Raw genomic sequence first — 55,297 nt, 5'->3', positions numbered from 1 at the left:
CCTGACCGGGGGGCATCACCGCGCCGGCCAGCGCTCCCGCCTCCGGGGCGCCACCGCTGCGATCACCACCCACGCCCCGGGGTTCCACCGCGACGATCGGCGCCCACACCCCCAGCGCATCACCGCTCCGGCCAACGCCCCGATCGCCGCCCCCGTCGCCGGCGGCGCCACCGTTCGCGCCACTGCGGGCCCATGCGGGCCCCTGACGGGCCCTCAGCGGGCGCCCAGGGGCCTTCCAGGGGTCTTCCAGCAAATCTTGTACCCGCGGGTCGGAAACGGCCCGCGGACGGCCTTGTGGGCCACGCGCGGGCTCCGGCCACCCGCAGTCCGCCGCCGTCAGTCGCCGCGCGGCGCGCTGCGGCCGCGCTTCAGCTCGGCGCGGTGCTTCTTGTTCGTCAGCCGCCGCTCGATCATGCCGCGGCTCGGCTTGGTGGCCCGCCGCGCCTTCGGCGGCGGTGCGGTCGCCTCACCCAGCAGCGAGGCCAGCCGGGCCGCCGCCACCTCGCGGTTGCGCCACTGCGAGCGGTGTTCGGAGGCGCGCACCACCAGCACCCTGCCGTCCACCAGCCGGCCGGCCAGCCGCTCCAGCGCGCGCTGCTTCCACACATCGGGCAGCGCGTCGGAGGCGGCCAGGTCGTAGCGCAGCTCGACCTGGGTGTCGGAGGTGTTGACGTGTTGGCCACCGGGGCCACTGGACCGGGAGAAGCGCCAGACGAGCTCGGCGTCCGGAACGGTCACCGAGCCCCGCACGCGAATGGGCTCGGGCATGGGCCCATCATCCCCGCCGGGGACCGGTCGCGTCACGCGGTTATCCCGGCCATCGACGCCCCGGTGGGGCGGGGGCGCGCGGTGGCGGAGAATGAGGCGCGTGATCGAGCTCGGCTACTCCCTGTCCAACCGTTTCCCCGACCCGCCTCAGTACGACTACCGCACCGCCTCGGTGCACGCGCTGCGCTACGACCTGTTCTGCGGGGACGTCTACCTGGCTGAGGACGAGCTGGAGTTGTCCACAGCCTGGGGATGGGTTCCGGTGCTGGACTTCGCCTGGGCCCTGTGCGACATCATCGAGCGGCTGGACGAGGACCCGCGCGGCAGCCGCGCCGCCGCGATCCGCACCGCCGACCTGGACTTCACCCAGAACACCGAGCTGCTCCGGTTCGCCCGCCGGTTCGGCCTGGTCGAGGTCTCGGCGACCTGGCTGGAGGACGAGGAGCCACTGGTGCTCCGCCACCAGGAACTGCGCCGCGAGGCCCGCGACTTCCTCCAGGACGTGCTGGCCGACCTGACCGACCTGCACCCGGAACTCGCGGACAACCCGAACATCTGGGTGGTCCAGGGCAAGTTCCCGCGCATCTGACGACCGGCCCTGGCCCCGCAACGCACCAAGCAACGCACCGAGCCCTGCCCGGGGATACCCGAGCAGGGCTCAGCTTTTCGGTCGTTCTACTGCGGCAGCGTCAGCGGGTGGCGCGCAGCTCCTGGAGGTCGAGCAGTTCGGTGTCGTCCTCCGGCGTCAGGTCGACCACCTCGTGGCGCTCCCCCGTCGCCGCCACCTCGTCGCCGAGCACGTCGGCCAGGTCCTGCTCCGCGGTCAGCTGCTCCTGCACCGGCCGGGCCGCCGCCGGCGGGGCCTGCTGCTCCGCCAGCTCGGTGACGCTGCCGACCGACGGCGCCGGAGCCGCCGCCCGGACGGCCGCACCGGCCGCACCGCTGCGGCCGAAGAAGCTGAAGTTCGAGCCGCGCGCGCCGGCCGGCTGTGGGCGCGGACGCTGCCGCTCGACCGGCACCACCGAGGTGGCCGGCGCACCGGCCACCGGCTCACCGGGCGCGGCCAGCACCGGACGGACCGGCGAGGCGGCCACCGCCGGGCGCTCGGCCGTCTCCAGCCGGCCGATCCGCGCGGCCGGCACGGTGGGCGCCACCGGCCGTGCCGGTACGGACGGGCCCGGGACAGCCTGACCCGGAACAGCGGGCGCCGGCCTGACCGACGCCGCGGACGCCGACGCTGCCGCTGCCGCTGCCGACGCACTGCGCTCACGCGCCGCGGCGCTGCGGGCGGCCGCCATCCGGGCCGCGTGCTCCGCCTCGGCCCGCGCCTGGGCCTGCGCGGCCTGCCGCTCCAGCGAGCGCAGCGCGTTCGCCGCACGCAGGAACGCGACCGGCGTGACCGGGTGCTTGGGGCGGGCCTCCTCGATCGCCCGCTGCGCCGCCTCGGCCTCCTTCAGCGCCTGCTCGGCGGCCTGCACCGCGCGCTCGCGCAGCAGCCGGGCGATCTCGGTCTCGGCCTTCGCCAGCCGCGACTTCTCCGCGGTGAGGCGGCGGCCGATCCGGGTGGCCCGCTCCTCGGCGACCTCGGCGGCGTACTCGGCCTCGGCCAGCTGCTCCTCGAACCGCTCCTCGTCCCGGATCCGGCGCACCGTCGCGGTGTCGGCCGCGGCCTGCGCGGCCCGGTCGCGCTGGCGCAGCACCAGGGCGAGCCCGAGCACGGCGAGCACGGCGGCGATCCCCACCGACCTGACCACCACCCCGTCGCCACCGGCGATCAGGGCGGCCAGTGCGGCGACCGTGAGCACGGCGGCCGCGGCGGGCTGCAGCGCCCGGCTGAGAACAGAGGAGTGTCGGTGGCGTCCGCGAGGCATGGCAAGAAACTAGCGTGCGAATAGACGCCCTGTCAGCTTTGGGCCGGATCCGGACCTTGACAGCCCGGAGTCGCTACGGTGCGCATTCGCCACAGGCACCGTGGGTACACGTCCGAACGCACTGGGGAGCCCGTCCGGCCGGCGCGACAGGTCAGCGGGCAGAGGGCGCCGCGCCCTTCCGGTTGCCGTTCCCGTCGTCCTCGGGGAGCTTGCAGATGTGCTGCAGCCAGAGCGCCGCCGCGACCACACCGGCGCCGGCCAGCACCGCGAGCCCGGCGGTGATCGCCGGTCCCTGGTGCGTGCCGATGTCGGGCAGCGTGACCAGGAAGATCCCCAAGCCCGCGTAGATGCCGCTGACCACCGAGGAGACCAGCGCGCTGGCCTGCCCGAGCACCACCGCGCGGGCCGCGCCCAGCGGGTCCACCCGCTTGGCACCCGGCGCCCGGTCCCGCATCGCCTTCAGCCGCGAGCGCAGCGAGACGGCCGTGGCCAGCAGGATCACCGCGATCGCGGCGAGCACCACCGGCGCCGCGGTCGGCACCGAGGGCGGCGAGTCCAGCGAGGTCCAGAGTTTGGCAGCGGCCCAGGACAGTGCCGTGGCGACCACGAAAATGCCCAGCAGCAGGCGGAGGCGGAGCGGCTTCACTCGCAGGGGATCCTTCGGTCGCTTCGGTGATCAGGGCCGGCCCCGCGCGGCGCGACAAGATCGGGCGCGCCGCCGGCGGGGCGGTCCGAGCCTACTCCGGCAGTCGCAGCTGGATGTCCGTACGGCGCTGCACGCCCTGCGCACCCTCGCCGCCGAGCGCGGCCAGCAGGTCGGCGACCTTGCCGCGGCCGGGGAGCTCGCCGGCCGGGTCGGCGTCCGCCCAGGGCGCCAGCACGAAGGCCCGCTCGTGCGCGCGCGGGTGCGGCAGCAGCAGCACCGGGTCCTCGCTGAGCACGCCCTGGTAGGCCAGGATGTCCACGTCGAGCGTGCGGGCGCCCCAGCGGACGGTGCGGACCCGGCCGAAGGCGTCCTCGATCGCGTTCGCGCGCTCCAGCAGCGAGTACGGCGGCAGCGTGGTGCGCAGGACGACGACCGCGTTGTAGTAGTTGGGCTGCTCGTCGGGGCCACCGAGGGCCGGTGTCTCGTAGACGGCGGAGACCGAGGTGATCTTCAGGCCCGGGGTGTCGCCCAGCAGGTCCACCGCACCCTGCAGGGTGTCCAGGCGGTTGCCCAGGTTGCTGCCCAGCGCGATCACCGCGGTGCGCGGGTTCTGCAGCGTGCTGTCCACGCTGTCCAGCCGGTGCTCCAGGTCGAAGGCGGTCGGCGAGGCGGTCGGATCGCTGGTGCTCATGGTTCATCCCTCATGGCGTCAAGCACAAGAGCCCTCACACGCGGCCCCGGTGGATGGTGATGGTCACGTCGTCGAACGGCACGGTGATCGGCGCGTCCGGCTTGTGCACGGTCACCTCGACCTCCTCGACCGCCTGGTGCTTCAGGCACTGGTCGGCGATCCGCTGGGCCAAGGTCTCGATCAGGTCCACCGGCTCACCCGCGATGATCGCGGTGACCTCCTCCGCGACGATCCCGTAGTGGGCCGTGCGGGTGAGGTCGTCACCGGAGGCGGCCGGCCGGGTGTCCAGGTAGAGCACGAGGTCGACCACGAAGGTCTGCCCCTCGATCCGCTCGCGCTCGAACACACCGTGGTGGCCACGGGCGCGCAGGCCCCGCAGAGTGACGCGGTCCAGCAACTGAATCACTGCTCCTGATCTTGGAACGGCAGGCTCCGTCGCCCGCCGTCCGTCGAATCTACCCGCGCAGGCCGACATGGCGGTCCCGCGGACGGAGCGCTCCTACCCGGCTCACCCCGGTGCCACGCACAGTCGTGCGAGGAACCGGGCGGACGGCGTGTGACTGTGCGCACATCACCCGGCCGGCTCGCGAAGCCGCCTGGACTCAGTCCTCGTCCTCGTCATCGCCGCTGGTCAACACCGGTGATCCGTGGTGCGACCAGAGCCGCCAGCCGGCCGCGGTGCGCCGGAACAGATTCGTCGAGACGACCTTGCCGCCGACCAGCGGACCCAGCTCGCCCTCCTCCTCGGCCTCGCCGCCGGACAGGATGTTCTCGGTGCAGGTGACAAGGGCCACATCGCCCTGCACCTCGACCTCGACATCGGTCAGGAAGAACTGGATGTACTCCGTGTTCATCATGATCAGCATGTACGACCGGGTGACCTGGGCCCGCCCGCGCAGCACCGGCCAGCCCGGGTGTACGCAGATCACGCCGGTCTTGTCGTCGGCGTCCGCCGCCGACAGCCAGACGTCCTCGACGGCCTCCAGATCGCCGGTCTCCAGCGCCTCGTAGAGCCGCTGGTTCGCCGCCAGCACAGCCTCCCGGTCGGCCTCCGGAGAGCCGGCCGCCGCTCCGTTGCCCAGCCCCTCGTTGCTCAACGCGCCGTCACCAGCCACGCCACCACCCACTCCCTCAGCTCGCTCGCCCCGGTCCTCGCCACGCTGCGACCACCCGGACCGCGTCCGCCGTGCCCCCCACGTCGTGCACCCGGACCGCCCAGGCACCGGCCCGGGCCGAGAGCACCGAGACCGCCGCCGTCGCGTCGTCGCGCTGCCGGGCCGGCCGCAGCTCCCCGGTTTCCGGGTTGGCGAGCAGCGTACCCAGGAAGCGCTTGCGCGAAGCCGCGACCAGGACCGGGCGTCCCAAGGCGATCAGCCGGTCCAAACCTCCCAGCATCGCCCAGTTGTGCTCGCTGGTCTTGGCGAAACCCAGCCCCGGGTCGAGGATCAGCTGCTCCTCCTTCACCCCGGCGGCCAGCAGCTGCTCGACCCGGTCGGTCAGCTCGCCGAGCACGTCACCGACCACGTCCGGGCCGTAGACCGCCAGGTCGTCCATGTTCGCCGACTGGCCGCGCCAGTGCATCACCACGAACGGCGCACCGCTGTCGGCCACCACCGCCGCCATCGCCGGATCGGCGAGCCCGCCGGAGACGTCGTTGACCAGTCGCGCGCCGGCCGCCAGCGCCTGCTCGGCCACGCTCGCCCGCATGGTGTCCACCGAGACCACCACACCGGCCGCCGCGAGCTCGCGGACCACCGGCAGCACCCGGCGCAGCTCCTCCTGCTCGGTCACCCGCTGCGAGCCCGGACGGGTCGACTCGCCGCCGACGTCCACCAGGTCCGCACCGCGCGCCACCAGCGCCAGGCCGTGCGCGACCGCCTTCGCCGGGTCAAGCCAGAGTCCGCCGTCGGAGAACGAGTCGGGCGTGACGTTCACGACGCCCATCACGGCGCAGCGGTGATACGGCGGAAGGCCGGGCAGCGGGTTGTTCATGCGGCCATTATCGGCCGCCCGCCGCCCGGCCTCCCGCCGGACACTGCTCTGCTACGTCGCCGCTCAGGCCGCCGGGGCGATCGAGTCCTTGCTGTTCGCCGGCACCGGCATCAGGCCCTGACGCTGGCGCTTGCGGCCGAACCGCGGCATGCCCAGCGTGATGAAGGCCTCGGCCTGCATCACCGCGAAGCCGATCCGCGGCAGGTCGCGGGTGTTCGGGTAGACCAGGAACCGCGGCTCCCACTCCGGCTGGAACTTCGCGTTGAACTTGTACAGCGACTCGATCTGGAACCAGCGCGACAGGAACACCAGCAGCCCGCGCCAGGCCCGCAGCACCGGGCCGGCACCGATCCGCTCACCGCGGGCCAGCGCCGAGCGGAACATCGCGAAGTTCAGCGACACCCGGCGCACGCCCATCGCGGGCACCTCCTGCAGCGCCGCCACGATCAGCAGCTCGTTCAGGCCCGGGTCGGCCGCCCGGTCACGGCGCATCAGCTCCAGCGAGATGCCGTCCCGGCCCCACGGCACGAAGTGCAGCACCGCCTTGAGGTCGTCACCGGAGGTGTCGCCCTCCTCGGGGGCCTTGTGCGCGGTGACCACGACGCCCTGGTCGTCGCTCGGGTCGCCGAAACGGCCCAGCGCCATCGAGAAGCCGCGCTCGGTGTCGGTGCCGCGCCAGCGCGCCGCCGCGTCCGCCACCCGGAGCTTCTCCTCCAGGCTCAGCTCGCTCACCCGGCGGACCTTGCAGGAGTAGCCGTTGCGCTCGATCCGCTTGACCATCTGGCGCACGTTGCGCATCGCCCGGCCGGCCAGCGAGAAGGTGGTCGTGTCCACGATCGCCTCGTCGCCCAGCTCCAGCGCGTCCAGCCCCGCCTCGCGGGTCCAGACCTCGCCGCCGACCTCGCTGCAGCCGACCACGGCCGGCACCCAGGCGTGCTCGCGGGCCTGCGCCATGAAGACCTTGATCGCGCCCGGCCAGGCCTCGACGTCGCCCACCGGGTCGCCGGAGGCCAGCATCACGCCGGAGATCACCCGGTAGGAGATCGCCGCCTTGCCGGTCGGCGAGAAGAGCACGCTCTTGTCGCGGCGCAGCGCGAAGTAGCCGAGCGAGTCGCGCTCGCCGTGCCGCTCCAGCAGCGCCCGGACCTTGACCTCGTCCTCCGCGGTCAGCACCGGCTCGGGCTTGCCCGGGCGCAGCAGCAGGTACGCGGTGGTGATCGCGGTCAGCAGGCCGAGCCCGGCCAGCGAGTAGCCGACCACGTCGCCGATCCGGTCCGGGTGGTAGGTGATCGGCCCGTCCAGGCCGAACAGGCCCCAGACGGTCTCGTGCAGCCGGCGCAGCAGGCTCGGGTGGCCCATCTCGCGCGCCGGGTGGGAGCTGACGATCAGGAAGCCCAGGCCCAGGCTGACCGTGCCCATCACGACCAGGTTCAGCAGCGCCCGCCAGCGGGTGCGCGGGTCGGCCTTGGCGTAGAACTCGCGGCGGTGGATCAGCAGCACCACCATCAGCGCCAGCGAGACGACCGCAGGGCCGACCTGGTGCCAGCGCACCAGGTGCAGCACGGCGCTGGCCGGCAGCAGCAGGCAGACCATCCGCCAGGCCCGCTGCTTGCGGCGGCGCAGCGCGTGCGCCAGCACCACCAGCAGGATGCCGACCAGCAGCGTGCCGGCGGTGGCCAGCGTCGTGGTGGTCCCGGGAAGCTGTCCGGCCCAGCTGTGCATCCGGGTCCGGCGCAGCTTCGGGAAGACGCCGCTGGCGATGTCCAGCAGACCGATCAGCAGGCAGGCGTAGCCCACCGCACCCGGCAGCCAGGCGCGGGGGACGGCGGCGGCTTGGCTGCGCAGCGTCTGGAGGCCCCGACGGCGGGGCTGCTCCGGGGACGACTCAGCGGACACGGGAACGCTCATGAAAACTCAGCGTAGATGCTTCACGGGGGGAACCGGTCACCCCGGAGGATGAGCCGTGATGGTCCTTCATGCTTATGTCCTTACCTTGACCATGAGACCGTCAAGAGTGGGTAATTCCTTGGCCTGCTCGCACCGGATGCCTACCGGCCGTCGCGACCGGGCCCCCGCACGGAGTGCGACGCCGCAGTCTAGAGCTTTGGTTCCTGTGGGTGAAGCCGGGTGGGTAGCCACTCGTACGGCCGTGCCGCACGCCGTTCACGCCGCGTTGCCCCGGTAGACGCGGGCGGCTCCGGTGGCCGCTCGTCGGCCGGTCTCCGATGATGGCTCAGAAGGCTCTCGGCGACGTGGCCTTCGGACGGACCGTCAGATCCGCAGCCACCCCCAGGAGGTGGCAGTCCTGGGAGTTGACCGGCATGGAACTGACCAGCAGCGGGCTGGTGTACACCCTGGTCGCGCTCGCCGTGCTGGCCCTGCTGGCCACCCTCTGGCTCTGGCCCCGGCTGGCCGAGCAGCGGCCGCTGCCGGTCCTGGGACGACTCGGCCTGCTGACCGTGATTCAACTCTCGGCGCTGTCCGTCTGCGGACTGGCCGTCAACGACTCCTACGGCTTCTACACGTCCTGGCACGACCTGCTGCACCCCGGCAGCAGCCGGCTCGCCCTCGCCTCGGCCGGCCCGAGCGCGCGCAGCGGCCCGCCGAAGAACGACGTGCTGGTGCAGCCGAGCAACGACGGCGACCAGCCCAGCCCGAGCGACCTGCCGCAGGGCCGGCCGGAAGAAGTCGGCCGGGTCGACTCCATTCGGGTGAGCGGCAAGGGGAGCGGCCTCTCCGACCAGATGTTCATCTACCTGCCACCCGAGTACTTCAATCCGAAGTACTCCCGGGAGCGCTTTCCGGTGCTGCTCACGCTGGCCGGCTACCCGGGGCCCTCGCTGCACCTGATCGCCGAACTGCACACCCCGGAGGCCGTCTGGGACCTCCAGCGCACCGGCAAGATGGCACCCACCATCGTGGTGATGGCCCGGCCGAGCGTCGTGGCACCGCGCAACACCGAGTGCCTGGACGTCCCCGGCGGACCGCAGACCGAGACCTGGTTCGCCAAGGACCTGCCCGCCGCGCTGCGCTCCGCCTACCGGGTCAGCCACTCGGCCGGCTCCTGGGGCGTGCTGGGCTACTCCACCGGCGGCAGCTGCGCGCTGCGGCTCGCGCTGCGCTTCCCCGAGGCGTACGGCTCGGCGGCCGCGCTGCACGCGGACTACCAGGTCGCCAACGACTGGAGCACCGGCGACCTGTTCTCCGGGCACCCGGAGCTGGCCCAGCAGTACGACCTCGCCTGGCGGCTGCACAACCTGCCGGTGCCGAAGGTCTCGCTGCTGGTCGTCAGCACCCGAACGGAGGACAACTACAACGCGACCCAGGCGTTCCTGGGCGCCGCGAACCCGGTCGCCGCCGCGCACCCGGAGCTGAAGCTCGACTCGCTCTTCCTGCCCGACGGCGGCCACAGCTTCGACACCTGGCGGCGCGAACTGCCCGCCTCGCTGGAGTGGATCAGCGACCACCTGGCCCCCGTCCCGGACCGCGAGCCGCGCAGCTGACAGCCCGCCCCCGCGCGTGGGCGTGGGGGCGGGCTGTGGGGCCGTGGGGAGCCCGCGGCGGCCGTCAGCCGCCCGGGACGGCGCTCAGCGGCCTCAGCGGCCGATGATCAGGCTCATCGCCTCGGCCCGGGTCGCGGCGTCGCGCAGCTGGCCGCGGACGGCCGAGGTGATGGTCTTGGCGCCCGGCTTGCGGATGCCGCGCATCGACATGCACATGTGCTCGCACTCGATCACCACGATCGCGCCGCGTGGCTCCAGGATCCGCATCAGCGCGTCGGCGACCTGGCTGGTCAGCCGCTCCTGCACCTGCGGACGGCGGGCGTAGACGTCGACCAGCCGGGCCAGCTTGGACAGGCCGGTGATCTTGCCGCTGGTGGACGGGATGTAGCCGACGTGCGCCACCCCGCGGAACGGCACCAGGTGGTGCTCGCAGGTCGAGAAGACCTCGATGTCCTTCACCAGCACCATCTCGTCGTGACCGAGGTCGAAGGTGGTGGTCAGCACGTCCTCCGGCTGCTGCCAGAGGCCGGCGAAGATCTCCTGGTAGGCGCGCGCCACCCGGGCCGGGGTCTCCAGCAGCCCCTCGCGGTCCGGGTCCTCGCCCACCGCGATCAACAGCTCGCGGATGGCGTTCTCGGCACGCTTCTGGTCGAAGGTGCCTACGGTCGACTCGCCGTCGAGCGTCACCGGGTCGATCATGCGTGCCTCGCTAGGAATGGGGGCTGAAACGGGCTGAGCAGCACGAATGCCGCGCCTCCAGGGTACAAACCCCGGTGGCGCGGCATCCATTCCGTACGGCTCCCGCCCTACGGGTACCGCCTCAGTTGTCGGTCGGTGACTCTCCGGTCACCGGCGGCAGCGGGCGCAGGTCCATCTGGGTGGCATCGACCGCGGCGACGCCGTTGGTCAGTGCCAGCTCCTTCGGGGACTGCACCGGCGGCCGGGTGGACGGCGTGCGGCGCGAGGAGCCGGTCCAGGCGGGCCGGGCCGGGCGCTTCACCACGGGGGCGAAGATCTCGGCGATCTGCTCCTTGTTCAGGGTCTCCTTCTCGAGGAGCTCCAGCACCAGGTTGTCGAGCACGTCGCGGTTCTCGACCAGGATCTCCCAGGCCTCGTTGTGCGCGTTCTCGATCAGCTTCTTGACCTCTTCGTCCACCAGCCCGGCGACCTCTTCCGAGTAGTCGCGCTGGTGGCCCATCTCACGGCCCAGGAACGGCTCGGCGTTGTCGCTGCCGAACTTGATCGCGCCGAGGCGCTCGGTCATGCCGTACTGGGTCACCATCGCGCGGGCGGTGGCGGTGGCCTTCTCGATGTCGTTCGAGGCGCCGGTGGTCGGGTCGTGGAAGACCAGCTCCTCCGCCGCGCGGCCGCCCAGCATGTAGGCCAGCTGGTCGAGCATCTCGTTGCGGGTGGTGGAGTACTTGTCCTCCTCCGGCAGCACCATGGTGTAGCCGAGGGCCCGGCCGCGGGACAGGATGGTGATCTTGTGCACCGGGTCGGCGTTCGGGGAAGCCGCCGCGACCAGGGCGTGGCCGCCCTCGTGGTACGCGGTGATCTTCTTCTCCTTGTCCGACATGATCCGGGTGCGCTTCTGCGGACCCGCGACCACGCGGTCGATCGCCTCGTCCAGGATGCCGTTGTCGACCAGCTTCTTGTCGGAGCGGGCGGTCAGCAGCGCGGCCTCGTTGAGGACGTTCGCCAGGTCGGCACCGGTGAAGCCGGGGGTGCGCTTGGCGACGGCCTTGAGGTCCACGTCCGGGGCGACCGGCTTGCCCTTCTGGTGCACCTTGAGGATCTCGAGGCGGCCCATCAGGTCGGGGCGGTCGACCGCGATCTGCCGGTCGAAGCGGCCCGGGCGCAGCAGCGCCGGGTCCAGGATGTCCGGGCGGTTGGTGGCGGCGATCAGGATCACGCCGCCCTTGACGTCGAAGCCGTCCATCTCGACCAGCAGCTGGTTGAGGGTCTGCTCGCGCTCGTCGTGGCCACCACCGAGACCGGCACCGCGGTGCCGGCCGACGGCGTCGATCTCATCGACGAAGACGATCGCCGGGGCGTTCGCCTTGGCCTGCTCGAACAGGTCGCGCACCCGGGAGGCACCGACACCGACGAACATCTCGACGAAGTCCGAACCGGAGATCGAGTAGAACGGCACACCGGCCTCGCCGGCGACGGCGCGGGCCAGCAGCGTCTTGCCGGTACCGGGCGGGCCGTACAGCAGCACGCCCTTGGGGATCTTGGCGCCGACCGCCTGGAACTTGGCCGGCTCCTGCAGGAACTCCTTGATCTCGTGGAGCTCCTCGACCGCCTCGTCGGCGCCTGCGACGTCGGCGAAGGTGGTCTTCGGGGTGTCCTTGGTGAGCAGCTTGGCCTTGGACTTGCCGAACTGCATGACGCGCGAGCCGCCACCCTGCATCTGGTTCATCAGGAAGAGGAAGACCAGCACGATGACGACGATCGGCAGCATCGAGAGCAGCAGGCTCACGAAGGTCGACTGCTTCTCCGGGCTGACCGTGTAGCCCTGCGGCAGGTTGCCCGCGTCCTGCTGCTTCTGCAGCTCGGTGGCGATCGCGTTGCCCTGCGCGGTCTCACCGATGTAGGAGGACTGGAACTTGGTGCCGGAGGGCACCTTGCCGTTGGTGCCGACCGGCAGTGCGGCGCCGTCCTTCAGCTGGATCTTGATGGTCTGTGAGTCACCGGTGGTGAGCTGGGCCTGCTTGACCTGGCCAGCGTCGATCGCCGCCACCACCTGGCCGGTGTCAACCGTCTTGTAGCCGTTCGAGTCCGAAACGACGTTCATCAGCACAATGACGGCGACGACTGCCAGGAGGATCCATGCGATCGGCGCGCGGAAGTATCGCTTGACGTCCATCCATGCGGGGCGTTGCCGCCCCGTCCCTCCTGCCACTCAACGGCACCCCGCGGTCGGTTGACCGCTGGTGCATCCGGTATGTGCGTATGCACCCCGCTCCGGTTGGCTCCAGCCGACTGGCACTGGTACGAAGAGCGGGTAATTTGACCGTACAGCAGAGGTGCCCCGCTCTGCGGAAGCGCGACGGTACGGCCTATTGAGTTGTGGGTCCGCCGACTCCAACGGGTGGAATCGGCGCACTGTTCCCCTGACGCACGTGACATACGCCTTCGGGTCGGCTCAGCCGCCGTAGACGTGTGGGGCGAGCGTACCGATGAACGGCAGGTTGCGGAGCTTCTCCGCGTAGTCCAGACCGTAGCCGACGACGAACTCGTTCGGGATGTCGAAGCCGACGTACTTCACGTCGATCTCCACCTTGGCCGCGTCCGGCTTGCGCAGCAGCGTGCAGACCTCCAGCGAGGCCGGGCCGCGCGAGCCGAGGTTGCCGAGCAGCCAGGAGAGGGTGAGGCCGGAGTCGATGATGTCCTCGACGATCAGCACGTCGCGGCCCGCGATGTCGGTGTCCAGGTCCTTGAGGATCCGCACCACACCGGAGGACTTGGTGCCCATCCCGTAGGAGGAGACCGCCATCCAGTCCATCGTCACCTGGGAGTGCAGCGCCCGGGCGAGGTCGGCCATCACCATGACGGCGCCCTTGAGGACGCCGACGATCAGCAGGTCCTTCCCGGCGTAGTCCCGGTCGATCCGCTCCGCCAGCTCCAGCAGCTTGGCGTCGATCTGGTCCTTGCTGATGAGCACCTTCGCCAGGTCGGCGCCCATGTCCTTGTCGTCCACCGGGAGTACGTCCTCAAAGGTTCGTGGTCCTGTGCCGGCGGTCAGTCGTTCTGCCGCCGAAACACCAGGTTGCCACACCTACGGGTGACCTCGACGCCCCCGGGTAGGTGGAGCGGCCCCTGACCGCGCCAGCCGGTGACCAGCGAGTCCACCGTTTCCAGGTGCCGGGCGAAGAGATCACCGGCCGGGGAGCCGGCCCGCAGCGCGGTTCGGCGCAGCACCCGGCGGCGTACCGCGGAGGGCAGTTCGGCCAGGCCGGCGACGTCCAGCGAGCCCGCGCCGTCCTGCGGATCGCGGCGGTGCAGCTCCTGCTCGGCCCGGGCCGCCCACTGGTCGAGCGCGTCCGCGTCGTCCCGGAACAGCCGGGCGGTGCGGGCCAGCGCCTCGACCACGCCGTGCCCCAGGTGCTTCTCCAGCACCGGCAGCACCTCGTGGCGCACCCGGGCCCGGGTGTAGGCGGGATCGATGTTGTGCGGGTCGTCCCAGACCGGGATCGACTGGGCGGCGCAGGCCTGCCGGGTGGCGGCCCGGTCCAGGTCGAGCAGCGGGCGCCGGTAGCGGCCCTTCTGCGCGGGCATGCCGGCCAGCGAGCGGGCGCCGGAGCCGCGGGCCAGGCCCAGCAGCACGGTCTCGGCCTGGTCGTCGCGGGTGTGGCCGAGGAAGACGGCGAGCGCCTGGTGGCGTTCGGCGGCCTCGTCCAGCGCGGCGTACCGGGCGTCCCGGGCGGCGTTCTCCGGGCCGCCGTGCCGGCCGACCCGCACCGGGACGGCCTCCGCCGGGTCCAGGCCGAGGGCGCGCAGGCGTTCGGCGACCTGGCGGGCGCGGTCGGCGGAGCCGTCCTGCAGGCCGTGGTCGATGGTGACCGCGCCGACCCGCAGGCCGAGCTTGGGGGCCTCGAAGGCGGTGGCGGTGGCGAGCGCCATCGAGTCGGCGCCGCCGCTGACGGCGACCAGCACGAGCGGCGAGCCGGGTGCGGCGGGCGTGCGCGGGAGGCCGGACGGGTGCCGGCGCGCGTTGCCGATCAGCACGGTGGCGGGCGGGGCGACGGCGGTGACGGCGCCGACCGGGACGGGGACCGGCGCGGCGCTGCGCGGAGCGCGGGTGGTGACGGCCGGCGCCGGGATGGCGGCCTCGGTGACGAGGTCCATCAGGGCGCGGCGGACGGCCAGGCGTATCGCCGCGACAGCAGGGTGTGGGCCCACGGTGGAGCTCCTCTGGTAGGCGGGGGCGACGGGCGCGCGGGCGGGCGGGTACCCGATGGCGCGCCGTGTCCGAATGCTCACAGATCGTCGCAGAAACGCGAGCGCACCCGGGCCACCCGCGCCACCGGTACGACCACCGTCCCACGGACGGGTGAATGGAGAAACGTTCCTGCGGTGCTCCCCCTCACCCGTCCGGGGGTTTCGGCTAGGACTGGCGTCCGACCCGGGCCACCCAGGTGGCCGGGTTGTGGATCTCGTCCTTCGTCGGCAGCGTGTTCGGCGAGGTCCAGACCCGGTTGAAGCCCTCCATGCCGATCCGGTCCAGCACGCCGCGCACGAAGACCGCGCCGTCCTGGTACTGGCGCAGCTTGGCGTCCATCCCGAGCAGCCGGCGCAGCACCTGGTCCATCCGGCTCGCGCCCTTGTCCCGGCGGCGCTGGAACTTCTCCCGGATCTCCCCGACGCTCGGCACGACGGCCGGGCCGACGCCGTCCATCACCACGTCCGCGTGGCCCTCCAGCAGCGACATCACCGCGGTCAGCCGGCTGAGGATCTCCCGCTGGTTGGGCGTCTGCACCAGGTCCAGCAGGCTGCCGCCGCCGCCCGCGGCGCCGGACCCGGCCGGGCGCTCGCCCGGGGTCAGCGCCTCGCGCAGCCGCTCCAGCAGCGCGACCGGCTCGACGTCGGTCTCGGCCAGGAAGGACTGCACCTCGGACTGCACGTGGTCGCGCAGCCACGGGACGGCGCTGAACTGCGTGCGGTGGGTCTCCTCGTGCAGGCAGACCCAGAGCCGGAAGTCGTGCGGATCGACGTCCAGCTCCCGCTCGACCTGCACGATGTTGGGCGCGACCAGCAGCAGCCGGCCCGGGCCGCTGGTCTGCTCCGGGCCGAGCCGGGGCTGGTCGAAGAGGCCGGCCGGACTGTCCGGCGCCTGTCCGCGGACCGGGGCGGGCGGCTCGGCGGCCGCGAAGGTCTCGTACTGGCCCAGCACCTTGCCGGAGAGCAGCGCCAGCACCGCGCCGACCTCGACCCCGGTGACCTTCTCGCCGACCGAGGAGAGCACCGCGCCGCCGGTCGTCTCGGCCCGGCGGGCGGCCAGCTTGCGGGTCAGCGGCTGGATGATCGTGCGGAAGCCCGCGACGTTCGCCCGCACCCAGCCGGGCCGGTCCACCACCAGCACCGGCGCGGCGCCGTCCGCCGTCAGGTTGGTCGCGCGCATGCCGGTGTACTCGCGCACCGCGCCCTCGGCGGCCAGCGCGTGCCGGCGCAGCTCGGCCACCACCGTGCGGGCCTCGTCCCGGGTGACCTGCGGGCCCGGTCTGGCCAGCCGGGTCGCCGTCGCGACCGCGAGATTCCAGTCGACCATGTCCGCACCGCCGCTCGCGCTCGTCATGCCCTCACGGTACGTGCTCCGGTCCGCCACCGGCAGCGGTCCGACAACTTGGACCGGCCGTCTTGACCCGGTCGGTCTTGGCCCGGTCGGTCACGCGCAGCCGCAGCCGGCCAGCTTCGCGACGATCCGGTCCATCGCGGCGCGCGCCAGGGTCGCGTCGGCGTCGGTCTTGGTCATCAGCGCGAAGACCAGCAGGCGCCCGTCCGCGTCCACCACCGTGCCGGCCAGCGTGTTGACGCCGCTGAGCGAACCGGTCTTGGCCCGCACGATGCCGGCGCCGTCGGCCGAGCCCTGGGCAGCGGTGTAGCGCAGGTCGAGCGTGCCGGTCAGCGCGGCGATCGGCAGGCCGGTCAGCACCGGGCGCAGCTGCGGGTGGTCGGGGGCCGCGGCCATCGCGAGCAGGTCGGCGAGGACCAGCGGCGGGATCGTGTTGTTCTTGTTCAGGCCGCTGCCGTCGTTCAGCGAGACGCCGGCCATCGGGATGCCCAGGCCGCTCAGCGTCTGGGTGACGGCGGCCGCGCCGCCCTCGTAGCTGACCGGCTGGTGCGCGGCGATCGCCACCTGGCGGGCGACCGCCTCGGCGAGCGTGTTGTCGGAGTTGGTCAGCAGCCGCTCGACCAGCCGGGGCAGCGTCGGCGAGACCACCCGGGCCAGCTCGGTCGCGCCCGCCGGGGCGGGGACGTTCGCCGGCTTGCCGGCCACCGGGACGCCCTGGGCGCCGAGCAGGTCGGCGAACTTCTGGGCCGCCTGGGCCGCCGGATCGGCCACCCGGACCGGGGCGTCGATGTCCTGGGTGGCGTCGACCCGGCCCTCGTCGATCATCAGCGAGGCCATCGGGCCGATGTTCGTGCCGTCGTTGAACTTGTGCGCGGCGGCGCCGGTGTAGAGCGAGGTGTCGTACGTCAGGTGGACGCCGGTAACGCCGGCCGCCTTGAGCTTCGCGGCGGTCTGCTGGGCCAGGTCGGGCAGCGAGGCGGGCGCCGAGTCGGCGTCCACCGGCTGGCGGGCAATCCTGATCTTGTCCACGGTCAGGCCGGTCAGCGTCGGGTCGCCGCCGCCGACCAGCGTGATGTCGCCCGGGGTCGCGCCCTGGACCACCCGGGTGGCGATCCGGGTCTCCGGCGGCAGCAGGCTGAGCGCGGCGACCGAGGTGGCCAGCTTGGTGGTGGAGGCGGGCGTGGCCGGCGCCGTCTCGCCCGAGCCGAGCAGCAGCTTGCCGGTGCCGCCGTCGGTGATCGCGTAGGTCAGCGTGCCGAGCGCCTTGTCCTGGGTCAGCTTGGCGAGCGCGGCCTGCAGCCCCGCGGCGCTCGGGACGCCGCCGGCCCCGCTGGTCACGGCGGGCTTCAGCACCTCGGCAGCGGGCGGCGGCGCACTCGCCGGCCCCGGTGACTCCGGATGCGCGGCGGTCACCCCCGCCAGCAGCGCCACCACCGTCAGCACGGCGGCCGTCCCCCTGCGCGTCACCGCGCCTGCCCCGCCTACCCCAGCCCCTGCCACTGCCCGGCCCCTTTCCACAGCACTCACTCCCGTAGGAGACACTTGGATTCTGTCAGTCCCTACCTTGGAGGAACCGTTGGAGTTCGACGTCACCATCGAGATCCCGAAGGGCTCGCGCAACAAGTACGAGGTCGACCACGAGACCGGTCGCCTTCGTCTTGACCGGATGCTCTTCACCTCGACCCGCTACCCGGCCGACTACGGCTTCGTCGAGGGCACTCTCGGCGAGGACGGCGACCCGCTGGACGCGCTGGTCATCCTCGACGAGCCGACCTTCCCCGGCTGCCTGATCAAGTGCCGCGCGATCGGCATGTTCCAGATGACCGACGAGGCCGGCGGCGACGACAAGCTGCTCTGCGTCCCGGCCACCGACCCGCGCTGGGAGCACCTGCGGGACATCCACCACGTGTCGGAGTTCGACCGTCTGGAGATCCAGCACTTCTTCGAGGTCTACAAGGACCTGGAGCCCGGCAAGTCGGTCGAGGGTGCCGCCTGGGTGGGCCGCATCGAGGCCGAGGCCGAGATCACCGCTTCGATCAAGCGCCTGGCCGAGCACGGCGACGCGCACTGACCGTGCCGCCTCACCTGTGCCCCGGTCGCACCGACCGAGGGCACAGGTGAGGGACACACGGCTGAAGTTCCGGCTTCAGACGGTGGCGCGGATGGCGCCGACCACGGCGGCCCCGCCGTGCAGCGGGGCGGCACCGATCCGGTCCAGCACCGCGTCCTCGACGCCGATCCGGCGCAGCACGGCCGCCAGCACCGGGCCGAGCGCCCGGCTCGCGCCGTCATCGATCTTGAACGCGAGCGCCCGGCCGTCCGGCAGCGCGACGGCCTGCACGGCCTCGGCGCCCATCTTGGAGAGCGCGCCCGGCACCGCCTGCATCAGCCAGGTGTCCGGTCTGCGAGTGCCGGCCACGTACTGCGGGTGCGCGCGCATCGCGTCCGCCACCCGGCGCTGGGCACTGCCCTCGGGGGCCTGCAGCAGCGCGCGGTAGCCGCGGGCCAGGCCGACCAGCGAGACGGCCAGCAGCGGCGCTCCGCAGCCGTCCGTACCGGCGGCGGCGGCCGGCTCCCCGGCGGCCTCCTCCAGCGCCTCCTGGGCCAGTCGCTGGATCGGGTGGGACGGGTCCAGGTAGTCGGCGGTCTGCCAGCCGTTCGCGACGCTGGCGGCCAGCCACGCGGCGTGCTTGCCCGAGCAGTTCATCAACAGCGGCGTGCGTTCGCCGCCCCCCGCCAGCACCCGCTCCGCCTCGACCGGGTCGAGCGGCAGGTCCGGCGGCGTCTGCAGCGCGTCGGCGGTCAGGCCGGCGCCGGCCAGGATGGTCCGCACGCCGTCGAGGTGAAACGTTTCCCCGGAGTGGCTGGCGGCGGCCAGCGCGAGCAGCTCGCCCTCGATCGGCAGGCCGGCGCGCAGCGTGGCTATCGCCTGGAACGGCTTGTTGCAGGACCGCGGGAAGACCGGACGCTCGGGCTCGCCGAGCGCGAAGTCGATCGAGCCGTCCGGGGCCAGCACCACCAGCGAGCCACGGTGGTGGCCCTCGGTGAAGCCGGAGCGCACCACCTCGGCGAGGACGGGCAGCACAGCGGGAGAGTCGGGCATCTTGGTGGCAGCCTTCCGGACACGCACGAGGGTTTCGGGCCGGCTGCCGCGCCGCTGGGTCTCAGTCGGGCAGCGGGCCGCCGGCGAGCAGGTCGTCGACCCGCGCTTCCCCCTCACGGTACCGCCGGGTGATTTCGGCGCTGCATCCGTCCGCCGTCCGCTGCAGTCCCTGCCGCCGCCCGGAGACCTCGCGCTCGTGCGCGATCAGCCGGTCGAGCGCCGCGAGCAGCTCGGCGGAGGCGTGCGCGGCGAGATCGGCCAGCTGGACGTCACCCATCAGTGCGTCGGCCTGCTCCTGGTACTGCTCGCCGCGCGGGGTGCCGAGCGTGACGTGCCGGGCGGACTGGCGGACGTTCGACGGGGCGTCGGCCAGGATCTGCGGGAGCTGGTGCAGCAGCGTCTGCGGGTGGACCGGGCGCAGCCGGCGGTCCAGCGTGCGGCGGTCGAGCTCGGCGCGCAGGATGTCCACCCGGCCCTGCAGCAGCCGGCGCAGGTAGGAGAGGTCGGCCTCCTGCTCCAGGGCGTCGCGGCGCAGCGCGCGCAGCTCGTCGAGGTCGAGCACCGTGAAGTCCGCGCGCGGGCCGGCGCCCTCGCGGGGCGCCCCGTTCCTGTCCATCGACCAACCACCTGCCGTCGTCCTGGTCCCGCCCTTACGGCCCCTCCCCCGATGGCACGTCCGACGCCCCCTCAGGAGTTCCCCGCCGGGCCGCTGCCACCCACTCGGACTAGCACCGCTGGCACGGCTGCCCGAGTGATCGAATAGCCGTCCGCCAGTCCGCCCGGTCCGCCGCGCACGGCCCGTTCGCCACGGGGCCGTCCCGAATCGTGCCACCCCGCCGGTGCCACAACGCCATGGATGCACCCGAACGGCCCCGTGGCGAACGGGTACGGCTGAACCGGCTACGGCCGCTCCGACGGCAGGCGGCAGAATGGCCGGCATGCGAGCAGTGGTGCAGCGGGTCAGCGAGGCCGCCGTGACGGTGGCCGGGGAGACGGTCGGGGCGATCAGCGGGCCGGGGCTCTGCGTCCTGGTGGGCGTCACCCACCAGGACACGCCGGAGCAGGCCGCCCAGCTGGCCCGCAAACTCTGGAGCCTGCGGCTCTTCGACGGCGGTGACACCGAGCTGTCCTGCTCGGACCTCGGGGCGCCGCTGCTGGTGATCAGTCAGTTCACGCTCTACGGGGACGCCCGCAAGGGCCGCCGGCCGACCTGGAACGCCGCCGCCCCCGGGCCGGTCGCCGAGCCGCTGGTGGACGCGGTGGTCGAGCAACTGCGCGCGCTGGGCGCCAAGGTGGAGACCGGCCGGTTCGGGGCGGACATGAAGGTCGCGCTGGTGAACGACGGGCCGTTCACCGTCCTGCTGGAGGTCTAGGACCCCCCATACCGCACTACGGCGCGACCACGACGTCCTGGGTCGCCGGCACGGTGCCGGCGGCCAGCACGGCGTCCACCGGGACGTTCCGCTTGACCAGCGCGAGCGCGATCGGGCCGAGCTCGTGGTGGCGGGCCGAGGAGGTGACGAAGCCGATCGGCCGGGCCTGCGGGCCGTCGGCGGCGACCCGGACCTCGGCGCCGTGCGGCGGCAGCACCTCCTCGGTGCCGTCCAGGTGCAGGAAGACCAGCCGGCGCGGCGGCTTGCCGAGGTTGTGCACCCGGGCCACCGTCTCCTGACCGCGGTAGCAGCCCTTGTTCAGGTGCACGGCCGACTCCAGCCAGGCCACCTCGTGCGGGATGGTGCGGTGGTCGGTCTCGAAGCCGAGCCGCGGGCGGTAGCCCTCGATCCGCAGCGCCTCGTACGCCCAGACGCCCGCCGGGGTGCCGAATCCGGCCGCCAGCTCGGCCAGTTCGGCACGCGGCAGGAACAGGTCGCGCCCGTAGGGGAGTTCGCGCACGGCGGCGGCGCGGTCGGTCGCCGCGGTCGCCCCGGCCGGCAGGTGCACCAGCGCGAACTCACCGGTGGCGTCGGCGACCTCGACCCGGTACATGAACTTCATCCGCTCCAGGTACTCGAGCAGCGCGGGCACCGTGCCGGGCTCGACGTGCGCCCAGGTGGTGGTGCCGTCGTCGACCAGGTACAGCGCGTGCTCGACGTGCCCGTTCGGGGAGAGGATCAGCGCCTCGACCGCCTGCTGCGGCGGGAGTTCGCTGACGTGCTGGGTGAGCAGCAGGTGCAGCCAGGTGAGCCGGTCCGGGCCGGTCACGGTGACCACACCGCGGTGCGAGAGGTCCACGAACGCCCGCCCGGCCGCCAGCTCGCGCTGTTCACGGAAGAGGTCGCCGTAGTGGGCCGCGACGCCCTCGTCGGGCCCCTCGGCGGGGACGGCTCCGGGCAGGGACAGCAGCGGGCTCTTCATGCCCGCCAGCTTACGTCGCCGTCACGACCCGGCTGCGGCGAGCCGGGCGGTGCAGTCGGCGCAGCGGCCGAAGATCGCGAAGTGCTTGAGGTCGGTGTCGAAACCGTGCTGCTCACGCAGGTCGTCGATCAGCGGGGCGGCGATCGCGGTGTCGGTCTCGGTCACCTTGCCGCAGTCCCGGCAGACCAGGTGCAGGTGGTGGTGGCGGTCGGCCAGGTGGTAGGTCGGCGCGCCGTGGCCCAGGTGGGCGTGCGAGACCAGGCCCAGCTCCTCCAGCAGCTCCAGGGTCCGGTAGACCGTGGAGATGTTCACGCCGCTGGCGGTCAGCCGGACCTGGGCGAGGATCTCGTCCGGCGTGGCGTGGTCGAGCACGTCCACCGCCTCCAGCACCAGCTGGCGCTGCGGGGTGAGGCGGTAGCCGCGCTCGCGCAGGTCCGTCTTCCAGTCGGCCGTACCGTTGTCCACCACGATGCCGTCCCAGTCCTGGTAGCGGAGGATGCGAACTGCGCACTGCGAACTGCGAACCCGCGCTCAGCGGAAGAAGGCGATCCCGTCGTCCGGCAGGTCGTTGATGTCCTTGATCAGCTGCGCCGGGCTGAGCACCTTCTTCAGCTGCGCGGACATGTACGGGCGCAGCGGCACCTCGGGGGCGGCCTTCTCGCCGACCCAGAGCAGCTCGTCGTTGACGAAGCCGTAAAGCCGCTTGCCACCGCTGTACGGCGCCGAGCCCTCGACCCGGGCGACCGCGTCGGTGGCGACGTCGATCTGCGGCTTGCCGTCGGCCAGCTTGCCGTACCAGATCTCCACCGTGCCGTTGTCGCGGAGCATCGAGATCTCCACCTCGCGCTCGCCACTGCTGCCGTGCGCGTTGCTGGTGATCCGCCAGAACGCGTGCTCGTTCTCCAGCGGGCGGACCTTCTCGCCGTCGTTGTCCAGCACCCAGGTACGGGAGCGGAACTCCAGGAACGGCCGGCCGTCGTGCCGGAAGACGACCTCCTGGCCGAAGTTGCACTTCTCCTCGCCGGGGAAGTCGAAAACGCCCGCGCCCTCCCAGGTACCGAGGAGGAAGGCCAGCGGGACGACGTCCTTGTGGAGGTCAGAGGGGATCTCGATCATGTTCCTGGTCGCAGTCGTGGGTGATGGGGGCCACCTCAGGGGGCTACCTCAACCGTACGGGAGGAAACCCGCACGGGAGAGCTCAGCGCTGGCCCTGGTACAGCTTCATCACGGAGAAGATCGCGAACCAGGCGATCACGACGGACATGATGCCGAGCAGGCAGTCGAAGAAGAGTTCGGTACCACTCACGGCGGGGCTCCCGATGCGGTGCGGGCGGACGGAAAACTGACGGGCGTGAGTCTATCGGCCACTACACCGGGCGACGCGGTGAGGCCCGCCACACGGGTCGCACCGTCGGGCCCGGGGCCTGTCCGGGGCACGGTCGGGACTATGCTGACGCCGTGTCGAAGAAGCTGGTCATCAAGGTCACCGCCGGAGCCGACGCGCCCGAGCGCTGCTCGCAGGCCTTCACCGTGGCCGCCGTCGCGGTGGCCAGCGGGGTCGAGGTCTCGCTCTGGCTGACCGGTGAGTCCTCCTGGTTCGCACTGCCCGGCCGGGCCGCCGAGTTCGAGCTGCCGCACGCCGCACCGCTGCCCGAGCTGCTGGAGTCGGTGCTGGCCGCCGGCACCGTCACGCTCTGCACCCAGTGCGCGGTCCGGCGCGGCATCGAGCAGGCCGACACCGTGCCCGGTGTCCGCATCGCGGGCGCCCAGGTCTTCCTGAGCGAGATCATGGCCGACGGCGTGCAGGCGCTCGTCTACTGAAGCCGCTGCTCTACCTAGGGCCGCTGCTCGTGGTCGGGCTTGTCCCGGTCGTGGCCGGGGTCCTCCCAGCGGGGGTCGTCCCAGCGCGGGTCCTGCCACCAGTCGTCCTCGGGGTCGCGCTTGTTCGCGAAGACGGCGGCCAGCGGCGGGATCACCATCGCCACCACGCACATGCCGATCGCCGCGCCGACCGAGAAGAACCGCACGACTCCCCAGGCCAGGACGAAGAGCCCGAGGCACCCGGCCATCATCACGAAGTAGTAGGTGCGCCTGCGCCGCTGCTGCACACCACCACGGTACGGCGAAGAGCCCCTGCCTGGGCAGGGGCTCTTCGCAGCCGATTCACGGCCGGGTTCGCAGCCGGTTCACGGCCGGCTCACGGCCGTACGCGGCGGCTCAGACCGCGATCGCGACCTCGGTCTGACCGCCCTGGGAGGCGACCACCACGCGGTCCACCGTCGCGCCCGGGACGAGCGCGCGCACGGTCCACTTGCCCGGGGCCGCGAAGAAGCGGAACTGCCCGGTCGCCGAGGTCGGCACCTCGGCGGTGAAGTCGCCGCCCTCGTCCAGCAGCCGGACGTAGCCGGTCACCGGCTCACCGTCACGGGTCACGGAACCCTGAATGATCGTCTCGTTCGCCACGTCAACTCCTGCCAGGTCCGGCCCGCCGGCCTTCGCACCACACATGTCTTGGGATCTCCCTTGCCTACTGGTACCGCGGTGCTCAGGCGCCGAGCTCGATCGGCACGCCCACCAGGCTGCCGTACTCGGTCCACGAACCGTCGTAGTTCTTGACGTTCTGCTGGCCGAGCAGCTGGTGCAGCACGAACCAGGTGAGCGCGGAGCGCTCGCCGATCCGGCAGTAGGCGATGGTGTCCTTGGCCAGGTCGACGCCCTCCTGCGCGTACAGGGCGCGCAGCTCGTCGTCCGACTTGAAGGTGCCGTCGTCGTTGGCGTTCTTCGACCACGGGATGTTGCGGGCGCTCGGCACGTGACCCGGGCGCTGCGACTGCTCCTGCGGCAGGTGGGCCGGGGCGAGCAGACGGCCGGAGAACTCGTCGGGCGAGCGGACGTCGACCAGGTTCTTCTCACCGATCGCGGCGAGCACGTCGTCGCGGAAGGCACGCAGCGACGTGTCCTGGGACTGGGCCCGGTACTCGGTGGCCGGGCGGACCGGCACCTCGGCGCCGTCGACCAGGTCACGGGAGTCCAGCTCCCACTTCTTGCGGCCGCCGTCCAGCAGGCGGACGTCGCCGTGGCCGTACAGCTTGAAGTACCAGAAGGCGTAGGAGGCGAACCAGTTGTTGTTGCCGCCGTAGAGCACCACGGTGTCGTCGTTGGCGATGCCCTTGGCGCTCAGCAGCGCCTCGAAGCCGGCCTGGTCCACGAAGTCGCGGCGGACCGGGTCCTGGAGGTCCTTCTTCCAGTCGATCCGGACCGCGTTGCGGATGTGGTTCTTGTCGTACGCGGACGTGTCCTCGTCGACCTCGACGAGAACGACCTTCGGGTCGTCCAGGTGGGCCTGGACCCAGTCGGCGTCGACCAGGACGTCGCTGCGGCTCATGTGATGTGTCTCCATCCGGGGGCGGTTGGCGGAAGGTGTGTACCCCGACGGGGGCCGATTCCGGGCTTCCTGATCACTTGTCCGAATATCTGTCCGGATAGTGGGACGGGGCGGAGCTGCGGGTGCCGTCGGGCGAAAGATCTCTCAGGGGTGGCCGGAGGCGAAAAATGCCTGCTCAGGCCAGTGAGCGGAGCGTGGCGGCGAGCCAATTCTGCCGGAGCGGGCCGCCGGTCAGCGCATTCGACACAGGCAGGCAGCCACGCGGCAGAGGTCTACCGCCCGCCGCTTTGTGAGGTCTGCCTGTCGCTTCATGGGGACGATGCTAGGGACCGGGGAGCGCCCCTGTCACCAACGTATCGAATACCGAGACAAAAACATCCGCACTCTGGGATTTGACCCCTTCTTGGCCGTGCCCTTGGTGCGCGGCGCGCATGGCTGGCCGCCGAACGGGCACCAGGGCGGCGCCGGGAATCAGTTGCTGAGGTGCAGCCCGGTGCCGTGGAAGGCGAGCGCCAGCCCGTCCGGCTGCGGGGCGACCTCGCTCAGGTCCAGGCCGACCGGCATGCCCTGCAGGTCGAAGCTGCGGGAGCCGATCGCCGAGCTGATCATCTCGCTGACCCCGGGCAGCGCGCCCACGCCGGGCAGGTCGCCGACACTGGCGACCATGATCCGGTTGCCGTCGTTGCGCAGCTTCACCGTGGTGCTGAGCCGCTGACCGAAGAAGGTGGCGCTGACCTTGATCTGGCCCGGACCGCCGTAGCCGAGCGTGGTGTTCGCGTCCAGACCGAGCAGGTCGTGGACCTGCTGATAGCTGAGCCGCCCACCACCGGTACCCGAATCCACGGTCGCCGACTTCTCGTCGCCGCTGATCTGAAGCCCCTTCAGCTGGGCGGAGAAATCGGCCACTTGGAAGCTCTGACCGCCGCCGGTCAGCTGCACGCTGGGCGCCGAGAGCCGGACGCTGCCCACCTTGTGGCTCAGCAGGTCGGGCAGGAACGGGAAGTCGTCGATGGTGACCGCGGGCTTGCCGCGCAGACCCTGCTGGTCGGCCAGCCGCGTGGCGGCCTGGCTCTCGGCGACCGACACCGCGATCCGGTCGGCGCCGACCAGCAGGCCGGCCAGCACGAGCACGGCGATGACCGCCTTGATCCAGGTCCGCATCGAGACTCTCCCCGTCCGTGATCGTCCTACCGGCTACCTGCGATACGACGATCGGACCGGAACCATGGTTCCGGTCCGATGATTCCTCCGGGCCCTGCCGGAAGTGCCGACTGCTGCTCGGCCGTCTGCTCGGCCTACTGCTCAGCCGCCGGCGAACGGCGGCAGCACCTCGACCGTGCCGCCCTCGCTCAGCGCCACCGTCGTGCGGTCACGCCCGCCCACCGGCTCGCTGTCCACCAGGAAGGAACAGATGTCCAGCACTCGGACGAACTTCGGCCGGTCCGCGTGCCGCTCCTTGGCCTGCGCGAGCGCCTCGGCCAGCGTGGCGGCGCGGTACTGCTCCTCGGCGACACCGGCCTCGGCCTTCGCCGCGGCCCAGTAGCGGATCGTCCCGGTCGCCGCGGTGGCGGCGCCCTCCGGCCGGAGGCCGGAGGAGGGTTCGGTGGTCGCGGTCATGGCGGCCCCTTCTCGAATCTCGAAGGTGTACACATAACGTGCCGGTCGGTGCCGTGCTCCATGATGGCCCCGCCGCCCATGCGACCGGGAATCTCGCAGGCCAGACCGGTCGCACCCCCGGCGCACGGCTGCGAACGCGAGCTGGATCACGCCCCCGGACCCCTTCGCCGACCCGGTCCGTTGGGCTATTCTCATGCCGTAAGGGATCCGGGCAGAGTCGCCCCCGGGTCCTTTTGTGCTTTCAGGACACCGATCCGGACGTCCTTGCGAGTGGTAGCACCCGTACCAGTGGAAAGGGGACGACCCAGGTATGAGCTCACTCCTCCTGCTCACCAACGCCCTGCAGCCCTCGGCAGAGGTGCTGCCGGCCCTCGGCCTGCTGCTGCACCAGGTACGGGTCGCCCCGGCCGAGGGCTCCGCCCTGGTCGACACCCCCAGTGCCGACGTCATACTGATCGACGGCCGCCGCGACCTGCCGCAGATCCGCAGCCTCTGCCAGCTGCTGCGCTCCACCGGTGTGAGTTCCCCGCTGATCCTGGTGGTCACCGAGGGCGGCCTGGCCGCCGTCACCGCCGAGTGGGGCATCGACGACGTCCTGCTCGACACCGCCGGCCCGGCCGAGGTGGAGGCGCGGCTGCGGCTCGCCACCGGCCGCCAGCAGCAGGCCGCGGTGGACGACAGCCCGATGGAGATCCGCAACGGCGACCTGTCGGTCGACGAGGCGACCTACTCGGCCAGGATCAAGGGCCGGGTGCTCGACCTCACCTTCAAGGAGTTCGAGCTGCTCAAGTACCTCGCCCAGCACCCGGGCCGGGTCTTCACCCGGGCCCAGCTGCTGCAGGAGGTCTGGGGCTACGACTACTTCGGCGGCACCCGGACCGTCGATGTGCACGTGCGGCGGCTGCGGGCCAAGCTCGGCGTCGAGCACGAGCAGCTGATCGGTACCGTCCGCAACGTCGGCTACCGCTTCGTCGTGCCCTCGCACGGTGACCGGGGCGAGCGCGCCGGCGCCGCCCCGACCGGCGCTCTGAGCAGCGAACACCCGACCGAACAACCGGTCGGCAGCGCCCTCGAGGGCTGACCTCGGCTTCATCCTGTCGGCGGGCCCGGCGACGTACCGGGCCCGGCCGCTGGTCGACTGGACAAACACGCGTAGACTCCGTGCGTGGCCAAGGTGACGCGCGACGATGTAGCCCGACTGGCTGGGACCTCGACCGCGGTCGTCAGCTATGTCATCAACGACGGTCCGCGGCCGGTGGCGCCCGCGACCAAGGAGAAGGTCCTCGCCGCGATCGAGCAGCTCGGCTACCGGCCGAACAGCGTCGCGCAGGCGATGGCCTCCCGCCGGACCAACCTGATCGGCATGATCGTGCCGGACGCCCGGCAGCCGTTCTTCGCCGAGATGGCACACGCGGTCGAGCGGGCCGCCTCCGACCGCGGCAAGCTCGTGCTGATCGGCAACTCGGACTACGCCGACGACCGCGAGATGCACTACATCCAGGCCTTCCTCGGGATGCGGGTCTCCGGCCTGATCCTGGTCAGCCAGGGTGCCCCGCAGCGCGCCGCGAAGGAGTTCGCGGCGATGGAGGGCGCGAAGGTGGTGCTGCTGCACCGCCGCCCCGACGCGATCGACGACGTCTCGGTGGTCACCGACGACGTGGGCGGCGCCGAACTCGTGGTCCGTCACCTGCTGGAGGTGCACGGACACCCGTACGTCGCCTGCTTCGGCGGCCCGGTGGACACCCCCGCGCCCGGCGACCCGGTGATCGACCACGTCGAGGGCTGGCAGCGGGCGATGGACTCGCACGGACTGCCCGCCGAACAGCACCTGATCGACGCGCCGTTCCACCGCTACGGCGCGTACGAGGTCGCGGTCGAGCTGCTGCGCTCGCCGAACCGGCCCACCGCGATCTTCTGCTCCACCGACGACCAGGCGATCGGCGTGCTGCGCGCGGCCCGCGAGGTCGGCCTGCGGGTGCCGGAGGACCTCGCGGTGGCGGGCTTCGACGACATCCCGGAGGCCGCCCTGGCCGACCCGCCGCTGACCACCGTGGCGAGCGAGCGGGAGGCGATGGCCCGGGCCGCGGTGGACCTGGTGCTGGACGACTCGCTGATGGTGCCGGGCTCGGACACCGAGCGGGTCCGGCGGTTCCCGTCGCGGCTGGTGGTGCGGCGCTCCTGCGGCTGCGACGGCACCTTCGCGGACGCCGGCACCGAGGCCGCGGGCGACGGCGCGGTCGAGCCCGAGCGTGTGGGCGACGCAGAGTAACGGGTCTTTATGAGAAGTCAACGGGCTTCTCTTGCCGTTCTGACCCGGCTCTCATCGGATCTTCATCCGATGGGCGGACGTTATTGGTCATGAGCGACCAGCACCGCATCACCGGAGATGAGCCGGGGCACCACCTCCCGCCGCAGTCGGCCGAGGCGCCCACCGCTCAGTACAGCTACTTCAACGCGCCGGCCCCCGAGCCGCTGCCGCAGCCCGAGCCCGCGATGGCCGAGCACGCACTGCCCGATCCCGCGATGGCCGACCCCGCGACGCCCGGCCACGCCAAGCGCGCGGCCCGCACCGGCTTCCTGCGCGGCCGGCTCGCCCTGGTCACCGCGGTCGCAGCCGTCGCCGGCGTACTCGGCGGCCTGGCCGGCGGCGCGATCGCCGACAGCCGGCACACCACCGCGAGCGCGACCACGCTGGTCGCCCCGGTGGCCGCGAAGTCCGACGGCAGCGCGAACGTCGCCGCGATCGCCGCCGCGGTCTCCCCCAGCGTCGTCCAGATCACCGTGCAGACCAGCACCGACACCGCGACCGGCACCGGCGTGATCCTCACCGCCGACGGCCAGATCCTCACCAACTTCCACGTCATCTCCGGTGCGGTGGACTCGGGCGGCACCATCACCGTCACGTACCAGAACGGCTCGAAGACCAGCGCCACGGTCACCGGCAGCGACAAGTCGATGGACGTCGCGGTGATCACCGCGAGCGGCGCGAGCGGCCTGACCACCGCCGTGCTCGGCAGCTCCACCTCGGTGGCCGTCGGCGACCCGGTGGTGGCCATCGGCAACCCCGACGGCCTGACCGGCACCGTCACCTCCGGCATCATCAGCGCCAAGAACCGCCAGGTCACCGTGCAGGTGGACGAGGGCACCACGCGCGGCAACGGCGGCTTCGGCTACCCCTACTTCCCGGGCTTCGGCGGCCGCGCCCCGTCGAGCAGCGCCGGCAGCACGGCCACCTACTCGGCCCTGCAGACCGACGCCGCGCTCAACCCCGGCAACTCCGGCGGCCCGCTGCTCAACGCGGCCGGCCAGGTGATCGGCATCAACTCCGCGATGTACTCCGGCAGCGGGACCAGCGCGAGCAGCAGCCAGGCTGGCAGCGTGGGCCTCGGCTTCGCGATCCCGATCGACTCCGTCAAGCAGGTCCTGCCGAAGCTCCAGGCCGGACAGACCCTGTAAGACGCCGAACGGGCGGTCCCGCACCGCACAATGGCAAGACCCCTTCCGGACCCAGAGAGGGCCAGACCGCCGATGACTCCCCCCGCCGACGACCGCACACCTGCCGAGCAGCCGGCAGCCCCCGCCCGACTGCTCGTGGTCGACGACGAGCCCGCGCTGCGGGACGCCCTGGAGAGCAGCCTCGCCTTCGAGGGCTACGAGGTCGTCACCGCGACCGACGGCTACGAGGCGCTGGAGGCCATCGAGCGCGAACAGCCCGACCTGGTGCTGCTCGACATCATGATGCCCCGGATGGACGGCCTGACCGCCGTGCGCCGGATGCGCTCGCGCGGCGACACCGCACCGGTCCTGATGCTCACCGCCCGCGACGCCGTCGGCGACCGGGTCACCGGCCTCGACGTCGGCGCGGACGACTACCTCGCCAAGCCCTTCGAGCTCGACGAGCTGCTCGCCCGGGTCCGCGCCCTGCTCCGCCGCAACGCCCTGGCCGCCGAGGCGGCCGCCCGGGCGACGGCGGTCGAGGACGACTCCGAGGTGCTCGCCTTCGCCGACCTGCGGATGAACACCGCCACCCGCGAGGTGACCCGGGACGGCCGGCCGGTCGAGCTGACCCGCACCGAGTTCATGCTGCTGGAGATGTTCCTGGCCCACCCGCGCCAGGTGCTCACCCGGGAGCAGATCCTCAAGGCGGTCTGGGGCTTCGACTTCGAGCCCTCCTCCAACTCGCTGGACGTCTACGTGATGTACCTGCGCCGCAAGACCGAGCAGGGCGGCATGCCCCGCCTGATCCAGACCGTGCGCGGAGTCGGCTACGCCCTGCGCGCGCCCAGCGGGGCGACGGCCTGAGGACGATGAGCAGCACGGCAACACCATCACGGGGGCGGGTTTCCCGCTGGTACCACGGAAGATCGCTGCGCAGCCGGCTGGCGATCCTGGCTTCACTGGCGGTGGCGGTGGCGATCGCCGTCTGCTCGGTGGCGTTCTGGTTCATCGTCCGCACGAACCTGTACGACCTGCAGCGTGAGCAGCTGGCAGCGGCACCACTGTCGCTCCCCCTGCTGCCCACGATCGAACTCAACACTGTCTGTGCTGCCACCGCACAGGCCGCGGTGACCGATCTGCAGAATGCGAACGCGACGCTCGACCGCGCATACCCCCAGCTGGCGAATCCCACGGCACACCAGAACCGCTGGGACAGCGAGCTGATCAGCGCGGACGGCTCTCAGGTGTGTCTGGCTATCGGCAGCAGCCCGATTGCCGTCAATGTGCAGCAGTCGTACCTGGACGCGCTGAGCCTCGGCCGAGGGCAGGCCGTGTTCCGTGATGGCACTTATCTGAACGGCGACCCGGCCGTGGTCAGGCTCACGCACTACCAGGATCGCGCGCACAACAGCTACGTCCTGGTGACCGCCTCGCCCCTCAACAAGGTGGACGACTCGCTTCAGCAGCTCGCCTTCCTCCTCCTCGCCGTGGTCGCCGTCGGTGCCCTCGGGGCCGGCATCACCGGTCGTATAGTCGCCCGGGCCGCGCTCAAGCCGGTCCACGACCTCACCGATGTCGTCGAGCACATCGCCCGTACCGAAGAAGTCGGCACCACGATCCCGGTGCACGGCAACGACGAGATCGCCCGGCTCTCCAGCTCGTTCAACTCGATGAGCACCGCGCTGGCGAACTCCCGTGAGCGGCAGACCCGGCTGATCGCGGACGCCGGGCACGAGCTGCGCACGCCGCTCACCTCGCTGCGCACCAACGTCGACCTGCTGATCCGTAGCGATGTCACCGGCCGGGCGCTGCCGCCCGCCACCAAGACCAAGATGCTCGCCAACATGAAGGCGCAGATGCAGGAGCTGACCCTGCTGATCGGCGACCTGCTGCAGCTCTCCCGCCCGGACTCGCCGCAGCCCGGACAGAACGTGGCCGTGGTGGCGCTGCACGACATCGCGCAGCGGGCGATCGAGCGGGGCAAGCTGCGCGGGCCCGGGCTGACCTTCGACGTGACGCTCGACCCCTGGTACGTGCGCGGCGACGCCGCCGCGCTGGAGCGGGCCGTGATGAACCTGCTCGACAACGCCGTCAAGTACAGCCCGCCGGGCGGCACCATCGAGGTCACGCTGCACCAGGGGCGGCTCACCGTGCGCGACCACGGGCCCGGCATCCCGCCGGACGAGCTGCAGTACGTGTTCGACCGGTTCTGGCGCTCGCCGTCGTCCCGTCAGCTCCCGGGCTCCGGGCTGGGGCTGTCGATCGTCGCGCAGACCATCGAGGACTCCGGCGGCCAGGTCGCGCTCGGTCCGGCGCAGGACGGCGAGTCCGGCGCCCTCGCGGTGGTCCGGCTGCCCGGCTCCGCCGAGAAGCCGGACGCCGTGCCGCCGACGCTGCCGCGCGACTGACCGCGCGGCCCACCTGGCCGTCCGGCCGTCCGCGGTTCGGGCGGCCGGGCGGCCGGGCTCAGACGCCCGGCTCGGCCTCCAGCTGGCGCTCGGCGCGGATCCGTTCGGCGACCGCGTCCTCGGTCATCGCGCGGTCGGTGTAGACGAGCGGGCGCTCGGCCTCGGTGATGATGTGCTTGACGACTTGGACGTTGCCGTTGACGTCCCAGACCGCGATGCCCGGGGAGAGCGTCGGGATGATCTCCACCGCCCACCGTGGCAGGCCGAGCACCCGTCCGGTGGCGCGGGCCTCGTCGGCCTTCTGCATGTAGATCGTCCGGGTGGAGGCCATCTTGAGGATCGCCGAGGCCTCCTTCGCGGCCGCGCCGTCCACCACGTCCGAGAGGTGGTGGACGACCGCCACGAAGGACAGCCCGAGGCGGCGGCCGAACTTCAGCAGGCGCTGGAAGAGCTGCGCGACGAAGGGGCTGTTGATGATGTGCCAGGCCTCCTCGACCAGGAAGATCCGCTTCCTGCGGTCGGGCCGGATCCAGGTGTGCTCCAGCCAGACGCCGACGATCGCCATCAGGATCGGCATCGCGATCGAGTTGCGGTCGATGTGCGAGAGGTCGAAGACGATCAGCGGGGCGTCCAGGTCGATCCCGGTCGTGGTGGACCCGTCGAACATGCCGCGCAGGTCGCCGTCGACCAGCCGGTCGAGCACCAGCGCCACGTCCAGGCCCCAGGACTGCACCTCGTCCGGCGCGACGCCGAGCGACTCGACCGAGGAGAGGTCGGGCTTGCGCAGCGTGTCGATGATGTCGCCGAGGATCGGCTGGCGGTCCGTCACGGTGGCCCGGACGTGCGCGTGCGCGGCCTTCAGCGCGAAGCCTGCCCGCTCCTCCAGGCCGCGCCCCATCGCCACCTCGATGATGGTGCGCAGCAGTGACAGCTGGCCGGTCGTGGTGATCGCGGGATCGAGCGGGTTGAGCTTGACCCCGCCGTCCCGGGCCGCCATCGGGTCGAGCCGGATCGACTTTATGCCCAGCGCGTTGGCGATCAGGTTCCACTCGCCGACGCCGTCCTCGCCCTGCGCGTCCAGCACCACGACCTGGCGGTCGCGGAACCGCAGCTGGCGCAGCACGTAGGTCTTCTCCAGCGCCGACTTGCCGTTGCCGGACTCGCCGAGGACCAGCCAGTGCGGGGCCGGCAGCTGCTGACCGTAGAGCTGGAACGGGTCGTAGACGTACCCCTTGCCGCTGTACACCTCACGTCCGATGATCACCCCGGAGTCGCCCAGTCCCGGCGCGGCGGTCGGCAGGTAGACCGCCTGGGCCTGGCCGGTGGAGGTGCGCACGGGCAGCCGGGTGGTCTCCACCTTGCCGAACATCAGACTGGTGAAGGCGTCGGTGAGCGAGGACATGGGCGATTGCATCGGGTGGGCCCCCAGAGTCGGCGGGATGGGCTCAGCGGGACGGGTTCAGCGGGACGGGCCGGGCTGGACGGCCTCGGCGGGCAGGGCTCGGCCGGATCGGCTCAGCGGCGGATGCCGGTGGCGAACGGCAGGGTGTTGACGAACGCCCGGTGGTGCTCGCGGTCGCACCACTCCAGCTTGAGGTAGCTCTTTCCGGCCGACGCGCGGATCGTCCGCTTGTCCCGGGCCAGCGCCTCGGGGCTGCGCGAGGAGACCGTGATGTAGCCGACCAGGTTCACCCCGGCGGCGCCGGAGGCGAGGTCGTCACCGCGCTGGTCCACCCGGCCGGTGTGCGCCAGGTCGCGCGGGTCCACCGTGCGGTTCATCTTCGCGGCCCGGCTGGCCTCGGCCTCGTCGTTGGTCTTCTCGGTCAGCATCCGCTCGATCGCGACGTCGGTCGGCTCCAGGTCCATCGTGACGGCGACCGTGCGGATCACGTCCGGCGTGTGCACCAGCAGCGGCGCCAGGAAGTTGACGCCCACCGGGGTGAGCGGCCACTCCTTGATCCAGGCCGTGGCGTGACACCACGGCTCGCGGGTCTGCGACTCACGCGTCTTGGCCTGGAGGTACTGCGGATCGGTCGCGTCCAGCTCGGCCGGCCAGGCGTTGCGCCGGCTCATCGCCTGGATGTGGTCGATCGGGTGGTCCGGGTCGTACATCGAGTGCAGCAGCGAGGAGAGCCTGGCCTGCCCGAGCGGCTGCCGGACCCGGATGTCCGCCTCGGCCAGCCGGGCGCAGATGTCGGTCAGCTCGCGGGCCATCACGGCCGCCAGGCCGTCGTCGTCCCGGGCCCGCTCGCCGGTGGCGGTGCGGCCCATCGCGTGCGCCTCGGCGGCCAGGTCACGGGTGTAGTGCATGCAGGCCACCAGGTACGCCCGGTGCTGCTCGGAGGAGGTGGAGACCATCGACTGCAGCTGGTCGTAGGAGTCCTGCAGCCAGCGCGGGGCGTCGTGGTCGCCGCGCCGCTCGACGTCCTTCGCGTGCGCGTCCGGGTCGGCGGGCAGCGTGCGGGCCAGGATCTGCAGCCGGGTCACGAAGCCGTCGCCGTTCGCGACGTGCTTGAGCAGCGTGCCGAACCGGTCGACCAGCGCCTCCTGGTCCTCCGAGTCGCGCAGGCCGACGCCCGGTCCCTCGATCTCGATCGCGGCGGTCACCGTGCGGCGCTCCAGGTGCATCAGCACCCCGACCTCGTCCGGCCCGAACGGCGCGCTCAGCCAGCGCAGCCGCCCGACCCCCGGCGGCGGGCCGACCTCGATCTCGCGGCCGTCGAACCGGGTGCCGGCGTCCATCGCGGTGGACTGCCAGATCGCCCGGCCGCTGCGCAGGGTGCGCCGGTACGTGCGGTTGATCTCCACCCAGCGGTAGAAGGTGCGCCGCCGGTAGGGCACGTAGACGGCGGCGATCGCGAGCAGCGGCAGGCCGACCAGACCGGCGATCCGCAGCGCCAGGACCGGCATCAGCAGGCCCCAGAGCATGCCCAGGAAGGCGCCGAAGATGATCAGCATGATCTCGCCGGACTCACGGTTGCGCCCGATCGGCGCGTTCGGCCGGGACTTGCCGATCAGGTAGGTACGGCGCTGGTGGACGTGCGGCTGGGCGTACTGCCCCCCGAACTGGCCGAACGGTTCACTGCTCATGGTGCGTCACCCTCCCTTCCCTGGATTCTGTGCCTGGGCCGGCGGGGCGGCCGGCCGGACGTTGGGCGCCGGCGGGGCCGAGGCGCGCGAGGCATGCGCGGCGATCCCCGCCGCGGCACCGCCGCCGCCCGCGGCCGCACTGCCGCCGGACCCCCCGCCCTCCGCACCACCGCGCGAACCGTGCGTGGAGATGCCCTGCTTGACCAGGTTGGCGGGCCCGTTGATCATCGCCGATCCGGCCGAGACCGCGCTGGCCCGGGCCTGGCGCAGGTGCATCATCTCGTCGCCGAACCCGGGGACGAAGCGGTAGATCGCGGTGCTGGCGAAGATCGACAGCAGCAGGATCGCGAGCCCCGAGATCACGTGCGAGAAGTCGTCCGAGGCGCCGGCACTGGTGGCCAGCGCGCCGGCCAGCCCGAGGATGATCACGATCACCGGCTTGGCGAGGTCGATCGCGGTCATCAGGCCGGCCCAGCGGCGCACGTGCTTCCACAGCTGCTTGTCGACCAGCCCGGCGTAGACCGCGGTGCCGAGCAGCGCGCCGATGTACAGCATCAGGGCGCGGATGAAGAGTTCGAGCCAGAGCACCACCGCGGCCAGCACCGCGACCAGCGAGACCAGGATCAGGATCAGCGGCCCGCCGCCGATCGTGCCGTGCTCCAGCGTGTCGGCGAAGCTGCCGAGGTAGCTGCTGGTGTCGGCCTTGGTGCCGGACATGATCGCCGTGGTCAGCCCGTCGGTCGCGCCGACCAGTGTGTAGAGGATCAGCGGCGTGAACGCGGAGGCCACCACGGTCAGCCAGAGGAAGCCGATCGCCTCCGAGAACGCCTGACTCAGCGGCACCCCGCGCACCGCGCGCTTGGTGACCGCGAGCAGCCACAGCACGAGCGTGATCACGGTGGAGCCGGCGAAGACGACGGCGTACTGCTGCAGGAACGAGGCGTTGGTGAAGTCCACCTGAGTGGTGCCGTTGATCTGCCCGGACACGTTGCGCACCACCCAGGCGGCAGCCTGCGCGAACGCCCTGGCGAGCGAACCGAGCGGGTCGGTGACGCTGCCCACGGTGCTGGAACCGGGGAGGTTGGTACCGGGATTGGTACCGCACACCGTGTCGGCCCCGGGAAGGGGGAAGTTGCAGGGCTGCTGACTCGGCGCCACGGGCGACGGAGAAGCGGTCGCGCCCGGCGAGGCGGTCGCGCCCGGCGCCGCGAAGGCGCGCTGGGCCAGCAGGATCGCGCCGAGCTGCGCCACGGCCATCGCCGTCCCGAGGCGGCCCGCGCGGCGGACGAAGGAGTGTTCGCGGGCGTCAGCGGGCATAGCGGAAGCCTCCGAACTGCTGGACGGCGCCAGTGATCTCGTCCGAACTGGACGCCTCCTGGTCACCCGGGGCCGGGGCGGGACCGGCCTGCTGGCCGAAGTCGGTGAGTTTCCAGTCGCTACCGGTCCAGTGCAGGCTGAGCGTGAGGGTGTACCAGCTCTCCCGCACCGGCTTGCTGGAGCCCACGCCTGCCAGACCGCTCAGGCCGACGCACCAGACGTACGCCTTGGTGCCGTCGGGTGTGTAGCCGTCGGTGCGGGTGCCGATCGGTACCGCGCGGCTGACGAAGGTGAGGCCGGCCGGCGCGTGCGCCTGGGCGTCCAGCCCGAGGCCGGCGAGCACCGCAGGGGACATCGCCTGGTCGAGCCTGGTCTGCAGGGCGGTGGCGGAGCCGGGGTCGGCGATCGCGGCGACTATCGCGTGCCGCCCGTCGGTCCGGAACATGTCCAGGCCGCCCAGCGCGACGGCGTAGTTGGCCGCCGCGGACTGCGCGCCCGGCTCGGTGTGCGGGTAGCCGGTGCCGATGCCGTTGGTCGTCGTGGTGCTGACGGGCTGGTCACCGCTCGGCGCGGTGGGCGCCGAGCTCACCGGCGACGAGGACGCCGGTGGCAGCGGTGCGAGTGACTGCTGGGCGCCGCTCTCGCCGGCCGGAGCGGACTTGCCGTTGTTGGCGATCGAGATGGCCAGCACCAGCAGCGTGACCACGACCAGGACCGTCAGCAGGGTGCGCAGCGGCCTGGCCTGACGGCCCGACGGCGGCGCGGAGGACTGTTCGCCGACCGGCAGCCGCGTTCTGGTGTGCGGCTGGTCGTCGGGCAACGGCACGGCGGCCCTCCTGGGACGGGGAGCCGGTGGTAGGGCTCCAGCGTGAACTGGCGAGTGGGTCTGCTGGTCTGCTGAGACGACTGTGTGATCGTCAGATGGCCATGCCGTACACAATGGTGAACAGCGTGCCCAGAGATCCGATGATGAACACGCCGGTCAGCCCGGCGATGATCAGCCCCTTGCCCTGTTCGGCGCTGAAGGTGTCACGCATCGCGGTCGCGCCGATGCGCTGCTTGGCCGCGCCCCAGACCGCGATGGCCAGGCAGGCGAGGATGGCGACCGCCATCACCACCTCGACCATGATCCGCGCCTCCGAGCCGAGCGTGGAGAACGGCCCCCAGTCCGGCGCGATGCCACCGATGATCGTGTTGATGTTGCCCTTGGCCGGCGGCGGGTCCGCAGCCAGCAGGCCACTTGCGTATCCACTCACCGTGTTACCCACACTGCTCACTGCCTCACTCACGTGCATTTCCTGTCTCACCGCCCGATCAGGCAATTCAAGGCCCAACACCGGAGAGGAGCGAAGGGCCGGGACCTATTCTTGGCCAGATCTGATGTCGACTTGGCTACTTCTGGAGGATTGGTCGCGAGCCACGGGACACGTAGGCCAGGATGTCCACTGTAGGAAGGATAGCGCTCACTCTTTGTATCTCCGATGATTGCGCTGAGCAACGCCTTGCAGCAGACTTACGGGGGTGTCGGCCGATCGACCTGGCGCGTGCGGGGGGCATATGCGTTCCGCTGCCGCGCCGGAGGCTCCGCCCAAGGGGCACAAGCGCTCTGACACTGCATCGGGATGGTGCTGATGGTACTCCGGAAAGGCGCCCCGGCGGCGATCGCGGGCACTGTTCTGTTCGGCCTCCTCGGCCTGCTCGTCCTCGGCACGTACGCGGCCAGCGGCGTATCGCAGTACGGAAGTGGCCAGGGGCTCGCCCCCGGCACGGTTCCGGCCGCCTATCAGGGACTTGTGCAGCAGTGGGGCAACTACTGCCCGCAGATCAGCCCGCCGCAACTGGCGGCTCAGCTTTACCAGGAGAGTGGTTTCGACCCGTCAGCACGCAGTGGCGTCGGAGCCATTGGTATCGCCCAGTTCATGCCGGACACCTGGGGCGAGTACGGGATCGACCCGAACCACGACGGCAAAGCCGACCCGCTGGACCCGGCCGACGCGATCCCCTCGATGGCGAACATGGACTGCGACATGGCGAAGAAGACCGCTGGCGTCCCGGGTGACCACGAAGGCAACATGCTCGCCGCCTACAACGCCGGCTACAACCGCGTGCTGCAGTACAACGGCATCCCCCCGTTCACCGAGACCCAGGGCTACGTCCGCTCCATCGAGGCGCTCCAGCAGAGCTTCGCCGCCCCGGTCAACAACAGCATCGCCGTCTCCGCGCAGGCCTCGGGCGCGATCTACTTCGCCCAGACCAAGCTCGGCACACCGTACCTGTGGGGCGGCGAGGGCCTGCCCTCGCAGGCCGGCCGGTTCGACTGCTCGGGCCTGACCCAGGCCGCGTTCGCCTCGGTCGGCATCACGCTGCCGCGCGTCGCCAACGACCAGTGGTACGCCGGCCCGCACCCCTCGCGCGACCAACTGCGGCCGGGCGACCTGGTCTTCTTCGCCACCGACCTGAACGACCCGCGCAGCATCCACCACGTCGGGATCTACGTCGGCGGCGGCTACATGATCAACGCCCCGCACACCGGCGCGGTGATCCGCTACGACACGATCGACCAGGCGGACTACATCGGCGCCACCCGGGTGACCCAGGACGGCGCGGCCGCACTGCCGGTCCGCGGCTCCGACGGCACGATCACCCGCAACGGCGGCCCCGGCCAGCAGCCCGCCACCACCCCGGGCAGCGCGAGCACCACCCCCACGACGACACCGCCGGCCGCACCCCAGGCGAGCCAGTCGGCGGCGGCGCCACCCCAGCCCACCGCACACGCCTGAGGCGGGGACGACGCACTGACGGGCCGACTGACGGGCTGCCGTGCCGAGGGGTTGACGGACTGCCAGATCTTGCACGTTGCGTCAAGTTTCCATAACAGTCCGTTCTCGTGGAACGCTGTGGCCCGCCCAGGTCGTTCTGTCCAGAGGCAGAACGACCTGATCATGGAACCGACCATCGTGCCGACCAGCCGGCAGAACCCAGGAGGTACGGCGTGTCCACGCTGCTGGCCGACACCGGCAACCCGGACCTCGGCCTGCTCTACACCGTCAACGGCTGGGCCAAGGAGTCCCCGGGCTGGCTGGACTCGCTGGTCTCCTGGATCGGCGAGTACGGCATCCTGCTCGGCCTCTTCACGCTCTGCGCGGTCGGCTGGCTGGCCGCCCGCCGCCGGCCGGACGCCCCGGTGGCGGTGGCCGGGCTGCTCTGGGCGCCGCTCTCGGTCGCGATCGCCGAGCTGATCAACCTGCCGATCGCCGCGATCGTGGACCGGCCCCGCCCGTTCGTGGACCATCCAGGGCTGGACGTGCTGGTGGCCGGCAAGGCCGGTACGCACTCGTTCGTCAGCGACCACGCGACGATGTCGATGAGCGTCGCGGTGGCGCTCTTCCTGGTGAACCGCCGCCTGGGCGCGATCGCCGGGGTCCTGGCACTGCTCCAGGGCTTCTGCCGGATGTTCATGGGCGTGCACTACCCGACCGACGTGCTCGGCGGCTACGCGCTGGCCACGGCCGTGGTGCTGCTGCTCGCGCCGATCGCGATGGCCGTGCTGGTGCCGCTCTGCCACGCGGTGGCCAGAACCGCCGCCGCACCGCTGATCACCGCCGGTCCGGCCGGCAGCCCGCGCGGTGGCCGGCGGCGTCGCCGGGCGGACGGCTCGGTGGCGGGGCAGCCCGCCGACCCCGCCTCGGAGCGGGCGACCGAGTCCGACCTGGCGGCCTGATCCGCCGGGCGGTCGGCTCTCAGCCGGTCTCGCCGAGAACGGCACTGCCGACGCCGTTCTCGGCGAGGTGGTCCGCGGCGTCCCGTCTGGCCCTGTCCCGCGAGCGGCGGGCCGGTGCGAACCAGCCACAGCTACAGCTCGCGAGGGCGAAGGAGCCCCGTTCGGCCACTGTCACCTGGTGACCGGCGGCCGGCGCGGCCGGCGGCGGGTCGGGATCGGCTATGGCATGACGGTCGGACGACGCCGACAGCTCGGGATGCACGTCGTTCACGGTAACCCGGGCAGCTCCCGGAGCACGAAGCTCATCCCCCCAAGCACGACGCCCGGCGCATGGCGCTCCAACACCGGCGCGCGCCGCGCAACACGCGCCGGTTGGCTCGTAACCGGATGCGGCAGCGCTCGTTCTCGCAGTGACGGCGCCGTCCACCCAGGGGCGGCGGCCTGCCGGGCACCGGCCCGAGGGGGTTGAAAACACCATGGGGGCTGAGATCACCATGACGAAGTCGCCGCGCCAGAGTGCGCGGTTCCTCGGTTCAGCGGCCGCCGCCGCACTGCTCGCCGCTTCGCTGGCCGCCTGCTCCGGCGCCGGATCGGGTTCCGGCTCGACCGACGCCTCGCCGGGCACCGGCGGTGACGCGGCCACCCACAGTGCGCCCGCCGACAAGCTCTCCGACGACCCGGTGACCGCGGTGCGCGACGCCGCCGACATCACCGGACGGGCCGGTTCCGCCCAGGCGGCCACCCAGCTGACCACCGAGTCGGCGGACAAGAAGGCCTCGTTCACCGGCACCGGCGACTACGACTACGTCAAGCGGATCGGGCGCCTGGAGGTCTCCGTGCCGCCGGGCGCGGCGACCACCGGCAAGGTGGTCGAGGTGGTCGAGCCCGGCGTCGTCTTCCTGCAGAACAGCGGCGCCAAGGTGCCGCAGGGCAAGTGGGTCAAGCTGGACGTCCGCCAGCTGGCCGACGGCAATCTGATCAGCAACGGCGCCACCGACCCGGCCAGCGCGGCCGGGGCGCTGCGCGGCGTCCAGCAGGCGAGCGTGGTCGGCGACGAGACCGTGAACGGGATCCCGCTCAAGCACCTCAAGGGCACCCTGGACCTGGCCAAGGCCGCGGACGCCACCGGCGGCGAGGGCGCGTACGGCCTGCGGATGGCGGCCGCCGCGTTCACCGTGAAGGACGTCCCGTTCGACGCCTGGCTCGACTCCCAGGGCCGGCTGAACAAGGTGACCGAGGTCTTCACGTTCGCCGGAGTGGCCGGCTCCAAGGACCCCAAGGACCAGGTGACGGTGACCTCGTCGCTGACGCTGAACGGCTTCGGCGGTCCGGTCCAGGTGGCCGAGCCGGCCGCCGCCGACGTGGTGGAGATGAAGGACAACGGCACACCGAAGTGACACTCCGTCGGCCCCCGGCGGCCGCTGACCGGTCCTCAGCGGCTGCGGCCACCCGTTTCGGCGGCAGAGATGGCCCGTCCGTGCCATGGGGTGCGGGCCCCGCACTGTCTAGGCTGGAGACGGGTGGCTTCTGCCCCGGGGTGCGGACGCTGAAGGGGTGGTGCGGGGTGTCGTCCTCCGCGGATCGAGCGGTCGGCCACGAGAGCGCGGCGCTCGACGAGATCGAGCTGGCCGGCGAGCTGATGATCGCCGCCACCGACAGCACCGCCGACCGGCTGCCGACCGCCCGGATCGACGAGGTGCTGCTGCAACAGCCGCCCGGCGGCCCGCAGTCCGAGCCGGCGCAGGACTGATCCCGGCTCAGGCCGGCCGCTCAGCCACCCGATCAGCCGGGTCAGCCGGTCAACCGGTCTGCCGCTCCTCAGCTGCGCAGCAGCCGGCCGATCGCGGTCATCGCCTCGGCGACCTTCTCGTCCATCGCCGCGCCGCCCTCCTCGACGGCCGCCGCCACGCAGTGCTTGATGTGCTCGTCGAGCAGCGAGAGCGCGAAGGACTGCAGGGCCTTGGTGGTCGCCGAGACCTGGGTGAGGATGTCGATGCAGTAGACGTCCTCCTCGACCATCCGCTGCAGACCGCGGGCCTGGCCCTCGATCCGGCGCAGCCGCTTGAGGTGGTCCGGCTTGTGCGAGCTGTAGCCGTGCGGGCCGTGGCCGCCCGTCGCCGCGGGCCCGCCCGCGCCCGCGGTGTCCGCGTCTTCGGTGCCCGTGCTCTCGGTGGTCATCGGCCCTGCCCCGCTCTCGTCCTTGTCCGGCCGGTCCCCGCCGGTGCCCCACCAGTGTCCCGCACCTGACGATGCTTCGGGGTTACCCCGTCCGAGCGGCGGATATGGATCACCAAGCGCAGCACGAGCGCATTCCGTGCCCGGTTCCGTCAGACTGGGACCGCACGTCCGCACAGCGAGGTGCGGGTGCCGCTCGGTTCCGGCCAAGGCCCCGGCCGGACGACGACTGGAAGAGGAGCATCCGGTTCCAGGCTGCACACCCCGTTTGCACAATCCCGTCGCAGAGCACCTAGCATCGTTCAGTCCCGCCCCCGCCCATCGGAGAATTCCGTGCGTTTTAGCCTGACCCCGAAGGAGACGAGCTTCTACGACATGTTCGCCGCCGCCGCGGAGAACCTCGTCGTCGGATCGAAGCTCCTGCTGGAACTACTGGGTTCAGACGTGTCGGCCCGAGCGGAGATCGTCGAGCGCATGCGCGCCGCCGAGCACGCGGGCGATGACACCACCCATGCGATCTTCCACCAGCTCAACTCCTCGTTCATCACGCCCTTCGACCGCGAGGACATCTACAGCCTGGCCTCCTCGCTCGACGACATCATGGACTTCATGGAGGAGGCGGTCGACCTGGTCGTGCTCTACGACATCCAGTCGCTGCCCAAGGGCGTCGAGGAGCAGATCGAGGTGCTCGCCCGGGCCGCCGAGCTGACCGCCAGCGCGATGCCCGGCCTGCGCAGCATGTCGAACCTGAACGAGTACTGGATCGAGATCAACCGGTTGGAGAACCAGGCCGACCAGATCCACCGCAAGCTGCTCGCGCACCTGTTCAGCGGCCAGTACGAGGCGATCGAGGTGCTCAAGCTGAAGCAGGTCGTGGACGTGCTGGAGGAGGCCGCCGACGCCTTCGAGCACGTCGCCAACACGGTGGAGACCATCGCCGTCAAGGAGTCCTGACCAGCGTGAACATGGCAGCACTCATCTGCGTCATCGGCGTGGCGTTCTTCTTCACCTACACCAACGGCTTCCACGACTCGGCGAACGCGATCGCCACCTCGGTCTCCACCCGGGCGCTGACCCCGAGGGCCGCGCTCGCGATGGCCGCGGTGATGAACCTGGCCGGCGCCTTCCTGGGCAGCGGTGTGGCGCAGACCGTCTCCAAGGGGCTGATCGAGACCCCGCAGGGCTCGCAGGGGATGACCATCCTCTTCGGCGCGCTGATCGGCGCGATCGCCTGGAACCTGCTGACCTGGTACTACGGCCTGCCGTCCTCCTCCTCGCACGCGCTCTTCGGCGGTCTGGTCGGCGCGGCGCTGGCCGGTGGCACCAAGGTGATCTGGTCCGGCGTGGTGGACAAGATCATCATCCCGATGGTGGTCTCGCCGATCGTCGGCCTGATCTTCGGCTACCTGGTGATGCTGGCCATCCTGTGGATCTTCCGGCGGGCCAACCCGCACCGGGCGAAGCGCAACTTCCGGGTCGCGCAGACCGCCTCGGCCGCCGCCATGGCACTGGCCCACGGCCTGCAGGACGCCCAGAAGACCATGGGCATCGTGGTGATGGCGCTGACCATCTCCGGCCACCAGAGCGGCAACGGGATCCCGATCTGGGTGAAGGTCTCCTGCGCCACCATGCTCTCGCTGGGCACCTACGCGGGCGGCTGGCGGATCATGCGCACGCTCGGCCGCAAGATCATCGAGCTGGACCCGCCGCAGGGCTTCGCGGCCGAGTCCACCGCGGCGACCATCATGTACATCACGTCGTACGTCTTCAAGGCGCCGATCTCCACCACCCACGTGATCACCTCGGCGATCATGGGTGTGGGCGCCACCAAGCGGGTCCGGGCGGTCCGCTGGGGAGTGGCCAAGAACATCGTCCTCGGCTGGTTCATCACCATGCCGGCCGCGGCGCTGACCGCCGCGCTGGTCTACTGGCTCACCGACATGGCCGTCGGCTGAGCCAGACCGGCACCCGCCGGCACCCGCCGGCCGGAGAACAGAAAGGGCCCGCCCCCGCGTCCCGGGGGCGGGCCCTTTCCTCATCGCTCCGCGGCGGCACCGCCATGCAGCACCGTGGAGCAGCTTGTTCTCGTCACTCGCCGCCGGGCCCTGTGGCCCGGCGCTGACGGTTTAGCCGAAGCGGCCCGAGATGTAGTCCTCGGTCGCCTGCACCGACGGGTTGGAGAAGATCCGCTGGGTGTCGTCCAGCTCGATCAGCTTGCCCGGCTGGCCGACGCCGGCCAGGTTGAAGAAGGCGGTGCGGTCCGAGACACGGGCCGCCTGCTGCATGTTGTGGGTCACGATGACGATCGTGAACCGCTCCTTCAGCTCGCCGATCAGGTCCTCGATCGCCAGCGTGGAGATCGGGTCCAGGGCCGAGCAGGGCTCGTCCATCAGCAGCACCTCGGGCTCGACCGCGATCGCGCGGGCGATGCACAGACGCTGCTGCTGGCCGCCGGAGAGGCCGGCGCCCGGCTTGTTCAGCCGGTCCTTGACCTCGTTCCAGAGGTTGGCACCCTTGAGCGAGTGCTCCACCACGTTGTCCAGCACGGCCTTCTTGCGCACGCCCGCGAGCTTCAGTCCGGCCACGACGTTCTCGTAGATGGACATGGTCGGGAACGGGTTCGGGCGCTGGAAGACCATACCGACGGTGCGCCGCACGGCGACCGGGTCGATGCCGGCTCCGTAGAGGTTCTCGTCGTCCAGCATCACCTTGCCCTCGACCCGGGCGCCCGGGATCACCTCGTGCATCCGGTTGAGGGTGCGCAGGAAGGTGGACTTGCCGCAGCCGGAGGGGCCGATGAAAGCAGTCACCGAGCGGGGCTCGACGGTCATCGAGATGTCCTCGATGGCCTTGGTCCCACCGTAGAAGGCCGACAGTCCGCTGACGTCGATGCGCTTTGCCATGATCTTTCGTCTTCTCTCGTCTGTTCGTACGTCAGTCGGTCGGTCAGTGGCCGGTCTTCGGCGAACGCCAGCGGGCGATGCCGCGCGCGATGAGGTTGAGCGCCATCACCAGTGCGATCAGCACGAGTGCGGCACCCCAGGCGCGGGCGTAGCCGTACTGGTTGTTGACCTGGGAGTACTGCTGCCAGATGAAGACCGGCAGTGACTCCTGCGGCCCGACGAACGGGTTGGCGTTGATCGAGTCCCAGACGCCCACCAGCATCATCACCGGAGCGGTCTCACCCGCGATGCGGGCGATGGCCAGCATCACGCCGGTGGTGATGCCACCGATCGCGGTGGGGAGGACGATCCGCAGGATGGTCTTCCACTTGGGCACGCCGAGCGCGTACGAGGCCTCGCGCAGCTCGTTGGGAACGAGCTTGAGCATCTCCTCGGTGGACCGGACGACCACCGGCATCATCAGGATCGCCAGCGCGAGGCTGCCCGAGAAGCCGGAGTACTGGAAGCCGAGCGCGATGTTCCAGACGGAGAGGACGAACAGACCGGCGACGATGGACGGGATGCCCGTCATCACGTCGACGAAGAAGGTGACGGCCTTGGCGAGCGGGCCGCGCCCGTACTCGACCAGGTAGACGGCGGTGAGCAGGCCGATCGGGGCGGCCATCACGGTGGCGAGGCCGATCTGCTGCAGGGTGCCGAGCAGTGCGTGGTAGATGCCGCCGCCGGGGCCGGAGGAGGCCACCACGCCGCGCATCGAGTGGGTCAGGAAGTCGCCGTTCACGGTCGAGGCGCCCTGCTGGATGGTGTAGACCATCAGCGAGATCAGCGGGATGACCGCCAGGATGAAGGCGACCCAGATCAGCGAGGTGGCGATCCGGTCCTTGGCCTGGCGCACGCCCTCGACCTTGGTCGACAGGCCGAAGGTGATCGCCACGAAGAGCAGTGCCGCGATCAGGCCCCACTGCAGGTGGCTGATCAGGCCGGCACCGGCACCGATCCCGCAACCGAGCGCGATCGAGAGCACGGCCACCCCGGCCGGGGCCCAGCGCGGCAGCCGGGCCGCGGTGAGCGAGTGGTTGAGCTGCGGGACCAGCTTGCGGTCCGCCACAGAAGACGCGGTCGTCATGCGTTGGCCCCCGAGTACTCCTTGCGGCGAGCGATGATCAGCCGGGCCGCACCGTTCACCAGCAGAGTGATCACGAACAGCACCAGGCCGGCGGCCATCAGCGCGTCCTTGCCGAGCGAGCCGGCCTCACCGAACTTCAGCGCGATGTTCTGCGCGAAGGTTCCGCCGCCCGCGTCCAGGATGTGCAGCGACAGCTGGCTGCTGGAGGAGAGCACGACCGCGACCGCGATCGTCTCGCCGAGCGCACGGCCCAGGCCCAGCATCGAGGCCGAGATGATGCCGGGACGACCGAACGGCAGGACGGCGGTGCGGATCACCTCCCAGCGGGTCGCACCGAGGGCCAGCGCGGCCTCCTCGTGCATCCGCGGGACCTGGCGGAACACCTCGCGGCTGACCGCGGTGATGATCGGCAGGACCATGATCGCCAGCAGGATGCCCACGGTGAACAGGCTGCGCGCGGGGGCACCCGGGTCGCTGGTCTTGAAGATGTAGGTCCAGCCGAGGTACTCGTTCAGCCAGCTCATCAGGCCGTTCAGGTGCGGCACCAGGAAGAGCGCGCCCCACAGGCCGTAGATGATGCTGGGCACCGCGGCCAGCAGGTCCACCAGGTAGGCGAACGGCTGGGCGATCTTGCGCGGCGCGTAGTGCGAGATGAACAGCGCGATGCCGATGGCGACCGGGACCGCGATGACCATCGCGATGGCCGCGCTGACGATCGTGCCGAAGGCCAGCACGGCGATGCCGAAGCTGGGCTTCAGGATGTTGTCCGGGTCCCACCCGAAGGTGGTCAGGAAGTTGCTCTTGTCCTTGCTGATCGCGATCCCGCTGCGGTACATCAGGAAGCCCGCGATCGCGGCCATCAGGACCAGCAGCAGGATCCCGGAACCGGCCGAGAGGCCGAAGAAGAAGCCGTCGCCCCGGCGGCTGCTGCCCTTGAGGGAGCTCTGCCCGGGCCGGTCGACGGAAGCGGATGTGCGCGCCGCGGTGGACGCGGGCGGCCCGGGCTTCTCACTGAAGCCGGGCGGCGGGGAGGAAGTCATGAGGTTCTTAACTCCGGTCTGGCGGTGCTGCCCGGCGGGCGGGCGGCACCATGGCGGCGGTGCCCCGGACGAGTCGGTGTGCGGGTGGAACGTCGGCCGGCGGTCCCGTACCCCCCGATCGGGGACCGCCGGCCGTCAAGCGTGGTGCTCGGGTCAGCTCAGGGTGCCGATGGCGGCCTGGACCTTGCTGGCGACCGGGGTCGGCATCGGGACGTAGCCCTTGTCGGCGATGGCCTGCTGGCCGGTGCTGCTCGAGATGTAGGTGAAGAAGGACTTCAGGCTGTCGAGCGTGGCGGCGTTGTTGCCCTTGTCGCAGGCGATCTCGTAGGTCACCAGGACGATCGGGTAGGCGCTCTCGGCCTTGGTGCCGTAGTCGAGCTGCAGCGCCAGGTCGTTGCCGGTGCCGACCACGGTGGAGTTGCCCAGGGTGATGGCGGCGTTGGCGGCGGTCGCGTCGACCGGCTTGCTGGCGCCGGTGGAGATCTGCGCGGTCTTCAGGCTGTTGTTCTGCGCGTAGGACAGCTCGACGTAGCCGATCGAGTCCTTGACCTGCTTGATCTGGGCCGCGACACCGGCGCTGCCGCTGGCCGACTGGCCACCCTTGCCCGCCCAGGTCTTGCTGGCCGGGTAGGACCAGGCACCGCCCGAGGTCTTGGCGAAGTACGAGGTCAGGTTGTAGCTGGTGCCCGAGTCGTCCGAGCGGTGGAAGGTCTGGATCGCGTCGGCCGGCAGGGTGACGCCCGGGTTGAGGGCGGCGATCGCCTGGTCGTTCCAGTGGGTGATCTGACCGTCGAAGATCTTGGCGGAGGTCGGGCCGTCCAGGACCAGGTTGTTCACACCGTCCACGTTGTAGACCAGCGTGACCAGACCGGCCACCATCGGCAGGTCGATGGCCTGGCCACCGTTCTGGCAGACGGCCTTGGAGGCGGTGACGTCGGCGGCCTTCAGCGCGAAGTCCGAGCCGGCGAACGCGACCTTGCCCTGGTTGAACTGCGCGACACCGGCGCCGGAGCCGACACCGTTGTAGCTGACCTGGGTGCCGGAGCAGGCGGTGCCGTAGGCGGCCTTCCAGACGTCGATGGCGTTGCCCTGCGCGGTCGAGCCGGCACCCTGCAGCGGAGCCTGCTTCGAGGCGCAGGTGATCGCCGCGGCGGTGGACGCGCCACCGGAGGCGGAGGTGGTGGTCTTGGCGCTGTTGTTGTCGGAGCCGCAGGCCGCGAGCGACAGCGTGCTGACGAGCGCCACGGCACCGATTGCGAGGGCCTTGGTGCGGCCGTTCCGCTGGAGCTTCACAGGTGTCCCTTTCTTTGGCACGGTCCGCGCGTGCCCGACCGCGTCTTGGTCGGGCGGGGCGGACCTTGCTGTGGTCCGGGGCCTCTCCGGCCCTCCGGTAGGACCGAAGTTAGGCCGGGCAGGTGACACATCAGCCGGTCGCAAGTGAACGGAGAGTGAACCTCGAAAGGATGCCAGGAAACACTGGCCGGTAGTCACGGTTGCATCACGGCAAGGAATCGACCAAGACACGCTCCGCCAAATGAGCGAGCAGGGCGTCCACCAGCAGTCGGTCCCGGTCGTGGGTCAGCTTGGCCCGGGCCTTCTGCGGCTTCAGCCACTTCAAACGGTCGACCTCCCGGTTCGGCCGGAACTCGCCGGCCACCGGAACCGCGGACCAGTACCGGACCTCCTTCGGCCGGCCCTGTGCCAGGTAGTACTGGGACGGCAGCGGCGCGAGCAGCCGGCAGCTCAGCCCGGTCTCCTCCGCCACCTCGCGCAGCGCGGCCTGCCAGGCGCTCTCCCCCGGGTGGAGCTTGCCCTTCGGCAGGCTCCAGTCGTCGTACTTCGGCCGGTGGATCAGCGCGATCCGCGGCTGCCGCAGCGAGCCGTCCTTGCGCCGCTCACCGGGCAGCCAGAGCACCGCACCGGCCGCCAGGATCGTGCCGGCGTGCGCACCACTCTTGCGTGCGCCGCCGTGCTGCGCAGCCGCGCCGCCGCCGAGCCGCACGGCTTCGTCCGGTCCGCCGCCGTGCTGCGTTCCGTCGCCGTACGGCCCGTTGTCGCGGCACGGCCCGCTGTCACCGTACGGCGCAGCGGCCGGACGGCGGTCCGAACCGGCCGTCCGCAGCCCCGCCGGCCCGGCGGGCGAGCCTTTGCCGCGCCCCCTGCCCGCGGCCCGCTGCGCCCCCAGCGCCCGTTCGAGCCGTTCGGCGTGCCGGGCCGCCGAGGCGCTCGGCGCGCCGGCCGCCGCCATCCGGGGTCCCGGCTGCTGCCGGCGCTGCTCCGAGGTCAGGCGCTCGCCCATTCATGCCATCCGTGATGCGGGAGATTCGGCCACTGGGTGCCGAAGGCGTACCTGGCCGCCTCGACCTCCAGTCGCTGATCAGCATGCACCACTCCGAGCACGTAGGCGGTGGCCGGGGTGATCCGCGGCGTGCGGGCCGCCGTGGCGGCCGTGGCGGCGGCGTCCGCCGCCTCCTGCTGACGGTCCAGCACCTGGTCCAGCGCGTCCAGCTCGGTGGGCTGGCCGCCGCACACCTCGATCGCGTAGCGGGCCCGCTTGACCAGGATCCGGGTGCGGTGCCACGGCGCGTCGTCGGTCGCCAGCGCGGTGTCCGCGTCCGCCGCCGGCGCCGTCCTGCCCTGTGCCGACCCGCCCTGGGCCGTCCTGCCCTGTGCCGTCCTGCCCTGGGCCGGCACCGGACCGGCCGGTCCGGCGACCAGCCGGTGCCGCGGATCGCCCTGGTACGCGCTCGCCGCCCGGCGCAGCGGCAGCCCCTGGGCGGTGGCGACCAGCTCGCCGAAGGCCCCCGCGGCCTGCGGCGGCAGCAGCTCACCGGCCCGCCCGGCCGCCGGGCCGAGCAGTGGTGCGTCGCCGACCAGCAGCGTCATCCGGTCGGCCAGCGCGTGCAGCCGGGCCGAGCGCAGCTCCTGCAGCACATTGCTGTGCGCCCGGGTCCGGGCCAGCGTCAGCTGCCGGTCGAGCAGTGCCCGGGCCTTCGGCGCGCCCTGGTGCCCGGCCAGCATGCCTGGCCCGCCGGACGGCCCGGTGGCGCTGAGCGAGTCCAGCGCCGCCAGCAGCCGCACCGAGCGCCGCAGGTACGCGGGCTCCTGGGCGAGCAGGTTGAGCAGCCAGCGCAGCTCGGTGCGCGACTCCTGCGCCCAGTCCGGGTCGAAGAACGCGGCGAAGGTGTGCAGCGCGCCGCCGATCCGGCGGACCGCCCGCAGCAGGTCGCCGGTCCCGGCGGTGCCACCGGGCGAGTTGAGCGAGGGCAGGCTGCCGGGCCGGGCCCCGGCCTCGCCCACCGCTTGGGGCAGGGCACGCAGGAAACTGCCCGCCTGGCCGGTCAGATAGCCGGAGAGGACCTCCGCGGCGGTCGCGGTGGACGCCGGGGCCGTCATGGGCGCGTCAGTCATGTCTTCGGTACTCCCCGTTCCCCCAGGGCAGGCGACAGATGGTCAGAGCGAGGTGGAGGAACTCCGCCGCCGCAGGCGCGAGTCGACCAGGGTCTCCTGGATGTCGCGCAGCCGGTGGCCTTCGGCGTCCTGGCTGTGCCGGGTCCACGCGCCGTCCGGTCCCAGGTGCCAGGAGGCGGTGTCGTCGGCCATGCCGAGGTCGAACAGCCGGGACAGCTCGGCGCGGTGCGCCGGATCGGCGACCCGGACCAGCGCCTCGATCCGCCGGTCCAGATTGCGGTGCATCATGTCGGCGCTGCCGAACCAGACTTCGGGGTCGCCGCCGTTGCCGAAGACGAAGATCCGGGAGTGCTCCAGGAACCGGCCCAGGATGCTGCGCACCCTGATGTTCTCACTCAGCCCGGCCACGCCGGGCCGGATCGCGCAGATCCCGCGCACCCAGACGTCCACCGGCACACCGGCCTGCGAGGCCCGGTACAGCGCGTCGATCACGGCCTCGTCGACGATCGAGTTGACCTTGATCTTCACCGAGGCGGGCCGGCCCGCCCGGTGGTGCGCGACCTCGTTCTGGATCCGGGCCAGCAGACCGTCCCGCAGCCCGCGCGGCGCGGTCAGCAGCCGCCGGTACGACTCGCGGCGCGAATAGCCGGAGAGCCGGTTGAACAGGTCGGACAGGTCCGCGCCGACCTGCGGGTCGGCGGTGAGCAGCCCGAGGTCCTCGTAGAGCCGGGCCGTCTTCGGGTGGTAGTTGCCGGTGCCGACGTGCGCGTAGCGGCGCAGCGTCTCGCCCTCCTGGCGGACCACCAGGGAGAGCTTGCAGTGCGTCTTCAGGCCGACCAGCCCGTAGACCACGTGACAGCCGGACTCCTCCAGCTTGCGGGCCCACTTGATGTTGGCCTGCTCGTCGAAGCGCGCCTTGATCTCGACCAGCACCAGCACCTGCTTGCCGGACTCGGCCGCGTCGATCAGCGCGTCCACGATCGGCGAGTCGCCCGAGGTGCGGTACAGCGTCTGCTTGATCGCCAGCACGTGCGGGTCGGCGGCCGCCTGCTCCAGGAAGGCCTGGACCGAGGTGGAGAAGCTGTCGTACGGGTGGTGCAGCAGCACGTCGCGCTCGCGCATCGCCGCGAAGATGTCCGGCTGCGAGGCGGACTCGACGTCGGTCAGACCGCGCGCGGTGCCGGCCACGAACTTGGCGTACTTCAGCTCCGGGCGGTCCAGGTCGGCCAGGCCGAAGAGGCCGGTCAGGTCGAGCGGCCCGGGCAGCGGGAAGACCTCGGCCTCGGTGATGTTCAGCTCGCGCACCAGCAGGTCGAGGATGTAGGGGTCGATCGACTCCTCCACCTCCAGCCGGACCGGCGGGCCGAAGCGGCGGCGCATCAGCTCCTTCTCCAGCGCCTTGAGGATGTTCTCGGTGTCGTCCTCCTCCACCTCCAGGTCCTCGTTGCGGGTGACCCGGAAGGCGTGGTGGGCGAGCACCTCCATCCCCGGGAAGAGCTCCTCCAGGTGCGCGCCCATCACGTCCTCCAGCGGCACGTACCGCTGCGGGGACGCCTCCAGAAAACGCGAGAGGGACTGCGGGACCTTGACCCGGGCGAAGTGCTTGTGGCCGGAGACCGGGTTGCGGACCACCACGGCCAGGTTGAGGCTCAGCCCCGATATGTACGGGAACGGGTGCGCCGGGTCCACCGCCAGCGGGGTCAGCACCGGGAAGATCTGCTGCCGGAACAGGTTGTGCAGCCGGGCCTGCTCCTTGTCGGTCAGCTCCGACCAGCGGACCAGCTCGATGCCCTCCTCCGCGAGGTCGGGCAGCACGTCCTGCTGGAAGGTCGCCGCGTGCCGGGCCATCAGCTCGCGCGAGCGGGTCCAGATCTGGTCCAGCACCTCGCGCGGCTGCAGGCCCGAGGCGCTGCGCTGCGCGACACCGGTGGCGATCCGGCGCTTCAGTCCGGCCACCCGGACCATGAAGAACTCGTCGAGGTTGCTCGCGAAGATCGCCAGGAACTTGGCCCGCTCCAGCAGCGGAACCTGCGGATCCTCGGCCAGCTCCAGCACCCGCTCGTTGAAGGCCAGCCAGCTGCGCTCGCGGTCCAGGAACCGGCCCTGCGGCAGCGCGTCCTCGCCCTGCGAGTCGGGGAACTGGTCGAGCGCGACGCCGAGCACGGCGTTGAACCGGGACGGTGTGGGGACGGCCGCGGACTCGGGCATTCCGTTGGCTCCAGATGCGTCGGGCGCTCCGGCCGGGACCGGGCGGGGCATGCTCATGAGGTCCAGCTCCTCCAGCGGCGGGCGTCCGGGCTGCTCGCCGGCCGCGCCGGCCCGGCGGACTCCGGGACCGATATCGGACCGGGCCCGGCCGTGTGGCCAGAGCTGCGGGAGCGAGACACTACGGACGTCATCCTGTGATCTTCGCGGCGCTAATTGAATCCACGGTAAACACCGCATGGCCAGGAGGAAAGCTGACGCAGTCGGCCCCGCAGCCCTCCGGCGAACAGCAATGACCGCACGCCGGGCGGGACGGCCGGCGCCGCTGTCTCCCGCCTCTCTCCCGGCCTCTCGGCCGCTCCTCTCCAGTGTCCGCCCGGTTCGGGACGGCCCCGGATCAGGCTTCTGCGGCAGCTGCCACGGACTGCGCCGAACCGGGGACCCGGTAGACCAGGTCCACCTCGTGGATGGCGAACCCCAGTCGTTCATATACCCGCACAGCGGCCGGATTGTCGGCGTCCACATAGAGCAGCACGGTCTCCAGCCCGCGCTCGCCCGTCAGGTGGCGCAGACCTGCGGCGGTCAGCGCCCGGCCCAGGCCGTTGCCCTGCTCCGCCGGGTCCACGCCGACCACGTACACCTCGCCGAGCGCCGGGCCCGACTCGGTGGCCGGGTGGACCTTCGTCCAGTGGAAACCGACCACCCGGTCACCGCGGGTCGCCAGGAAGAACCCCGCCGGGTCGAACCACGGCTCGGCGAACCGGTCGGCCAGATCGCCCGCGGTCCACGAGCCCTGTTCCGGGTGGTGCGCGAAGGCCAGCGCGTTGAGCCGCAGCCAGGCCTCGTCGTCCACCCCGGGGCGGAAGCTGCGCAGGACGACCCCGTCCGGCAGCGGCGTCGCCTCGACCGGGGTGCCGAACGGGCCGCTGCGACGCATCTGGCGCAGCTCGCGGACCAGCTCGGCGCCGTACCGCTCGGCGAGGCGGTGCGCGGCGGGGTGGCCACCGTGGGCCCAGAAGTCGACCGCCCGGCCCGGGCCGGCCTCGGTCAGCACCGCATCGACCAGCGCCCGGCCCAGCCCGTGGCCGCGCACCGCCGGGTGGACGGCGAGCTCGGCGACCGCGGGCGCCTGCGGCGGCTCGGACGGCGCGGCCGGCTGGGACGGCTCGGACGGCGATTGGGGGACTTCGAGCTGCGCGTAGCCGGCCGGCGCATCGGCACGGGTCTGGACGACGTGCCGGATCCCGGGCCGCGGGCTGTCCACGCGCAGCCGGAGCCGGCCGGCTTCCGAGACGGCCTCCCGCCCGTCCTGCGCGGCGGCGGCGCGCAGCACGTCCTGCGCGGCCTGGAGTTCTCCGAGGCTCAGGGCGTCGGCGCGGGTGATGTTCGTGGCGATCTCCATACGTGGGACCTTACGCTGCCTCATATGTCGTCAGATGCCATACGAAGAGTCCGTCCTGCCGCCTACGCGGTCTGCGTCGAGGACGAGCGGATCCTGCTCGCCCGTTGGGTTTCCCAGGAGGGGGAGAAGCTGTGGACCATGCCCGGCGGCGGGCTCGACCACGGTGAGGACCCGTACGACGCGGCCATCCGCGAGGTCGAGGAGGAGACCGGATACGTGGTCGAGCTGGAGCGGCTGCTCGGCGTCGACTCGCACCACGTGATCTATCCGCCCGGCCCGGGGAACGGTCCGTCGCCGCGCGACTTCCACGGGCTGCGGATCATCTACCAGGGCCGGATCACCGGCGGCGAGCTGCGGAACGAGTCGGACGGCTCGACCGATCTGGCCGCCTGGATCCCGCTCGCCGAGGTCGAGAAGCTGCCGCGGGTCTCACTCGTGGACATCGCTCTCGCGCTGTACCGGGAGCGGCCGGCCATCGGCCGCATCGCACCGCAGGGCTGACGGGGAACCGGACCGGTCGTCGCGGCGGCTGTTCCGGCTGACCCGGCTGTTCCGGAACGGAAACGCGAAAAAGCCCCTGGCCATTGCTGGCCAGGGGCTTTCCCTGAATGATTGTTCGGCGGCGTCCTACTCTCCCACAGGGTCCCCCCTGCAGTACCATCGGCGCTGTAAGGCTTAGCTTCCGGGTTCGGAATGTAACCGGGCGTTTCCCTCACGCTATGACCACCGAAACACTATGAAACTGTCAACCGCACCACACCCAGATAAAGACGGTGTGGGGTCGTTGTTTCAGAACAACACAGTGGACGCGAGCAACTGAGGACAAGCCCTCGGC

At 71.6% G+C, this 55,297-nt stretch carries 57 protein-coding genes and 1 rRNA gene; 17 read left to right on the top strand and 41 right to left on the bottom strand.

Annotated features, from left to right (window positions below; all coding sequences use genetic code 11):
• Nucleotides 1-336: 336 nt before the first annotated feature.
• Nucleotides 337-768, bottom strand: a complete 432-nt coding sequence (gene arfB, locus AC060L_RS19020; protein WP_483799983.1) for an alternative ribosome rescue aminoacyl-tRNA hydrolase ArfB — start codon at nucleotides 766-768, stop codon at nucleotides 337-339.
• Nucleotides 769-868: 100 nt separating this feature from the next.
• On the opposite strand from arfB, the gene AC060L_RS19015 reads away from it, so the two are divergent.
• The gene (locus tag AC060L_RS19015; protein WP_483799982.1) at nucleotides 869-1,357 is read left to right on the top strand and encodes a hypothetical protein; all 489 of its coding nucleotides are present in this window, start codon (nucleotides 869-871) and stop codon (nucleotides 1,355-1,357) included.
• A 100-nt stretch (nucleotides 1,358-1,457) separates the two neighbouring features.
• Here AC060L_RS19015 and AC060L_RS19010 read toward each other — a convergent pair whose 3' ends face one another.
• From AC060L_RS19010 to AC060L_RS18980, 7 genes are all read right to left on the bottom strand, one after another.
• Complete coding sequence (locus AC060L_RS19010; RefSeq protein WP_483799981.1) at nucleotides 1,458-2,639, bottom strand: hypothetical protein; 1,182 nt, start codon at nucleotides 2,637-2,639, stop codon at nucleotides 1,458-1,460.
• Between the two features lie 151 nt (nucleotides 2,640-2,790).
• Nucleotides 2,791-3,285, bottom strand: a complete 495-nt coding sequence (locus AC060L_RS19005) for a DUF3180 domain-containing protein (RefSeq protein WP_483799980.1) — start codon at nucleotides 3,283-3,285, stop codon at nucleotides 2,791-2,793.
• 91 nt (nucleotides 3,286-3,376) lie between these two features.
• Nucleotides 3,377-3,976 (bottom strand): 2-amino-4-hydroxy-6-hydroxymethyldihydropteridine diphosphokinase, encoded by a 600-nt coding sequence (gene folK, locus AC060L_RS19000; protein WP_483799979.1) that lies wholly within the window; start codon nucleotides 3,974-3,976, stop codon nucleotides 3,377-3,379.
• Between the two features lie 34 nt (nucleotides 3,977-4,010).
• A complete protein-coding gene (gene folB, locus AC060L_RS18995; RefSeq protein WP_483800130.1) occupies nucleotides 4,011-4,370 on the bottom strand; it encodes a dihydroneopterin aldolase in 360 nt (119 codons plus the stop codon).
• 208 nt (nucleotides 4,371-4,578) lie between these two features.
• Complete coding sequence (locus tag AC060L_RS18990) at nucleotides 4,579-5,058, bottom strand: nuclear transport factor 2 family protein (protein ID WP_483800129.1); 480 nt, start codon at nucleotides 5,056-5,058, stop codon at nucleotides 4,579-4,581.
• A 49-nt stretch (nucleotides 5,059-5,107) separates the two neighbouring features.
• Entirely contained in the window at nucleotides 5,108-5,968 is an 861-nt protein-coding gene (folP, locus tag AC060L_RS18985; protein WP_483799978.1) for a dihydropteroate synthase, read from the bottom strand.
• A gap of 63 nt (nucleotides 5,969-6,031) precedes the next feature.
• Nucleotides 6,032-7,876 carry a phosphatidylglycerol lysyltransferase domain-containing protein gene (locus AC060L_RS18980; RefSeq protein WP_483799977.1) on the bottom strand — a complete coding sequence of 615 codons (1,845 nt, stop codon included), beginning with the start codon at nucleotides 7,874-7,876 and terminating at the stop codon, nucleotides 6,032-6,034.
• Nucleotides 7,877-8,289: 413 nt separating this feature from the next.
• Between AC060L_RS18980 and AC060L_RS18975 the strand changes: the two genes are divergently transcribed.
• Nucleotides 8,290-9,471 (top strand): alpha/beta hydrolase, encoded by a 1,182-nt coding sequence (locus AC060L_RS18975; RefSeq protein WP_483799976.1) that lies wholly within the window; start codon nucleotides 8,290-8,292, stop codon nucleotides 9,469-9,471.
• A gap of 93 nt (nucleotides 9,472-9,564) precedes the next feature.
• Here AC060L_RS18975 and folE read toward each other — a convergent pair whose 3' ends face one another.
• The 6 genes from folE to dacB all read right to left on the bottom strand — a co-directional run bounded on the left by folE (nucleotide 9,565) and on the right by dacB (nucleotide 17,233).
• Complete coding sequence (folE, locus tag AC060L_RS18970) at nucleotides 9,565-10,170, bottom strand: GTP cyclohydrolase I FolE (RefSeq protein WP_483799975.1); 606 nt, start codon at nucleotides 10,168-10,170, stop codon at nucleotides 9,565-9,567.
• A 121-nt stretch (nucleotides 10,171-10,291) separates the two neighbouring features.
• Nucleotides 10,292-12,340, bottom strand: coding sequence for an ATP-dependent zinc metalloprotease FtsH (gene ftsH, locus AC060L_RS18965; RefSeq protein ID WP_483799974.1), 2,049 nt, complete (start codon nucleotides 12,338-12,340; stop codon nucleotides 10,292-10,294).
• Nucleotides 12,341-12,619: 279 nt separating this feature from the next.
• Nucleotides 12,620-13,174 (bottom strand): hypoxanthine phosphoribosyltransferase, encoded by a 555-nt coding sequence (hpt, locus tag AC060L_RS18960; RefSeq protein WP_483799973.1) that lies wholly within the window; start codon nucleotides 13,172-13,174, stop codon nucleotides 12,620-12,622.
• A gap of 41 nt (nucleotides 13,175-13,215) precedes the next feature.
• Nucleotides 13,216-14,376, bottom strand: coding sequence for a tRNA lysidine(34) synthetase TilS (tilS, locus tag AC060L_RS18955; RefSeq protein ID WP_483799972.1), 1,161 nt, complete (start codon nucleotides 14,374-14,376; stop codon nucleotides 13,216-13,218).
• Nucleotides 14,377-14,581: 205 nt separating this feature from the next.
• Entirely contained in the window at nucleotides 14,582-15,769 is a 1,188-nt protein-coding gene (locus AC060L_RS18950; protein WP_483799971.1) for a zinc-dependent metalloprotease, read from the bottom strand.
• 90 nt (nucleotides 15,770-15,859) lie between these two features.
• Nucleotides 15,860-17,233: a D-alanyl-D-alanine carboxypeptidase/D-alanyl-D-alanine endopeptidase gene (dacB, locus tag AC060L_RS18945; RefSeq protein ID WP_483799970.1), complete on the bottom strand. Its 1,374-nt coding sequence runs from the start codon at nucleotides 17,231-17,233 to the stop codon at nucleotides 15,860-15,862.
• A 109-nt stretch (nucleotides 17,234-17,342) separates the two neighbouring features.
• Between dacB and AC060L_RS18940 the strand changes: the two genes are divergently transcribed.
• Complete coding sequence (locus AC060L_RS18940) at nucleotides 17,343-17,837, top strand: inorganic diphosphatase (protein ID WP_483800128.1); 495 nt, start codon at nucleotides 17,343-17,345, stop codon at nucleotides 17,835-17,837.
• 75 nt (nucleotides 17,838-17,912) lie between these two features.
• On the opposite strand, the gene AC060L_RS18935 is transcribed toward AC060L_RS18940, so the two are convergent.
• Both AC060L_RS18935 and AC060L_RS18930 read right to left on the bottom strand, forming a co-directional pair.
• A complete protein-coding gene (locus AC060L_RS18935) occupies nucleotides 17,913-18,869 on the bottom strand; it encodes an asparaginase (RefSeq protein ID WP_483799969.1) in 957 nt (318 codons plus the stop codon).
• Nucleotides 18,870-18,930: 61 nt separating this feature from the next.
• Nucleotides 18,931-19,485, bottom strand: coding sequence for an RsiG family protein (locus AC060L_RS18930; protein WP_483799968.1), 555 nt, complete (start codon nucleotides 19,483-19,485; stop codon nucleotides 18,931-18,933).
• A gap of 322 nt (nucleotides 19,486-19,807) precedes the next feature.
• Here AC060L_RS18930 and dtd point away from each other — a divergent pair, with 322 nt between their 5' ends.
• On the top strand, nucleotides 19,808-20,242 hold the full coding sequence (gene dtd, locus AC060L_RS18925; RefSeq protein WP_483799967.1) for a D-aminoacyl-tRNA deacylase: 435 nt from the start codon (nucleotides 19,808-19,810) through the stop codon (nucleotides 20,240-20,242).
• A 16-nt stretch (nucleotides 20,243-20,258) separates the two neighbouring features.
• On the opposite strand, the gene ygfZ is transcribed toward dtd, so the two are convergent.
• The 3 genes from ygfZ to AC060L_RS18910 all read right to left on the bottom strand — a co-directional run bounded on the left by ygfZ (nucleotide 20,259) and on the right by AC060L_RS18910 (nucleotide 22,340).
• Nucleotides 20,259-21,224, bottom strand: coding sequence for a CAF17-like 4Fe-4S cluster assembly/insertion protein YgfZ (gene ygfZ, locus AC060L_RS18920; protein ID WP_483799966.1), 966 nt, complete (start codon nucleotides 21,222-21,224; stop codon nucleotides 20,259-20,261).
• 21 nt (nucleotides 21,225-21,245) lie between these two features.
• Complete coding sequence (locus tag AC060L_RS18915; RefSeq protein ID WP_483799965.1) at nucleotides 21,246-21,692, bottom strand: Fur family transcriptional regulator; 447 nt, start codon at nucleotides 21,690-21,692, stop codon at nucleotides 21,246-21,248.
• A gap of 63 nt (nucleotides 21,693-21,755) precedes the next feature.
• The gene (locus tag AC060L_RS18910) at nucleotides 21,756-22,340 is read right to left on the bottom strand and encodes a heme-binding beta-barrel domain-containing protein (protein ID WP_483799964.1); all 585 of its coding nucleotides are present in this window, start codon (nucleotides 22,338-22,340) and stop codon (nucleotides 21,756-21,758) included.
• Between the two features lie 342 nt (nucleotides 22,341-22,682).
• Between AC060L_RS18910 and AC060L_RS18905 the strand changes: the two genes are divergently transcribed.
• Complete coding sequence (locus AC060L_RS18905; protein ID WP_483799963.1) at nucleotides 22,683-23,045, top strand: DsrE family protein; 363 nt, start codon at nucleotides 22,683-22,685, stop codon at nucleotides 23,043-23,045.
• 14 nt (nucleotides 23,046-23,059) lie between these two features.
• On the opposite strand, the gene AC060L_RS18900 is transcribed toward AC060L_RS18905, so the two are convergent.
• From AC060L_RS18900 to AC060L_RS18875, 6 genes are all read right to left on the bottom strand, one after another.
• Complete coding sequence (locus tag AC060L_RS18900; protein WP_483799962.1) at nucleotides 23,060-23,332, bottom strand: DUF3099 domain-containing protein; 273 nt, start codon at nucleotides 23,330-23,332, stop codon at nucleotides 23,060-23,062.
• 109 nt (nucleotides 23,333-23,441) lie between these two features.
• A complete protein-coding gene (locus AC060L_RS18895; RefSeq protein WP_483799961.1) occupies nucleotides 23,442-23,732 on the bottom strand; it encodes a DUF1416 domain-containing protein in 291 nt (96 codons plus the stop codon).
• 37 nt (nucleotides 23,733-23,769) lie between these two features.
• Nucleotides 23,770-24,609, bottom strand: a complete 840-nt coding sequence (locus AC060L_RS18890; RefSeq protein WP_483799960.1) for a sulfurtransferase — start codon at nucleotides 24,607-24,609, stop codon at nucleotides 23,770-23,772.
• Nucleotides 24,610-24,840: 231 nt separating this feature from the next.
• On the bottom strand, nucleotides 24,841-24,921 hold the full coding sequence (locus tag AC060L_RS18885) for an Ms5788A family Cys-rich leader peptide (protein ID WP_369405619.1): 81 nt from the start codon (nucleotides 24,919-24,921) through the stop codon (nucleotides 24,841-24,843).
• Between the two features lie 159 nt (nucleotides 24,922-25,080).
• Nucleotides 25,081-25,770, bottom strand: coding sequence for an LmeA family phospholipid-binding protein (locus tag AC060L_RS18880; protein WP_483799959.1), 690 nt, complete (start codon nucleotides 25,768-25,770; stop codon nucleotides 25,081-25,083).
• Between the two features lie 141 nt (nucleotides 25,771-25,911).
• The gene (locus AC060L_RS18875; RefSeq protein ID WP_483799958.1) at nucleotides 25,912-26,226 is read right to left on the bottom strand and encodes a MoaD/ThiS family protein; all 315 of its coding nucleotides are present in this window, start codon (nucleotides 26,224-26,226) and stop codon (nucleotides 25,912-25,914) included.
• Nucleotides 26,227-26,536: 310 nt separating this feature from the next.
• Between AC060L_RS18875 and AC060L_RS18870 the strand changes: the two genes are divergently transcribed.
• From AC060L_RS18870 to AC060L_RS18850, 5 genes are all read left to right on the top strand, one after another.
• Nucleotides 26,537-27,307, top strand: coding sequence for a response regulator transcription factor (locus AC060L_RS18870; protein WP_483799957.1), 771 nt, complete (start codon nucleotides 26,537-26,539; stop codon nucleotides 27,305-27,307).
• A gap of 84 nt (nucleotides 27,308-27,391) precedes the next feature.
• Nucleotides 27,392-28,495: a LacI family DNA-binding transcriptional regulator gene (locus tag AC060L_RS18865; RefSeq protein WP_483799956.1), complete on the top strand. Its 1,104-nt coding sequence runs from the start codon at nucleotides 27,392-27,394 to the stop codon at nucleotides 28,493-28,495.
• A gap of 89 nt (nucleotides 28,496-28,584) precedes the next feature.
• A complete protein-coding gene (locus AC060L_RS18860) occupies nucleotides 28,585-29,682 on the top strand; it encodes a S1C family serine protease (RefSeq protein WP_483799955.1) in 1,098 nt (365 codons plus the stop codon).
• A 72-nt stretch (nucleotides 29,683-29,754) separates the two neighbouring features.
• The gene (locus tag AC060L_RS18855; protein WP_483799954.1) at nucleotides 29,755-30,528 is read left to right on the top strand and encodes a response regulator transcription factor; all 774 of its coding nucleotides are present in this window, start codon (nucleotides 29,755-29,757) and stop codon (nucleotides 30,526-30,528) included.
• A 5-nt stretch (nucleotides 30,529-30,533) separates the two neighbouring features.
• Complete coding sequence (locus tag AC060L_RS18850) at nucleotides 30,534-32,072, top strand: ATP-binding protein (protein ID WP_483799953.1); 1,539 nt, start codon at nucleotides 30,534-30,536, stop codon at nucleotides 32,070-32,072.
• A 58-nt stretch (nucleotides 32,073-32,130) separates the two neighbouring features.
• Here AC060L_RS18850 and AC060L_RS18845 read toward each other — a convergent pair whose 3' ends face one another.
• From AC060L_RS18845 to AC060L_RS18825, 5 genes are all read right to left on the bottom strand, one after another.
• Nucleotides 32,131-33,486 (bottom strand): ATP-binding protein, encoded by a 1,356-nt coding sequence (locus AC060L_RS18845; protein WP_483799952.1) that lies wholly within the window; start codon nucleotides 33,484-33,486, stop codon nucleotides 32,131-32,133.
• A gap of 101 nt (nucleotides 33,487-33,587) precedes the next feature.
• Nucleotides 33,588-35,162, bottom strand: a complete 1,575-nt coding sequence (locus AC060L_RS18840) for an SCO6880 family protein (RefSeq protein WP_483799951.1) — start codon at nucleotides 35,160-35,162, stop codon at nucleotides 33,588-33,590.
• 6 nt (nucleotides 35,163-35,168) lie between these two features.
• A complete protein-coding gene (locus tag AC060L_RS18835; protein WP_483799950.1) occupies nucleotides 35,169-36,479 on the bottom strand; it encodes a hypothetical protein in 1,311 nt (436 codons plus the stop codon).
• Entirely contained in the window at nucleotides 36,469-37,305 is an 837-nt protein-coding gene (locus tag AC060L_RS18830; protein WP_483799949.1) for a hypothetical protein, read from the bottom strand. Before AC060L_RS18830 ends, AC060L_RS18835 begins: the two co-directional genes overlap by 11 nt.
• A gap of 91 nt (nucleotides 37,306-37,396) precedes the next feature.
• Nucleotides 37,397-37,714: a hypothetical protein gene (locus tag AC060L_RS18825; RefSeq protein ID WP_483800127.1), complete on the bottom strand. Its 318-nt coding sequence runs from the start codon at nucleotides 37,712-37,714 to the stop codon at nucleotides 37,397-37,399.
• A 396-nt stretch (nucleotides 37,715-38,110) separates the two neighbouring features.
• Here AC060L_RS18825 and AC060L_RS18820 point away from each other — a divergent pair, with 396 nt between their 5' ends.
• Both AC060L_RS18820 and AC060L_RS18815 read left to right on the top strand, forming a co-directional pair.
• The gene (locus AC060L_RS18820; protein ID WP_483799948.1) at nucleotides 38,111-39,259 is read left to right on the top strand and encodes a C40 family peptidase; all 1,149 of its coding nucleotides are present in this window, start codon (nucleotides 38,111-38,113) and stop codon (nucleotides 39,257-39,259) included.
• 212 nt (nucleotides 39,260-39,471) lie between these two features.
• On the top strand, nucleotides 39,472-40,200 hold the full coding sequence (locus AC060L_RS18815; RefSeq protein ID WP_483799947.1) for a phosphatase PAP2 family protein: 729 nt from the start codon (nucleotides 39,472-39,474) through the stop codon (nucleotides 40,198-40,200).
• A gap of 19 nt (nucleotides 40,201-40,219) precedes the next feature.
• On the opposite strand, the gene AC060L_RS18810 is transcribed toward AC060L_RS18815, so the two are convergent.
• Nucleotides 40,220-40,462: a hypothetical protein gene (locus tag AC060L_RS18810; RefSeq protein WP_483799946.1), complete on the bottom strand. Its 243-nt coding sequence runs from the start codon at nucleotides 40,460-40,462 to the stop codon at nucleotides 40,220-40,222.
• A gap of 232 nt (nucleotides 40,463-40,694) precedes the next feature.
• On the opposite strand from AC060L_RS18810, the gene AC060L_RS18805 reads away from it, so the two are divergent.
• Together AC060L_RS18805 and AC060L_RS18800 are read left to right on the top strand one after the other, a co-directional pair.
• Nucleotides 40,695-41,597 carry an SCO4651 family lipoprotein gene (locus tag AC060L_RS18805; RefSeq protein ID WP_483799945.1) on the top strand — a complete coding sequence of 301 codons (903 nt, stop codon included), beginning with the start codon at nucleotides 40,695-40,697 and terminating at the stop codon, nucleotides 41,595-41,597.
• Nucleotides 41,598-41,764: 167 nt separating this feature from the next.
• Nucleotides 41,765-41,950, top strand: coding sequence for a hypothetical protein (locus tag AC060L_RS18800; protein WP_483799944.1), 186 nt, complete (start codon nucleotides 41,765-41,767; stop codon nucleotides 41,948-41,950).
• A 68-nt stretch (nucleotides 41,951-42,018) separates the two neighbouring features.
• Here AC060L_RS18800 and AC060L_RS18795 read toward each other — a convergent pair whose 3' ends face one another.
• Nucleotides 42,019-42,378: a metal-sensitive transcriptional regulator gene (locus AC060L_RS18795; protein ID WP_483799943.1), complete on the bottom strand. Its 360-nt coding sequence runs from the start codon at nucleotides 42,376-42,378 to the stop codon at nucleotides 42,019-42,021.
• A 330-nt stretch (nucleotides 42,379-42,708) separates the two neighbouring features.
• On the opposite strand from AC060L_RS18795, the gene AC060L_RS18790 reads away from it, so the two are divergent.
• Together AC060L_RS18790 and AC060L_RS18785 are read left to right on the top strand one after the other, a co-directional pair.
• Complete coding sequence (locus tag AC060L_RS18790) at nucleotides 42,709-43,329, top strand: DUF47 domain-containing protein (protein WP_483799942.1); 621 nt, start codon at nucleotides 42,709-42,711, stop codon at nucleotides 43,327-43,329.
• A gap of 11 nt (nucleotides 43,330-43,340) precedes the next feature.
• Nucleotides 43,341-44,330 (top strand): anion permease, encoded by a 990-nt coding sequence (locus AC060L_RS18785; protein WP_483800126.1) that lies wholly within the window; start codon nucleotides 43,341-43,343, stop codon nucleotides 44,328-44,330.
• Between the two features lie 171 nt (nucleotides 44,331-44,501).
• On the opposite strand, the gene pstB is transcribed toward AC060L_RS18785, so the two are convergent.
• From pstB to mshD, 8 genes are all read right to left on the bottom strand, one after another.
• The gene (pstB, locus tag AC060L_RS18780) at nucleotides 44,502-45,278 is read right to left on the bottom strand and encodes a phosphate ABC transporter ATP-binding protein PstB (RefSeq protein ID WP_483799941.1); all 777 of its coding nucleotides are present in this window, start codon (nucleotides 45,276-45,278) and stop codon (nucleotides 44,502-44,504) included.
• Nucleotides 45,279-45,321: 43 nt separating this feature from the next.
• Nucleotides 45,322-46,404, bottom strand: a complete 1,083-nt coding sequence (pstA, locus tag AC060L_RS18775; RefSeq protein WP_483799940.1) for a phosphate ABC transporter permease PstA — start codon at nucleotides 46,402-46,404, stop codon at nucleotides 45,322-45,324.
• Nucleotides 46,401-47,444, bottom strand: a complete 1,044-nt coding sequence (gene pstC, locus AC060L_RS18770) for a phosphate ABC transporter permease subunit PstC (RefSeq protein WP_483799939.1) — start codon at nucleotides 47,442-47,444, stop codon at nucleotides 46,401-46,403. Before pstC ends, pstA begins: the two co-directional genes overlap by 4 nt.
• 153 nt (nucleotides 47,445-47,597) lie before the next feature.
• Nucleotides 47,598-48,737 carry a phosphate ABC transporter substrate-binding protein PstS gene (gene pstS, locus AC060L_RS18765; protein WP_483799938.1) on the bottom strand — a complete coding sequence of 380 codons (1,140 nt, stop codon included), beginning with the start codon at nucleotides 48,735-48,737 and terminating at the stop codon, nucleotides 47,598-47,600.
• A gap of 205 nt (nucleotides 48,738-48,942) precedes the next feature.
• Complete coding sequence (locus AC060L_RS18760; RefSeq protein ID WP_483800125.1) at nucleotides 48,943-49,377, bottom strand: NUDIX hydrolase; 435 nt, start codon at nucleotides 49,375-49,377, stop codon at nucleotides 48,943-48,945.
• A gap of 350 nt (nucleotides 49,378-49,727) precedes the next feature.
• On the bottom strand, nucleotides 49,728-50,855 hold the full coding sequence (locus AC060L_RS18755; protein WP_483799937.1) for a CHAD domain-containing protein: 1,128 nt from the start codon (nucleotides 50,853-50,855) through the stop codon (nucleotides 49,728-49,730).
• Between the two features lie 42 nt (nucleotides 50,856-50,897).
• Nucleotides 50,898-53,063 (bottom strand): RNA degradosome polyphosphate kinase, encoded by a 2,166-nt coding sequence (locus tag AC060L_RS18750; protein ID WP_483799936.1) that lies wholly within the window; start codon nucleotides 53,061-53,063, stop codon nucleotides 50,898-50,900.
• 394 nt (nucleotides 53,064-53,457) lie between these two features.
• Entirely contained in the window at nucleotides 53,458-54,462 is a 1,005-nt protein-coding gene (gene mshD, locus AC060L_RS18745; protein WP_483799935.1) for a mycothiol synthase, read from the bottom strand.
• A 24-nt stretch (nucleotides 54,463-54,486) separates the two neighbouring features.
• On the opposite strand from mshD, the gene AC060L_RS18740 reads away from it, so the two are divergent.
• A complete protein-coding gene (locus AC060L_RS18740; protein WP_483799934.1) occupies nucleotides 54,487-54,963 on the top strand; it encodes an NUDIX hydrolase in 477 nt (158 codons plus the stop codon).
• Between the two features lie 113 nt (nucleotides 54,964-55,076).
• On the opposite strand, the gene rrf is transcribed toward AC060L_RS18740, so the two are convergent.
• A 5S ribosomal RNA gene (gene rrf / locus AC060L_RS18735) occupies nucleotides 55,077-55,193 on the bottom strand.
• Nucleotides 55,194-55,297 lie beyond the last annotated feature (104 nt).

The organism is Kitasatospora sp. NEAU-69, from assembly GCF_057158765.1.
The sequence above is the reverse complement of the archived record's forward strand: the minus strand, read 5'-3'. Positions and strand labels throughout refer to the sequence as shown.

Coding starts and splice junctions, on each gene's coding strand:
- AC060L_RS18805 (WP_483799945.1), top strand. CDS start 40,695: ATGACGAAGTCGCCGCGCCAGAGTGCGCGGTTCCTCGGTTCAGCGGCC.
- AC060L_RS18740 (WP_483799934.1), top strand. CDS start 54,487: ATGTCGTCAGATGCCATACGAAGAGTCCGTCCTGCCGCCTACGCGGTC.
- AC060L_RS18975 (WP_483799976.1), top strand. CDS start 8,290: ATGGAACTGACCAGCAGCGGGCTGGTGTACACCCTGGTCGCGCTCGCC.
- mshD (WP_483799935.1), bottom strand. CDS start 54,462: ATGGAGATCGCCACGAACATCACCCGCGCCGACGCCCTGAGCCTCGGA.
- pstB (WP_483799941.1), bottom strand. CDS start 45,278: ATGGCAAAGCGCATCGACGTCAGCGGACTGTCGGCCTTCTACGGTGGG.
- ygfZ (WP_483799966.1), bottom strand. CDS start 21,224: ATGAAGAGCCCGCTGCTGTCCCTGCCCGGAGCCGTCCCCGCCGAGGGG.
- ftsH (WP_483799974.1), bottom strand. CDS start 12,340: ATGGACGTCAAGCGATACTTCCGCGCGCCGATCGCATGGATCCTCCTG.
- AC060L_RS18785 (WP_483800126.1), top strand. CDS start 43,341: ATGGCAGCACTCATCTGCGTCATCGGCGTGGCGTTCTTCTTCACCTAC.
- AC060L_RS18910 (WP_483799964.1), bottom strand. CDS start 22,340: ATGATCGAGATCCCCTCTGACCTCCACAAGGACGTCGTCCCGCTGGCC.
- pstC (WP_483799939.1), bottom strand. CDS start 47,444: ATGACTTCCTCCCCGCCGCCCGGCTTCAGTGAGAAGCCCGGGCCGCCC.
- AC060L_RS18860 (WP_483799955.1), top strand. CDS start 28,585: ATGAGCGACCAGCACCGCATCACCGGAGATGAGCCGGGGCACCACCTC.
- AC060L_RS18935 (WP_483799969.1), bottom strand. CDS start 18,869: ATGCCCGACTCTCCCGCTGTGCTGCCCGTCCTCGCCGAGGTGGTGCGC.
- AC060L_RS18855 (WP_483799954.1), top strand. CDS start 29,755: ATGACTCCCCCCGCCGACGACCGCACACCTGCCGAGCAGCCGGCAGCC.
- AC060L_RS18875 (WP_483799958.1), bottom strand. CDS start 26,226: ATGACCGCGACCACCGAACCCTCCTCCGGCCTCCGGCCGGAGGGCGCC.
- AC060L_RS18950 (WP_483799971.1), bottom strand. CDS start 15,769: ATGACGAGCGCGAGCGGCGGTGCGGACATGGTCGACTGGAATCTCGCG.
- AC060L_RS18930 (WP_483799968.1), bottom strand. CDS start 19,485: ATGGACAGGAACGGGGCGCCCCGCGAGGGCGCCGGCCCGCGCGCGGAC.
- AC060L_RS18820 (WP_483799948.1), top strand. CDS start 38,111: ATGGTACTCCGGAAAGGCGCCCCGGCGGCGATCGCGGGCACTGTTCTG.
- AC060L_RS18795 (WP_483799943.1), bottom strand. CDS start 42,378: ATGACCACCGAGAGCACGGGCACCGAAGACGCGGACACCGCGGGCGCG.
- AC060L_RS18755 (WP_483799937.1), bottom strand. CDS start 50,855: ATGACTGACGCGCCCATGACGGCCCCGGCGTCCACCGCGACCGCCGCG.
- AC060L_RS18870 (WP_483799957.1), top strand. CDS start 26,537: ATGAGCTCACTCCTCCTGCTCACCAACGCCCTGCAGCCCTCGGCAGAG.
- dtd (WP_483799967.1), top strand. CDS start 19,808: ATGCGAGCAGTGGTGCAGCGGGTCAGCGAGGCCGCCGTGACGGTGGCC.
- arfB (WP_483799983.1), bottom strand. CDS start 768: ATGCCCGAGCCCATTCGCGTGCGGGGCTCGGTGACCGTTCCGGACGCC.
- AC060L_RS18850 (WP_483799953.1), top strand. CDS start 30,534: ATGAGCAGCACGGCAACACCATCACGGGGGCGGGTTTCCCGCTGGTAC.
- AC060L_RS18980 (WP_483799977.1), bottom strand. CDS start 7,876: ATGAGCGTTCCCGTGTCCGCTGAGTCGTCCCCGGAGCAGCCCCGCCGT.
- AC060L_RS18845 (WP_483799952.1), bottom strand. CDS start 33,486: ATGCAATCGCCCATGTCCTCGCTCACCGACGCCTTCACCAGTCTGATG.
- AC060L_RS18750 (WP_483799936.1), bottom strand. CDS start 53,063: ATGCCCGAGTCCGCGGCCGTCCCCACACCGTCCCGGTTCAACGCCGTG.
- pstA (WP_483799940.1), bottom strand. CDS start 46,404: ATGACGACCGCGTCTTCTGTGGCGGACCGCAAGCTGGTCCCGCAGCTC.
- folP (WP_483799978.1), bottom strand. CDS start 5,968: ATGAACAACCCGCTGCCCGGCCTTCCGCCGTATCACCGCTGCGCCGTG.
- AC060L_RS19010 (WP_483799981.1), bottom strand. CDS start 2,639: ATGCCTCGCGGACGCCACCGACACTCCTCTGTTCTCAGCCGGGCGCTG.
- folK (WP_483799979.1), bottom strand. CDS start 3,976: ATGAGCACCAGCGATCCGACCGCCTCGCCGACCGCCTTCGACCTGGAG.
- AC060L_RS18885 (WP_369405619.1), bottom strand. CDS start 24,921: ATGAAGCGACAGGCAGACCTCACAAAGCGGCGGGCGGTAGACCTCTGC.
- AC060L_RS18840 (WP_483799951.1), bottom strand. CDS start 35,162: ATGAGCAGTGAACCGTTCGGCCAGTTCGGGGGGCAGTACGCCCAGCCG.
- folE (WP_483799975.1), bottom strand. CDS start 10,170: ATGATCGACCCGGTGACGCTCGACGGCGAGTCGACCGTAGGCACCTTC.
- AC060L_RS18835 (WP_483799950.1), bottom strand. CDS start 36,479: ATGCCCGCTGACGCCCGCGAACACTCCTTCGTCCGCCGCGCGGGCCGC.
- AC060L_RS18880 (WP_483799959.1), bottom strand. CDS start 25,770: ATGCGGACCTGGATCAAGGCGGTCATCGCCGTGCTCGTGCTGGCCGGC.
- AC060L_RS18890 (WP_483799960.1), bottom strand. CDS start 24,609: ATGAGCCGCAGCGACGTCCTGGTCGACGCCGACTGGGTCCAGGCCCAC.
- AC060L_RS18895 (WP_483799961.1), bottom strand. CDS start 23,732: ATGTGTGGTGCGAAGGCCGGCGGGCCGGACCTGGCAGGAGTTGACGTG.